Annotated in this window: 49 protein-coding genes and 1 pseudogene; 23 read left to right on the top strand and 27 right to left on the bottom strand. The window is 72.2% G+C overall.

Features of this window, described 5'->3' with window-relative positions:
- The 4 genes and pseudogenes from CKO43_RS11450 to CKO43_RS26420 all read left to right on the top strand — a co-directional run.
- Positions 1-351: aminotransferase class IV (locus CKO43_RS11450; RefSeq protein ID WP_200378713.1), on the top strand; the 351-nt coding region annotated here is incomplete at its 5' end.
- Complete coding sequence (locus CKO43_RS11455; protein WP_200226182.1) at positions 348-1,010, top strand: HAD family hydrolase; 663 nt, start codon at positions 348-350, stop codon at positions 1,008-1,010. The genes CKO43_RS11450 and CKO43_RS11455, both read left to right, overlap by 4 nt.
- Before the next feature lie 120 nt (positions 1,011-1,130).
- Positions 1,131-1,445, top strand: a pseudogene (locus CKO43_RS26415) (HAMP domain-containing protein); the annotation flags it as partial.
- Positions 1,446-1,589: 144 nt separating this feature from the next.
- Positions 1,590-2,225, top strand: coding sequence for a methyl-accepting chemotaxis protein (locus CKO43_RS26420; RefSeq protein ID WP_430699130.1), 636 nt, complete (start codon positions 1,590-1,592; stop codon positions 2,223-2,225).
- 2 nt (positions 2,226-2,227) lie between these two features.
- Here CKO43_RS26420 and CKO43_RS11465 read toward each other — a convergent pair whose 3' ends face one another.
- The 4 genes from CKO43_RS11465 to CKO43_RS11480 all read right to left on the bottom strand — a co-directional run bounded on the left by CKO43_RS11465 (position 2,228) and on the right by CKO43_RS11480 (position 6,199).
- Positions 2,228-2,881 (bottom strand): M48 family metalloprotease, encoded by a 654-nt coding sequence (locus CKO43_RS11465; protein ID WP_200378715.1) that lies wholly within the window; start codon positions 2,879-2,881, stop codon positions 2,228-2,230.
- Between the two features lie 323 nt (positions 2,882-3,204).
- Positions 3,205-3,834, bottom strand: a complete 630-nt coding sequence (locus tag CKO43_RS11470) for a response regulator (RefSeq protein WP_200226188.1) — start codon at positions 3,832-3,834, stop codon at positions 3,205-3,207.
- A complete protein-coding gene (locus CKO43_RS11475; protein WP_200226190.1) occupies positions 3,831-5,225 on the bottom strand; it encodes a HAMP domain-containing protein in 1,395 nt (464 codons plus the stop codon). Before CKO43_RS11475 ends, CKO43_RS11470 begins: the two co-directional genes overlap by 4 nt.
- A complete protein-coding gene (locus CKO43_RS11480; RefSeq protein WP_200226192.1) occupies positions 5,222-6,199 on the bottom strand; it encodes an alpha/beta fold hydrolase in 978 nt (325 codons plus the stop codon). The genes CKO43_RS11475 and CKO43_RS11480 overlap by 4 nt, the downstream gene beginning before the upstream one ends.
- Positions 6,200-6,349: 150 nt before the next feature.
- Here CKO43_RS11480 and pqqA point away from each other — a divergent pair, with 150 nt between their 5' ends.
- From pqqA to pqqE, 5 genes are read left to right on the top strand one after another with little or no spacing between them, the layout of a single operon-like run.
- The gene (gene pqqA, locus CKO43_RS11485; protein ID WP_200226194.1) at positions 6,350-6,460 is read left to right on the top strand and encodes a pyrroloquinoline quinone precursor peptide PqqA; all 111 of its coding nucleotides are present in this window, start codon (positions 6,350-6,352) and stop codon (positions 6,458-6,460) included.
- Positions 6,461-6,519: 59 nt separating this feature from the next.
- A complete protein-coding gene (gene pqqB / locus CKO43_RS11490) occupies positions 6,520-7,440 on the top strand; it encodes a pyrroloquinoline quinone biosynthesis protein PqqB (protein WP_200378716.1) in 921 nt (306 codons plus the stop codon).
- On the top strand, positions 7,437-8,144 hold the full coding sequence (gene pqqC / locus CKO43_RS11495) for a pyrroloquinoline-quinone synthase PqqC (RefSeq protein WP_200378717.1): 708 nt from the start codon (positions 7,437-7,439) through the stop codon (positions 8,142-8,144). The genes pqqB and pqqC overlap by 4 nt, the downstream gene beginning before the upstream one ends.
- Positions 8,141-8,485 (top strand): pyrroloquinoline quinone biosynthesis peptide chaperone PqqD, encoded by a 345-nt coding sequence (gene pqqD / locus CKO43_RS11500; RefSeq protein ID WP_200378718.1) that lies wholly within the window; start codon positions 8,141-8,143, stop codon positions 8,483-8,485. Before pqqC ends, pqqD begins: the two co-directional genes overlap by 4 nt.
- Positions 8,482-9,594 (top strand): pyrroloquinoline quinone biosynthesis protein PqqE, encoded by a 1,113-nt coding sequence (pqqE, locus tag CKO43_RS11505; protein ID WP_200378719.1) that lies wholly within the window; start codon positions 8,482-8,484, stop codon positions 9,592-9,594. The genes pqqD and pqqE overlap by 4 nt, the downstream gene beginning before the upstream one ends.
- Positions 9,595-9,827: 233 nt before the next feature.
- On the opposite strand, the gene CKO43_RS11510 is transcribed toward pqqE, so the two are convergent.
- The 12 genes from CKO43_RS11510 to CKO43_RS11565 form a co-directional block, all read right to left on the bottom strand.
- Positions 9,828-10,523 (bottom strand): c-type cytochrome, encoded by a 696-nt coding sequence (locus CKO43_RS11510; protein WP_242477773.1) that lies wholly within the window; start codon positions 10,521-10,523, stop codon positions 9,828-9,830.
- A 40-nt stretch (positions 10,524-10,563) separates the two neighbouring features.
- On the bottom strand, positions 10,564-11,088 hold the full coding sequence (locus CKO43_RS11515) for a thioredoxin domain-containing protein (RefSeq protein ID WP_200378720.1): 525 nt from the start codon (positions 11,086-11,088) through the stop codon (positions 10,564-10,566).
- Positions 11,085-11,918, bottom strand: coding sequence for a quinoprotein dehydrogenase-associated SoxYZ-like carrier (locus tag CKO43_RS11520; RefSeq protein WP_200378721.1), 834 nt, complete (start codon positions 11,916-11,918; stop codon positions 11,085-11,087). Before CKO43_RS11520 ends, CKO43_RS11515 begins: the two co-directional genes overlap by 4 nt.
- The gene (locus CKO43_RS11525; RefSeq protein ID WP_200378722.1) at positions 11,915-12,886 is read right to left on the bottom strand and encodes an MBL fold metallo-hydrolase; all 972 of its coding nucleotides are present in this window, start codon (positions 12,884-12,886) and stop codon (positions 11,915-11,917) included. Before CKO43_RS11525 ends, CKO43_RS11520 begins: the two co-directional genes overlap by 4 nt.
- Before the next feature lie 7 nt (positions 12,887-12,893).
- A complete protein-coding gene (locus tag CKO43_RS11530; protein WP_200226211.1) occupies positions 12,894-13,421 on the bottom strand; it encodes an SRPBCC family protein in 528 nt (175 codons plus the stop codon).
- Between the two features lie 21 nt (positions 13,422-13,442).
- Complete coding sequence (locus tag CKO43_RS11535; protein ID WP_200378723.1) at positions 13,443-14,414, bottom strand: YncE family protein; 972 nt, start codon at positions 14,412-14,414, stop codon at positions 13,443-13,445.
- Entirely contained in the window at positions 14,411-15,247 is an 837-nt protein-coding gene (locus tag CKO43_RS11540; protein ID WP_200378724.1) for a quinoprotein dehydrogenase-associated SoxYZ-like carrier, read from the bottom strand. Before CKO43_RS11540 ends, CKO43_RS11535 begins: the two co-directional genes overlap by 4 nt.
- Positions 15,244-15,621: a hypothetical protein gene (locus tag CKO43_RS11545; RefSeq protein WP_200378725.1), complete on the bottom strand. Its 378-nt coding sequence runs from the start codon at positions 15,619-15,621 to the stop codon at positions 15,244-15,246. Before CKO43_RS11545 ends, CKO43_RS11540 begins: the two co-directional genes overlap by 4 nt.
- A gap of 5 nt (positions 15,622-15,626) precedes the next feature.
- Complete coding sequence (locus CKO43_RS11550; protein ID WP_200378726.1) at positions 15,627-16,346, bottom strand: hypothetical protein; 720 nt, start codon at positions 16,344-16,346, stop codon at positions 15,627-15,629.
- Positions 16,343-17,182: a substrate-binding domain-containing protein gene (locus tag CKO43_RS11555; RefSeq protein ID WP_200378727.1), complete on the bottom strand. Its 840-nt coding sequence runs from the start codon at positions 17,180-17,182 to the stop codon at positions 16,343-16,345. The genes CKO43_RS11550 and CKO43_RS11555 overlap by 4 nt, the downstream gene beginning before the upstream one ends.
- A complete protein-coding gene (locus CKO43_RS11560; RefSeq protein ID WP_200226224.1) occupies positions 17,179-17,565 on the bottom strand; it encodes a c-type cytochrome in 387 nt (128 codons plus the stop codon). The genes CKO43_RS11555 and CKO43_RS11560 overlap by 4 nt, the downstream gene beginning before the upstream one ends.
- Before the next feature lie 103 nt (positions 17,566-17,668).
- Positions 17,669-19,489 (bottom strand): methanol/ethanol family PQQ-dependent dehydrogenase, encoded by a 1,821-nt coding sequence (locus CKO43_RS11565; RefSeq protein WP_242477774.1) that lies wholly within the window; start codon positions 19,487-19,489, stop codon positions 17,669-17,671.
- 535 nt (positions 19,490-20,024) lie between these two features.
- Here CKO43_RS11565 and CKO43_RS11570 point away from each other — a divergent pair.
- From CKO43_RS11570 to CKO43_RS11620, 11 genes are all read left to right on the top strand, one after another.
- A complete protein-coding gene (locus CKO43_RS11570) occupies positions 20,025-20,990 on the top strand; it encodes a PQQ-dependent catabolism-associated beta-propeller protein (RefSeq protein WP_200378728.1) in 966 nt (321 codons plus the stop codon).
- On the top strand, positions 20,987-22,147 hold the full coding sequence (locus tag CKO43_RS11575) for a type 1 periplasmic-binding domain-containing protein (RefSeq protein WP_200378729.1): 1,161 nt from the start codon (positions 20,987-20,989) through the stop codon (positions 22,145-22,147). The genes CKO43_RS11570 and CKO43_RS11575 overlap by 4 nt, the downstream gene beginning before the upstream one ends.
- On the top strand, positions 22,129-23,136 hold the full coding sequence (locus CKO43_RS11580) for a tripartite tricarboxylate transporter substrate-binding protein (RefSeq protein WP_200378730.1): 1,008 nt from the start codon (positions 22,129-22,131) through the stop codon (positions 23,134-23,136). The genes CKO43_RS11575 and CKO43_RS11580 overlap by 19 nt, the downstream gene beginning before the upstream one ends.
- A gap of 2 nt (positions 23,137-23,138) precedes the next feature.
- Positions 23,139-24,113 carry an ATP-binding protein gene (locus tag CKO43_RS11585; RefSeq protein ID WP_200378731.1) on the top strand — a complete coding sequence of 325 codons (975 nt, stop codon included), beginning with the start codon at positions 23,139-23,141 and terminating at the stop codon, positions 24,111-24,113.
- Positions 24,110-24,748 (top strand): response regulator, encoded by a 639-nt coding sequence (locus tag CKO43_RS11590; protein WP_200226235.1) that lies wholly within the window; start codon positions 24,110-24,112, stop codon positions 24,746-24,748. Before CKO43_RS11585 ends, CKO43_RS11590 begins: the two co-directional genes overlap by 4 nt.
- Before the next feature lie 140 nt (positions 24,749-24,888).
- Positions 24,889-27,168 carry a TonB-dependent receptor gene (locus tag CKO43_RS11595; RefSeq protein ID WP_200378732.1) on the top strand — a complete coding sequence of 760 codons (2,280 nt, stop codon included), beginning with the start codon at positions 24,889-24,891 and terminating at the stop codon, positions 27,166-27,168.
- Positions 27,169-27,305: 137 nt separating this feature from the next.
- Positions 27,306-29,030, top strand: coding sequence for a sensor histidine kinase (locus CKO43_RS11600; RefSeq protein ID WP_200378733.1), 1,725 nt, complete (start codon positions 27,306-27,308; stop codon positions 29,028-29,030).
- A gap of 83 nt (positions 29,031-29,113) precedes the next feature.
- Positions 29,114-29,833: an urease accessory protein UreE gene (ureE, locus tag CKO43_RS11605; protein ID WP_200378734.1), complete on the top strand. Its 720-nt coding sequence runs from the start codon at positions 29,114-29,116 to the stop codon at positions 29,831-29,833.
- A 4-nt stretch (positions 29,834-29,837) separates the two neighbouring features.
- Entirely contained in the window at positions 29,838-30,521 is a 684-nt protein-coding gene (locus CKO43_RS11610) for an urease accessory protein UreF (RefSeq protein ID WP_200226245.1), read from the top strand.
- 40 nt (positions 30,522-30,561) lie between these two features.
- Positions 30,562-31,209: an urease accessory protein UreG gene (gene ureG, locus CKO43_RS11615; RefSeq protein ID WP_200226247.1), complete on the top strand. Its 648-nt coding sequence runs from the start codon at positions 30,562-30,564 to the stop codon at positions 31,207-31,209.
- A gap of 122 nt (positions 31,210-31,331) precedes the next feature.
- Positions 31,332-31,823, top strand: coding sequence for a hypothetical protein (locus CKO43_RS11620; RefSeq protein WP_200226249.1), 492 nt, complete (start codon positions 31,332-31,334; stop codon positions 31,821-31,823).
- Between the two features lie 80 nt (positions 31,824-31,903).
- Here the strand turns inward: CKO43_RS11620 and feoB are convergent, their stop codons facing one another.
- Complete coding sequence (gene feoB, locus CKO43_RS11625; protein WP_200226251.1) at positions 31,904-33,787, bottom strand: FeoB small GTPase domain-containing protein; 1,884 nt, start codon at positions 33,785-33,787, stop codon at positions 31,904-31,906.
- Complete coding sequence (locus tag CKO43_RS11630; protein WP_200226254.1) at positions 33,784-34,116, bottom strand: FeoA family protein; 333 nt, start codon at positions 34,114-34,116, stop codon at positions 33,784-33,786. Before CKO43_RS11630 ends, feoB begins: the two co-directional genes overlap by 4 nt.
- 178 nt (positions 34,117-34,294) lie before the next feature.
- Here CKO43_RS11630 and corA point away from each other — a divergent pair, with 178 nt between their 5' ends.
- Both corA and CKO43_RS11640 read left to right on the top strand, forming a co-directional pair.
- A complete protein-coding gene (gene corA, locus CKO43_RS11635; protein WP_200226256.1) occupies positions 34,295-35,263 on the top strand; it encodes a magnesium/cobalt transporter CorA in 969 nt (322 codons plus the stop codon).
- On the top strand, positions 35,260-35,472 hold the full coding sequence (locus tag CKO43_RS11640; protein WP_200226258.1) for a cysteine-rich CWC family protein: 213 nt from the start codon (positions 35,260-35,262) through the stop codon (positions 35,470-35,472). Before corA ends, CKO43_RS11640 begins: the two co-directional genes overlap by 4 nt.
- A gap of 81 nt (positions 35,473-35,553) precedes the next feature.
- Here CKO43_RS11640 and CKO43_RS11645 read toward each other — a convergent pair whose 3' ends face one another.
- The 9 genes from CKO43_RS11645 to CKO43_RS11685 form a co-directional block, all read right to left on the bottom strand.
- Complete coding sequence (locus CKO43_RS11645; protein ID WP_200378735.1) at positions 35,554-37,173, bottom strand: DHA2 family efflux MFS transporter permease subunit; 1,620 nt, start codon at positions 37,171-37,173, stop codon at positions 35,554-35,556.
- A 1-nt stretch (position 37,174) separates the two neighbouring features.
- Complete coding sequence (locus CKO43_RS11650; protein WP_200226262.1) at positions 37,175-38,386, bottom strand: HlyD family secretion protein; 1,212 nt, start codon at positions 38,384-38,386, stop codon at positions 37,175-37,177.
- A gap of 29 nt (positions 38,387-38,415) precedes the next feature.
- Positions 38,416-39,852, bottom strand: a complete 1,437-nt coding sequence (locus tag CKO43_RS11655) for an efflux transporter outer membrane subunit (protein WP_200378736.1) — start codon at positions 39,850-39,852, stop codon at positions 38,416-38,418.
- Positions 39,849-40,337 (bottom strand): MarR family winged helix-turn-helix transcriptional regulator, encoded by a 489-nt coding sequence (locus tag CKO43_RS11660; RefSeq protein ID WP_200226267.1) that lies wholly within the window; start codon positions 40,335-40,337, stop codon positions 39,849-39,851. The genes CKO43_RS11655 and CKO43_RS11660 overlap by 4 nt, the downstream gene beginning before the upstream one ends.
- A 166-nt stretch (positions 40,338-40,503) precedes the next feature.
- Positions 40,504-41,352: an archaetidylserine decarboxylase gene (gene asd, locus CKO43_RS11665; protein WP_200378737.1), complete on the bottom strand. Its 849-nt coding sequence runs from the start codon at positions 41,350-41,352 to the stop codon at positions 40,504-40,506.
- A gap of 32 nt (positions 41,353-41,384) precedes the next feature.
- Complete coding sequence (locus CKO43_RS11670) at positions 41,385-42,380, bottom strand: S49 family peptidase (protein ID WP_200226272.1); 996 nt, start codon at positions 42,378-42,380, stop codon at positions 41,385-41,387.
- Positions 42,377-42,778: a Rieske 2Fe-2S domain-containing protein gene (locus tag CKO43_RS11675; RefSeq protein WP_200378738.1), complete on the bottom strand. Its 402-nt coding sequence runs from the start codon at positions 42,776-42,778 to the stop codon at positions 42,377-42,379. Before CKO43_RS11675 ends, CKO43_RS11670 begins: the two co-directional genes overlap by 4 nt.
- Positions 42,779-42,918: 140 nt before the next feature.
- Positions 42,919-43,578: an HAD family hydrolase gene (locus CKO43_RS11680; protein WP_200378739.1), complete on the bottom strand. Its 660-nt coding sequence runs from the start codon at positions 43,576-43,578 to the stop codon at positions 42,919-42,921.
- Entirely contained in the window at positions 43,575-44,492 is a 918-nt protein-coding gene (locus tag CKO43_RS11685; RefSeq protein ID WP_200226279.1) for an RluA family pseudouridine synthase, read from the bottom strand. Before CKO43_RS11685 ends, CKO43_RS11680 begins: the two co-directional genes overlap by 4 nt.
- A gap of 685 nt (positions 44,493-45,177) precedes the next feature.
- Here CKO43_RS11685 and CKO43_RS11690 point away from each other — a divergent pair.
- Positions 45,178-46,839, top strand: a 1,662-nt coding sequence (locus CKO43_RS11690) for an Rne/Rng family ribonuclease (protein WP_200378740.1), incomplete at its 3' end; no start/stop codon positions are given.

Genomic DNA, 46,839 nt, shown 5'->3' on the forward strand with positions numbered 1-46,839 from the left:
ACCGAGCGTGCGCGCTACGACGCCGGCGTGCGCGCCGCCGAGGCCGTCGGCGCCGAAGAACAGCGTGTCGAACGCGCCGGCGGCCGGCTCGTCGAAGGCGGGCGCAGCACGGTCTTCGTGCAGCTCGACGGCCGCTGGTGCACACCACCGCTGGCCGACGGCGCACTGCCCGGCGTGCAGCGCGCAGCGCTGCTGGCCGACCCGGCCTGGGACGCGCTGGAGCGCCGCATCACACGCGCCGAGCTGGCGCGCGCCGAACGCGTGGTGGTCTGCAACGCGCTGCGCGGCGTGCTCGAGGTCGCCGGTTTGATCGACGCCGCCGCGGCGGCGGCACCGGCGCTGGCCGGATGAGGCTCGCACTCTTCGACCTCGACCACACGCTGCTCCCCTTCGACAGCGGCCAGGCCTGGACACGTTTCCTGGTCGCCCGCGGCGCGCTGCCGGCCGACGCCGAAGCGCAATACCTGGCCTTCTGCCACCAGTACGTCGCCGGCACGCTGGACATCCACGCGATGCACCAGGCCGTCGTCGGCCCGCTGGCCGCGTTCGAGCCGGGGCAGCTGCAGGCCTGGCGCGAAGCCTTCGCGGCCGAGATCGCGCCGCGCCTGCCGGGTGCGATGCGCGACATCGTCGACGCCCACCACGCCGCCGGCGACCTGTGCGCGATCGTCACCGCGACCTCGCGTTTCGTCGCCGAACCGTTTGCCGCCGCCTTCGGCGTCGAGCACCTGGTGGCCACCGAAGCGCAGCTCGGCGCCGACGGCCGGCCCACCGGCGCGATCGCCGGGCTGCCGTGTTTCCACGAACACAAGCCGGCGCGTATCGCCGCCTGGCTGGCGAGCCTGGGCGCACGAACGCTCGCCGACTTCGGCCAGAGCTGGTTCTATTCCGACTCGGCCAGCGACCTGCCGCTGCTGCAGGCCGTGACGCACCCGGTCGCGGTGCGGCCCGACGCGCGGCTGCGCGCCCACGCCGAAGCGGCCGGCTGGCCGGTGTTCGACACGCTGTGAGCGTGAACGAACACCGGCGCCCCGGGGGTTTGTCCCGAGCGGCCGGTGCTCAACCACCCGCGGCGGCGGGCCGAAGACCGCACATGCAGTAGCGCCCGCGGTGGCGCCGGAGACACCGCCATGCAATGGATTCGCCGCGTCAGCCTGGTGCAACGGGTGACGATCGGTTTTGCGCTCAGCTTCGCGCTGTTCGCCGTGCTGACGCTCGAGGCCCTGCTGTTCGAGCCGGCCAACCGGCCGATCGCAGCGCTCGCGGCATTCGGCGCTTTGTTCTCGGCCGCCACCGGGCTGACGATCCGCGCCAGCATCCGCGGCACGGTCGAGCCCACGGTGCACTGCGTATCGCGCATCGCCGCCGGCGACCTGGAGACCAAGATCGAATCGCCCGGCCGCGACGAGATCGCCTGGCTGCGCGCCGAACTCAACGGCATGCGCAAGAAGCTGCGCACGATGGTGGTGGAAGTGCGCCAGGCCGCCGGCAGCGTCGGCGAGGCCTCGCGCGAGATCGCCAGCGGCAACGTCGACCTGTCCGACCGCACCGAGAGCCAGGCCGGCGCGCTGCAGCAGACCGCGAGTTCGATGCAGCAGCTGGCCGACGCCGTGCAGCGCAACGCCGAGCACACGGCGACGGCGCGCACGCTGGTCGCCGAGTCCAGCAGCGTGGCCGACCGCGGCGCGACGACGATGCGCAGCGTCGTGCAGCGCATGGACGAGATCAACGCCAGCGCCGCGCGCATCGGCGAGATCGTCGGCGTCATCGACGGCATTGCCTTCCAGACCAACCTGCTGGCGCTGAACGCGGCGGTGGAGGCGGCACGCGCCGGCGAGCAGGGCCGCGGCTTCGCCGTCGTCGCCTCGGAGGTGCGCGCGCTGGCACAGCGCAGTTCGACCGCGGCACGCGAGATCAAGACGCTGATCGATTCTTCGTCGGCCCAGGTCGGCGACGGCGCGCGCCTGGTCAGCGAGGCCGGCCGCACGATGCAGGAGCTGCACACCGGCATCGCAGGCGTCTCGACGCTGATCGCCGACATCGCCGACGCCGGCAGTACCCAGGGCCAGGACATCGGCCAGCTCAGCGAGGCCATCGGCCGGCTGGACACGATGACGCAGCAGAACGCCGCGCTGGTCGAGCAGCTGGCCGCGGCGGCCAAGTCGCTGGAAGGCCAGTCGGACCGGCTCGACGCGGCGGTGACGAGTTTCCGCGTCGGCGACTAGGTTCAGCGTCCGGCGTCCTCGGCGCTCTCGGCGATCAGCGCGCGCAGCGCCGCGACGCGTTTGCGCGTGGCCGGGTGGGTGACGGTGTCCATCTGCGCCCCCAGGCTGAGAAAAGCGCCGACGGCGGCTTCGCCCGGCACGCCCAGGCGGCGCAGCATCTGCAGCGCCCAGGCGTCGGCCTCGAACTCCTGGCGGTGCGAGAGCAGCGACGCGTCGCGGCCGAGCGCGCCGGCCACGGGGTCAGTGCGCTCGGGCGTCACCGCGCCCGGCACCCAGCGCCGGTAGACGCCGCCCATCGCCGCCCAGTGGTCGTGCATGACGTGGGCGAGTTCGTGCCCGAGCACGAACAGGCGCGGGCCTTCTTCGAGGTCGGCGAGGCGCTCGTTGGCGACGATCACGTGGCCTTGCAGCGTCTCGGCGACGGTGTCACCGCCGATCACGCGCAGTTCGACCGAAGTGCCGGGTGCGAGCGCCTGCAGCAGGCGCTCGAAGCTGGCGCGCACGGCGTCCGCACGCGGCCCTTCGGCGGCAGCATGGAAAGCGTCCAGCCGCTGCTGCTGCGAGTGCTCCAGAACCTCCCCGATCGCCGACGGGTCGGCGGCCTGCGCCGTGGCCGTACAAGCCCCCACGATCCACGCCGCCGCCGTCGCACGCATCTCGTACCTCCCTAGGCCAGCGAGACAGCCTGGCCTCTGCGGCAGTGTGCGGGCAAATGCTGTCCCCCGGGCAAATGCCCGCAGCAGCCGCGACCGCGTGCGGGCAACCGCAGCACCCCGCGCAAATGCCCGCAGCAGCGTGCGGGCAAATGCGGCATCCCGAGCAAATGAACGCAGCAGCCGCGACCGCGTGCAGGCAACCGCAGCACCCCGCGCAAATGCCCCCAGCAGCCGCGACCAAGCTACCCGCCGCGGCCCGGCTCCGCCGGGCCGCCAGCGGACCGCCCCCTCGGGGGGTAGCGAGCGCTAGCGAGCTTGGGGGCTCACACCTGTATCAGCCCCCACTGCAACGCCACCAGCGTCAGCTCCGACTGGTTGCCCGCGCCCAGCTTCTGCTTCACGTGGTACAGATGGGTGCCGACGGTGCTGGTCGACAGCTTCAGGTTGTCGGCGATCTCGGCGACGCTGCGGCCGCGCGCGAGCTGCAGGAAGACCGAGAACTCGCGTTCGCTCAGCGCTTCGGCCGGGCTCGGGTCGCCCTTGACCTGCACCATCGCCAGCGCGCGTGCGGTCTGGCCGTCGACGTAGGCCTCGCCGCGCGCGACCGCGGCCACGGCTTCGATCAGCGCCTCGGGCGCGCCGCGTTTGCCCAGGAAGCCCAGGGCGCCGGCACGCAGCACACGCTGCGGATGCGCGGTGTCCTCGTGCGCCGACAGCACCAGGATGCGCGCACGCGGGTCCTGCGCGAGCAGCCGGCGCACCGCTTCGAGCCCGCCCATGCCGGGCATCGCCAGGTCCATCACGACGACGTCAGGACGGGCGCGCGGGTAGTCGGCGCAGGCCTCCTCGCCGCTGCCGCATTCGGCGACGACCTCGACGCCGGCACCGGCCAGCAGCATGCGAAAGCCCATGCGCACCAGCGCATGGTCGTCGACGAGCATCACACGGGTCATGCGGGCCTCGGGGCTGGCGCCGCCGGCACGGCCGGCGGCAGCGGTGGGTCGGACGCCTCGGCCGCGGCACGCGGCAGCACGAGGCGCAGTTCGGCGCCGCCGGCGGCGCCGGCTTCGAGCACGACATGGCCGCCCAGCGCCTCGGCGCGTTCGGCGATCCAGCGCAGCCCGTAATGGCCGGCATGCGGCAAACCGGCTGCCGGCGGGCCGCGGCCGTCGTCGCGCAGCAGCAGCGTCACGCCGTCGGCGTCGGCCGCCACCCGCAGCAGCAGGTGCTGCGCGGCGCCGTGTTTGAGTGCGTTCGTGATGCCTTCCTGCGCCGCGCGGTACAGCGCCAGCGCGGCTTCGGGCGCCAGCCGCAGGGCACCCAGCTCGACCGCCAGCTCGAGCGCGACGCCGGCGTGCGCGCGCCGCGTGCGTTCGGCCAGGTCCTGCAGCGCCTCGGCCAGGCCGAAGCTGTCCAGCACCAGCGGCGCCAGCCGCGGGATGATGCCGTGCATCGCGTCGTACAGCCGCGAAGCCTCGTCGGCGATCAGGCGCGCGGCCTGGGGGGCGGCGGCGCCGCGTTCGATCGCCAGCGCGATCGAACGCATCGCCGTCACCGACTGGCCGAACTCGTCGTGCAGCTCGCGTGCGATGCGGCGGCGTTCATCCTCGACCTGGCGGTCGACCCAGCGCGCCAGTTCGCGCCGGTCCGACAGTTCGGTCTCGGCGCGCTGCGCCCGGCGTTCGCTCTCCAGCCGCAGCCGCAGCTCGCCGACCATGCGGTTGAAAGCCTCGCCGATGGCGCCGGCCTCGCGCCCCGGCAGCGGCGGCAGCTCGACGTCGAAATGCCCGCGCTGCAGCGTCTGCAGCGCCTGCACGATGCGGCCCAGGGGGCGCACGGTGCGCCGCACCAGCAGGTCGACGAGCAGGTTGACGACGACCAGCAGCGCCGCCGCGCCGCCGACCAGCCGCAGCATGTAGTCCCAGGCGTCGAGCGTGGCGCGCGACGCGTTGGCGCGCACCTCGAGCCGGCCGTCGGGGAAGGACACCGCCTGCAGTGCCGGCGCCGGCGCGATCAGGCGCTCGAACCACGGCGGCGCGTCGCGCCCGGCCTTGTACGGCGACGGCGGCGAGCGGTAGAGCACGCTGCCGTCGCCGTCGTACAGCGTCAGGTCGTTGCTGCGGATGCGGCCCATGCCCTGCAGATAGGCCAGCATTGCCGGCGTGCCCTGCGCGGCGTAACGCAGCGCGGTGCGGTTGAGCAGCTGCGCGGCGACGCGGTTGGCGGCGACGACCTCCTCGTTGACCGCCGAGCGCAGCCCCCACCACTGCAGCAGCACGACGGCGGCGGCGAACAGCAGCGTCAGCGCGCCGACGATCAGCCGGATCTGCGCACGCAGGCTCACCGCCCGCCCCCGAAGTCGCCTTGGCGCGCGAAGGCGGCCAGCGCCGCGACCGTCGCCGCGGCCAGCCCCGGATGCGTCGGGTCGTGGCCACCGACGGGCACCCGGCGCAGTTCGGCCTGGGGCAAGGCGGCGGCGAGTTCAGCCGCGCCGGCCAGCGGGCAGACGCGGTCGTCGTCGGCGTGCAGCAGCAGCGTCGGCACCGGCGGCGCCGCTGCGGCGCGCGCGAGCAGCGGCCGCTCGCGCAGCCAGCAGCCGTGGCGCAGGTAGTGCACCTGCACACGCAGGCGGTCGACCTGCGCGGCTACGTCCTCGCCCTGCAGCGGGCCGGGGTCGCCGGCGGGGGTCGACAGACCGCGCTCCCAGCGCCGCCAGGCGAGCGCGGCGGCTTCGCGCCGCGCCGCCGCCGGGTCTTCCAGCGCCTGCTGCAGCGCGTCCAGCAAGGCCGGCGTGCCGGTCTGCGGCGCCACGCCCGCGGCCTCGGCCAGCGCCGCCCAGGCCTGCGGCTGCAGCCGGGCCGAACCGGCGAAGAAGGCGTCGACGTCGGTGTCGCGGCCGACGAAGGCCGAACGCAGCAGCAGGCCCTCGACGGCGGCGGGATCGTCGGCCGCGTGCGCCAGCGCCAGCGTCGCGCCCCAGGAGCCGCCGAAGACGAACCAGCGTTCGAGCCCGAGTTCGCGCCGCAGACGGCGCAGGTCGGCCAGCAGGTGATCGGTTGTGTTGTGCAAGGTCGCACCACGCGGCCGGCTCAGCCCGGCGCCGCGCTGGTCGGGCACGAGCACGCGCCAGTGCGCCGGGTCGAAGACACGCGCCAGCAGCGCCGAGCCGCCGCTGCCCGGCCCGCCGTGCAGCACCAGCGCGGGCCGGCCCGTGGCCGCGCCCCATTCGCGCAGCGCGAGCACGTGGCCGTCGGCCGTCAGCCACTCGTGCAGCTGCCGCGGCGGGGTCTCGGGGAACAGAAGCGGGGCGGCAGGCATCACCCGGCCCATTCTGTCCAGCCCGGCGGCCGACACCAGGGGAGTTTCATGAATTTCACGAGGGCCGATTCATGGCGCGGGGGCTGTGCCGGTGGCGGCTTCGCGACGAGCATGGGCCACGGGATTCACAGGTCCCGCGCGCACCGCCCGGTGCGTGCCACCCCCAGGAGACACGACATGCAGACGACGCAATGGCAGACCCCGACCGCCATCGACTGGCGCTTCGGCTTCGAGATCACGCTGTACGTGGCCGCACGCTGATGCCACCCCGGGCGCCGTGCCGCGCACGGCGCCTTCCTCGTTGCTGAACGGAGTGCGGCATGCGCATCCACGTCCTCGGTTCGGCCGCCGGCGGCGGTTTCCCGCAATGGAACTGCAACTGCCGCTTATGCGCCGGCGTGCGCAGCGGCACGCTGCGCGCCACGGCACGCACGCAGTCCTCGATCTTCGTCGCCCCCGACCAGGGCGAAGACGGGCTGCTGGTCAATGCCTCGCCCGACCTGCTGCAGCAGATCAAGAGCAACCCGGTGCTGCAGCCGGCGCGAGGCCTGCGTGACAGCGCGATCGCGGCGGCGCTGCTCGTCGACGGCCAGGTCGACCACACGACCGGGCTGCTGATGCTGCGCGAACGCAGCCGGCCGTTGCCGCTCTTGTGCACCGACGCGGTGGCCGAGGACCTGACGCAGGGGCTGCCGCTGCTGCGGGTGCTCGGCCACTTCTGCGGCGTCGAACGCTGCCGCATCGTGCCCGACGGCCGTGTCTTCGAGGTGCCCGGCGTCGAGGGCCTGCTGGTACGCGCCGTCGCGCTGGCGAGCAAGGCCGCGCCGTATTCGCCGCACCGCGACGCGCCGGCGCCGGGGGACAACATCGGCCTCGTGATCGACGATGGCGCGAGCGGCCGCCGCGTCTTCTACGCGCCGGGGCTGGGCGAGATCACGCCGGCGCTGTTCGACCTGATGGCCAGCGCCGACGCGGTGCTGGTCGACGGCACCTTCTGGACGGACGACGAGATGATCCGGCTGGGCCTGTCGACCAAGACCGCGCGCGACATCGGCCACCTGCCGCAGTCCGGCCCCGGCGGCATGATCGAGTGGCTGGACCGGCTGCCCAAGCACACGCGGCGCCTGCTCATCCACGTCAACAACACCAACCCGATCCTCGACGAGGACTCGGCCGAACGTGCCGAGCTGGCGCGCCACGGCATCGAGGTCTGCGAAGACGGGCAACTCATCCGACCATGACATCCGCCTGGACCCGCGACGAGTTCGAGGCCCGGCTGCGCGAGCGCGGCAAGGCCTATCACATCCACCACCCGTTCAACGTGATGCTCAACACCGGGCGCGCGACGCCAGAGCAGGTGCGCGGCTGGGTCGCCAACCGCTTCTGCTACCAGGTGGCGATCCCCGTGAAGGACGCTGCGATCCTGGCCAACTGCCCGGACCGCGAGGTGCGCCGCGGCTGGGTGCAGCGCATCCTGGACCACGACGGTTTCGAGATCGGCGGCGTCCGGGACCCCGGCGGCATCGAAGCCTGGCTGCGCCTGGGCGAAGCCGTCGGCCTGACACGAGAGGAGGTGCTGGACCAGCGCCACGTGATCCCGGCGCTGCGTTTCGCGGTCGACGCCTACGTCAACTTCGCGCGCCACGCATCCTGGCAGGAGGCGGTGTGCTCGTCGCTGACGGAGCTGTTCGCGCCCGAGATCCACAAACAGCGCCTGGCAACCTGGCCGCAGCATTACCCGTGGATAGACGGCGCCGGGCTGGCCTACTTCCGCAACCGCGTCAGCCAGGCGCGGCGCGACGTCGAGCAGGGGCTGGCGGTGACGCTGGCGCACTTCACGACGCTGGCGCAGCAGCAGCGCGCGCTGGACGTGCTGCAGTTCAAGCTCGACGTGCTCTGGGCGATGAACGACGCGATGGCGCAGCGTTACGGAGTCTGCGCATGAGCCTTCAAGACTTGTCAGGGGCTCATTGCCTCCAGGAGGAACCGGCCGCCAGGCCGGAGAGTGCGGCCGCGACGCTGGAAACCCGGCCGCGCCTGGCGCGGGGTTTCCGTTTCCAGTGGGAGCCGGCGCAGGACTGCCACGTGCTGCTCTACCCCGAGGGCATGGTCAAGCTCAACCCGAGCGCCGGCGCCATCCTCGAATGCTGCGACGGCGAACGCCGCATCGCCGAGATCGTCGCCGCGCTGCAGGCACGTTTCGCCGCGGAGGACATCGCCGGCGACGTGCTCGCCTTCGTCGCGATGGCCGGCGAACGGCGCTGGCTGGCCTGGGACCCGGCATGACGCCGCCGCGCCCCGGGCCGCCGCTGTGGCTGCTGGCCGAGATCACCTACCGCTGCCCGCTGCACTGCGTGTTCTGCTACAACCCGGTCGACTACGCGGCTCGGCCCGACGAACTCTCGACCGCCGACTGGCTGCGTGTGCTGCGCGAAGGCCGCGCGCTCGGCGCCGTGCAGTGCGGCTTCTCCGGCGGCGAGCCGCTGCTGCGCGAAGATCTGGAAGAACTGGTCGCCGAAGCCCACCGCCTGGGCTACTACACCAACCTGCTGACCTCGGGCGTCGGCCTGACGCCCGAACGCGCTGCGGCGCTGAAGGCCGCCGGGCTGGACCATGTGCAGCTGTCGTTCCAGGACTCGACCCGCGAGAGCAACGACTTCCTCTCGCACACCAGGACCTTCGACTTGAAGCGCCGCGTCGCCGAGACCATCCGCGCCAACGGCTGGCCGATGGTGATGAACGTCGTGCTGCACCGGCTGAACATAGCCCACGTCGACCGCATCATCGAGATGGCGCACGAGCTCGGCGCCGAGTACGTCGAGCTGGCGAACACGCAGTACTACTCCTGGGCCTTCGTCAACCGGGCGCAGCTGCTGCCGACACGCGAGCAGCTGCGCCGGGCAGAGGCCGTGACCGACGCCTGGCGCGCGAAGCTGGGCGACTCGATGCGGCTCTTCTTCGTCGCACCCGACTACCACGAGGGCCGGGCCAAGAAGTGCGTCAACGGCTGGGGCAGCATGTTCCTGACCGTCACGCCCGAAGGCCTGGCGCTGCCCTGCCACACCGCACGCATGCTGCCGGGGCTGGCCTTCCCGAACGTGCGCGAGATGTCACTGGCTTCGGCCTGGTACGAGTCCGAAGGTTTCAACCGCTACCGCGGCACGGCCTGGATGAAGGAGCCCTGCGCGAGCTGCGAACACCAGGCCGAAGACCTGGGCGGCTGCCGCTGCCAGGCCTGGCTGATCGCGCAGGACGCCGAAGCCGCCGACCCGGTGTGCCGCAAGAGCCCGCATCACGAGCGAGTGCTCGCGGCGGTGGCGCAGGCCGAGGCCGGGGTTGTCGAACAGCCGCTGGTGTTCCGCGGCCCGGCCGAGTCGCGCCGGCTGGCGGGCTGAACCTGCTCCCTCTCCCGCTTGCGGGAGAGGGCTGGGGTGAGGGTGGCGGCCCGCGACGAGCCCTCACCCCGACCCTCTCCCGCTACACGGGAGAGGGAGCCCACCGCCAGCTGCTGTTCCTCCCTCTCCCGCTCGCGGGAGAGGGCTGGGGTGAGGGTGGTGGCACGCGAACAGCCCTCACCCCGCCCCTCTCCCGCTGCGCGGGAGAGGGAGACCACCGCCGCCGCCGCCGGTCACTTCGACATCACATACGCCGCCAGCGCCTTCATCTGCGCGTCGCTCAGCGCCAGCGCTTCCGACTTCATCACGTTGCCGTGGCGCCGCAGCGGCGTCTTGAAGGCCTGCAGCTGGCGAAACACGTAGTCGGCGTGCAGGCCGGCCAGCCGCGGCGCGGCGCCCTCGCCCTGGGCGTTGCCGCCGTGGCAACTGGTGCAGGCGCGCACCGTGTGGTCGCCGATGCCCTGCTCGAAGATCAGCTTGCCCTCGGCCTCCAGCTTGGCATTGCGCGACTTGCCCGGCAGCGGCGTCTGCGCCGCGTAGTAGTCGGCCAGGCCCTCGATCTGCTCGTCGGTGAGCAGCGCCGAGATGCCCCACATATAGGCCTGGATGTCGGTCTCGGCGCGCGCCTGGTCGCGGAAGTCCTTCATCTGCCGGATCATGTAGTCACGAGTCTGGCCAGCCAGCGCCGGATAAGCCTTGTGCGTGCTGCGGCCGAAGTCGCCGTGGCAGGACGCGCAGACGTGCACCGCACGCTGCACCGCCGGCAGTTCGGCCTTCGAACCGTTGGCCGGCGCCTGCGCCCAGGCCGCCGACGCCAGCGACAGCAGCGCCGCCCAGCCGGCCGCACGCAGGCGCGGGCGCACCCGCATCGGCCTGGCGGGCTGCTCCCGGACGGTGGCTTGCAGTTCGTTCGCTGTCTCGCTTCGCATGGTTGTGACCCTTGTTGAATCGGCGGCGCCCCTCGGCGCCCTACTGTTCGAGCCGCAGGATCTCCAGCTGCTCGGATACGGTTTCGAAGGTGCCGGCGCCCGCGGGCATCGGCATCAGCGGCCGCGCCTGGCCGTCGAGCAGCCAGACGCTGGGATAGACGAGCTGGCGTGCACGTTCGTCGCCGAGCGCACGCTGGAACTCGGGATACGGCAGCGCGCGCTCGCCGCTCTGCAGCCACAGCCGCGTGGTGCCCAGCGCCAGGCTGCTGCGCAGGTCGACGATGAGCCAGCCCAGCCGCGTGAACTCGGGCGCGAGTTCGGCCGCGTGCTGTTCGAGGAAACGTTCGTAGCGCTTGCAGAACACGCAGTCGTGGGCGCCGAGATAGACGTAGAGCCTGCGGCCTTCGCGGCGCGCCCGCTCCAGCGCCGGGCGCAGGTCGAACACCGGGTGGCCATCGACCTGCTGCGGCTGCAGCACCAGCGGCGCGTAGGCGGCAGGCACGCCGGCCCAGGCAGGCGCGCTCGCCAGCAGCGCGGCGGCCAGGATCAGCAGGCGCCGCTTCATGCCTGCGGCTCCACGGCCAGCCGGCCGCTGAAACGGGCGTCCTGCGAGTCCTGGGCCTCGGCGCGCAGTTCGCCCGGGCCCTGCGGCACGAAACGGAAACGCCAGCTCGGGTTCTCGCTGATCGAAAAATCGAGCTCGGCGTCGAACAGCGGCCGGCCGGCGTAGCTGACGGCCAGCGTCCTGACGAAACGCGCCGGGATGTAGAACATCGTGCGCTGGTCGAGTTCGAAGCCGGTGTCGTTGGGGTGCAGCACCGTGACCTCGGCGGCGCCGGCGACGCCGACACGCGCCGGCTCGAGCAGGCGCACGAGCGTGCTGCCGATGTGTTCGGGCGCGTCGCGGTTGGGCGGCGCCGAGCAGCCGCCGCTGGTCTTCACGTAGCGCGAGTCGGTGTGCAGCGTGCCGTCGGAGAGTTCGGCGACGACACGCACGTGGCTGTACTGGTCGACACGCAGCCGGGTCTCGAACTCGGGCCAGCCGATCTCGGGCGTGAGCTCCAGCACCGCGGCCAGCGGCGAGGGGTTGTGGTCGACGACCAGCGTCAGCCGCTTCATCCAGAGCTGCGGCGTCTGCGCCAGCGCCGGCACGATCTTCACCGGCACCGAGGCGCCGTAGGCGGCACGGCGCGGCGCCTCCAGCCGCACCGCGGCGCCGGTGAGCAGCGGCCGCGTGCCGAAGAGCTGAGCGCGCAGCCGCTCCCAGGCCTCGGACGAGTCGCCGTCTTCGGCCTGCGGCAGGCCGCCGGGTGCGGCGCGCAGCGCCGGCACAGCGGCGGCCAGCGCCAGCGCGGCGACCGCGCGCAAACCGTCGCGCCGCGCCGCGGCCGTCACGGGCGAGCCTCCGCCGGCAGCCCCAGCAGCAGCGCCCGTTCGGCACGCAGGAAGGCGATCGAGGCGTTGCGCCGGTGCACGGTCTCGTACTGGTCCCAGGCGGCATAGGCCGGCAGCGCGGCCGCATCGGGCACGTCGATCAGCGAGGCACCGTCGGCCACCAGCGTGTGCGCACGCTCGTCCAGCGCCTTCAGGTAGGCCGCCGTCGCCGCGATCTGCTCGGCCGGGCCGGCCGGCCCGTGCGCCGGCACGACGCTGCGCGGCGCGAGCGCAGCCAGCGCCGCCAGCGCGCGCTGCCAGCCCGGCAGGTCGGCGTCGGCGATGTCGGGCACACGCCGGTTCTCGACCAGCCCGCCGGCGAACAGCACCCGGTTCGCCGGATCCCAGAGCGCGACATCGCCCGGGCCGCTGCTGTGGCCGTAGTGCAGCAGCTCCAGCCGCCGGCCGGTCTCTTCGAGCGCCAGCGCACCGCTGAACTCGCGCTGCGGCCGGACCACCGCCGAGCCCGCCATCGCCGCGTCGCCCAGCGTGCGGCGCAGCTGCTCGAGGCAGGTGTCGCAGCGCGAGACCATCAGCCGCGCCGCCTGGGCATGCATCGCCACCGGCACCCCGGCTTCGCGGAAGGCGCTGGCACCGAACAGGAACTCGGGCCGCACATGGGTGACCAGCGCCAGCTTCAGCGGCCGGTCGGTGGTCGCGCGGATCGCGGCGATCAGCGCCCGGCCGTGAAGGTACGAGGTGCCGGTGTCGATCGCGACCACACCCTCGGGACCGACGACGAAGCCGCTGTTGCCGATGCGCCCGCCGTTCGCCGGCTCGGCCGCGCCGCCCGCGCCCGGCATCCAGTAGACGCCGTCGGCCAGCGCCAGCGGCGCCGCCGCCGCGGCCGCCGGGGACGCACAGGCGGCCAGCGCCGCGGGTGCGAACACGAAGGCGGCGAGCAGCGTCTGGCATAGCCGGCGGTCCATGCGGCTTTCAGCGCGCCTCGGCGAGCTGCTTCAGGTTGGCCAGGCCCGACTGGTAGACACCGGTGACGGCGCGCAGCGCAGCCTCGTCGTTCTGCTCCGGCGGCGGGTCGTTGTTCGGGTAGCCGCGGTAGAAGGCGCCGCGCCACTCGACGACGCTGCCGGCGCCTTCGGCGCGCACGCTGATCGTCGAGGTGTAGTTGGTCACCGGCAGCGCGCCGCCGTCCTTGGCGCGGTAGCTGTAGCTCATCTTCTCGTCGTCCCAGCGCTCCAGGCGCTCGCTCAGGCGGGCGCCGTTCTTCAGCACCAGCTCGCGCACCGAGCCGACTTCGTTGCCCTGGCTGGCCGGGCTTTCGGCGACTGCCGGGTGCCAGTCCTTGAGCGCGTCGAAGTTGCGGATGCGCGCCCAGACGGCCGTCGGCGGCGCCGCGATCGTGATCTGCTCGGTGACCTTCTGGCGTGTCGGCCCGTGGGCGGCGGCGGTGCCGGCGGCGACGGCCAGCACGGCGGCGATGACGACGGTTCTGCGGGCGGGCATCGGCTGCGTTCTCCTCGTGGATCAGGGGGTGGTGGGGGCGCCGATGAAGGCGCCGAAGCCGCGGCTGTTGCGGCCGGTGGTGATGCGGCTGCGTTCGGCGCCGCTCTCGGCGTCGAGCACGCTGACCGCGTCGTCCATCCAGTTGACGACGTAGACCCGGTCGCCCCAGGCGGCAACGCCCTCGGGGTAGCCGAAGCCGGGCAGCGTGCGGCGCAGCGCCAGCGTCTGCGCGTCGAGCACGCTGACGCTGTCGTCGTGCTGGTTGCTGACGTAGAGCAGCCGGCCGCCGGCGGCCAGCGCCGCGCCGTAGGGCGCGCGGCCGACGGCGGCGGTGGCGACGACGGCGCGGCGCCCGGTGTCGAGCACCGAGACGTCGTCGCTCAGCACGTTGAGCACGTACAGGCGCTGGCGCGGCGCGTCTAGCAGCAGCGCGAACGGGTGGTGGCCGACTGCCACCCGGGCCTCGACCGTGCCGCGCTCCAGGTCGACGAGCGCGACCGTGTCGTCGTCGCGTTCGGCGACCCAGGCGCTGCGGCCGTCGGCGCGCACCGCGACACCGGCCGGCGCGCGGCCGACCGCGATGCTGCGCGGCACGTCCTGCAGCCGCGTCGTGTCCCAGACCAGCAGCCGGTCGGCGTACCAGTCGGCGGCGACGAGGCGGCTGCCGTCGGCCGAGGCGTCCAGCCCCACCGGCCCGCTGCCGGCGGCGAGTGTGGCGACGACGGCGCGGGTGCGCATGTCGATCACCGAGATCGTGCGGCTGTCGGGGTTGGAAACGTAGACCCGGCCGCTGGCACCGACCGCGGCCACACCCGCCGGCGAACGCCCGACCGGCACGGTGGCGACGACGCGGTCGCCGTCGAGGTCGATCACCGAGACGTCGTGGCTGCCCTGGTTGGTGATCCAGGCGTAGGGCGCGGCCTGGGCGGCAGCGGCGAGCCCGAGCGCGGCGCACGCGGCGCCGGCGCCGGCCCGCAGCCGGCGCGCCGTCATTCGCGCACCGGCGTCAGCACGCCGGCGAAACGCAGGCCCTGGGTGTCGCTCGCCTCGACCTCGAGACGCGCGTCACCCCGGGGCAGGAAGGCGAAGCGGAACCACGGGTTCTCGCTGATCGAGAAGTCCAGGTCGGCGGCGAAGACCAGGCGCCCGGCGTGGCGCACCTCGAGCTGGCGCAGGAAGTGCGCCGGCGTCACCTGGCGCGTCAGCTGGTCCATCGCCAGCCCGGTGTGGTTGGGGTGGCTGATCTGCAGCCGGGCCAGCACCGGCTGCGCCGCGGCCGGGTCGCCGCTGACGCGCAGGCGCATCTGGCCGAGCGAGGCCAGCGCCGCGGCGGCGTCGCTGCCGGGTGCGGCCGAACAGCCGCCCGAGGCCTTGACGAAACGGGTCGCCATGAAGAGCCGGCCGTCGTCGGTCTCGGCGATGGCGCGCAGATGGCTGTACTGGTCGACCCGCAGCCGGGTCTCGACCTGGGCCCGGCCGCTGTCGGGCGTGAAGCGGAAGATCGCCGAGACCGGCGACGGATTGGCGTCGACGATCAGGTAGATCGTCGCGACGTAGCCGGCCGCACCCTGCGGCAGCCGGCTGTGCACCGCCACCGGCACGACGCCGGCGTCGACCGCACGCGATGGCGCCAGCAGCTCCAGCACGTCGGCGCCGGCGGGCGCGATCTCGCGCGTGCCGAACAGGCTGGCCCGCACCTTCTGCCAGATCGCGCTGGCGGCCGGGTCGGCATCGGGCGCGAACGCACGCACCGGCTCGGCCGCCGACGCCGGAGCGGCGGCGAACACGAAGGCCGCGGCGGCGAGCGTGCGCGCGAGCCTGTTCATCGGCTGCCGGCTCCCGGCGGCGGACCGATGAAACACGCCTGCTGCACCTTCGGCTGCAGTTCGCGCCAGCGCGCGACGAGCTTCTTCGCGCCGGCGTTGTCACGCAGTTCGCCGCCGCGTTCGCCGCCGATGGTCATCGCGTTGACGACGGTGATCATCTCGATGTAGTCGTCGAGGGGCAGCTCGGCGGCGATGCGGTCGAGCGCGCACGAGCACTTGTTGACCATCTCGTAGAAAGGCCCGGGGTGCTCGCGCATGCACTGCTGGACGTAGAGCACGCGCTCGACGGTCGGGTAGTCGTGCGACTTCGCCGCGGGCGCGGCGGCGGCACCGGCAGTGGCGCCGGCGAGGATCAGGGGCAGGAGCAGCTTCATGGCGGTCAGCGCGCGAGGCGCGCGAGGGTCGTGGTGGCGGCGTCGGCCAGCAACTCCTCGGCGACGAGCGGGGGCGCGCCGGCGCTGGCGCCGGGCACGCGGGTGGCGATGGCGTAGACGCCGCCGGGCACGGCCGGCGCCAGCGTGAACAGGTAGCGCTTGCCGGCCAGCGCCTCGAAACGCGCGCGCAGCGGGTCCTCGAGGTAGGGCGCGATCTCGATCTCGCGCGCCGCGACGCTGCGCCCGGCGTAGGGCAGCGTGCTCGCGCGCAGCGTTGCCGACTGCGCCAGGGCCATGCGGATGCGCTTGCGGAAGTAGGACGACTGGCCCTTGGTGCGGCGCTGCATCTCGCGCACGTCGCGTTCGAGGAAGTGCAGGATCACCGGGTTGCCCTGCGCGGCCTCGACTTCGGGCAGCTCGATGCGTTCCGCGCCGGACAGAAAACTCGCCTGCGCGCTGCAGCAGCCGCCGCCGGCACGGGCCTTGAGCATCAGCGTCACGCGGTCGTCCAGCTCCGGCTCGAGGCTGCCGCGGCGGCTGAAGCGGTAGGCCAGTTCCAGCGGCGGCACCAGGCCGGCAAGGTGGTTGTCGACGAACAGCGCCTTCTCGGCCGCCGAGATCTCGTCGCTCTCGGCCGCAGCCCACGCCGGCCAGGCCGCCAGCGCCGGCAGCGCCGCGGCCAGGCGCAGCCAGCGGCGGCGCGCGATGTTGGCGGCAGCCGTCATTTGCTCGCCGCCTCGGGTTCGAGCAGCGGCACGCCATAGGACTGCAGGATGGCGGTGATCTCGGCACGGTGGCGCTCGATCAGCTGCTCGACCTGCTGCTTCCATTCGCGCTCGCCGTAGCGCACGCCCATCGCCATCGAGAAATCGAACTTGACGCCGGGCTCGCTGGCCAGCGGCACGACGACGAGCTTCGGGCTCTTCGCGCGCTGGGCGACGAAGCCGGCGATCGGGCCCCAGACGATGGCCGCGTCGAGCCGCCCTTCGGCCAGGTCGCGCTCGAGGATCTGGCCCGGGTAGGCCTGCGGGTCGGGGCTCATGATCGGATACGGCACGCCGCTGTCGACCAGGCCGTGATGCGCCAGCCAGGCCGAGGCCGGCGAGCGGTCGTACAGGCCGATGCGCAGCTTGGCCAGGCGCTCGCGGTCGAGCGCGAGGAACTGCGGGCCGCTGCTGACGCCGTCCAGCCCGCGGCCGGCGGCGTAGACCAGCGCGTAGGTCGAGCGGTAATAGGGTTTGGTGACCGACACCTGCTCGAAGCCGGCGGGCACGCCGAGCACGATGTCGCAGGGGTAGTCCTGGCCCGGCAGCTTGAAACGCAGCGTGTTGCGGATGAAGCCCAGGCGCTGCGGGAACGAGTAGTACGTGACCGGCAGCCCGAGCGCCTTGCCGAAGAGTTCGGCGATGCGGTTCTCTATGCCTTCGCCGCGCTCGTTGGAGAACGGCAGGTTGTTCGGGTCCTGGCAGACCTTGAGTGCCGTGCGCGGCGCGTCCTGCGCGCCAGCGGCGGCGCACGCCGCGGCCATCAGCCCGGCGACGATCGCGTGCAGAGGTTTCATTGGATCGGCTCGACCTTGGCGCGTGTGATCGCGCCGTCGGATCGGCCCTTCAGGTAGGCGTAGAGCGCGTCGATGTTGTCCATCACCTGCTGGCTGCTGCCGAAGCTCTGCATGCCCTTGTCGAGGCGGCCGTCGCGCACGGTCTTGACGAACTCGTCCTTGGTCAGCACCTTCAGGCTGTTGACCAGCGACGGCCCGACCATGCCCTCCTGGTTGGCGCCGTGGCAGCGGTCGCAGGCCGCGGCGCGCCAGGTGCGAAAGCCTTTCATCGTCACCGGGTCGACCTTGTAGCCGTCGACGACCGTGTAGAGCGGGGTCTGGTTCTGGCCGTACGACGCGCCAGCCGCGAACAGCGCGACACCCAGCAGCAGTTTCCGAAGCATGTGCGGTTCATCCTCTTGGAGAGGGGACGTCGCCGCGCCGGACGCCGCCCCCCCGGGGGTGCCGGCCCCGGGCACTCCGGAGCCGGCATCAGAGCGGCTGCCGTCAGTTGGGCAGCGTGAACACCGTCAGCGAGCCGCCCAGTTCGGTGTACTGGGACAGTTCACGGTAGCCACCGACGGCACCCAGGCCTTCCTGGTCCTTCTCCAGCCCCGCAGCCATGCCGATGCCGGCCCAGCCGCCGATGCCCGAGAACACGCCCAGGTACTGCTTGCCCTTGTACTCATAGGTGAAGACGTTGCCGATGATCCCCGACGGCGTCTTGAACTTGAACAGCTCCTTGGAGATGTTCTTCTTGTCGACGCACTTCAGGTAACCCTCGAGCGTGCCGTAGCAGGCGATGCCGCCGGCGGTGGTGAGCGCACCGCTCCAGACCGAGAACTTCTCGGCCTTGGACTGCACGATCTTGCCGCTGCTCGCGTCCCAGGTGATGAAGTTGCCCATGCCGCCGTGGCTGCCCGGCGCCGGGTACATCGACAGCGTCGCGCCGACATAGGGCTGGCCGGCGGTGTATTCGACCGCGAACGGCTCGTAGTCCATGCAGACGTGGTTGGTCGGCACGTAGAAGAGCTTGGTGTCGGGATCGAAAGCCGCGGGCTGCTGGTCCTTGGTGCCCAGCGCCGCCGGGCAGACGCCCTTGGTGTTGACGTCGGGGCCGTTCTGCGCCGTCGAGTACTTGGACACGACCTGCGGCCGGCCGGTCTTCATGTCGACGTGCGTCGCCCAGTTCACCGCCGGGTCGTACTTCTGGGCGACGAGCAGCGCGCCGTTGGTGCGGTCCAGCGTGTAGGCGAAGCCGTTGCGGTCGAAGTGCACCAGCGCCTTGGTCGGTTTGCCCTTGACGTTGATGTCGGCGAGGATCATCTCGTTGACGCCGTCGAAGTCCCACTCGTCGTAGGGCGTCATCTGGTAGACCCAGTTGACCTTGCCGGTGTCGACGTCACGCGACCAGATCGACATCGTCCACTTGTTGTCGCCCGGGCGCTGCGCCGGGTTCCAGGTCGACGGGTTGCCGCTGCCGTAGAAGACGCTGTTGAGCGCCTTGTCGTAGCTGAACCAGCCCCAGGTGGTGCCGCCGCCGATCTTCCACTGGTCGCCCTTCCAGGTCTTGAGCGACGAGTCGGGGCCGACGGGCTTGACGGCGCCGTCCGTCCAGGTCGTCGTCTTCGCCGGGTCGATCAGCATCTCGGCGTCGGGGCCGACGCTGTAGCCCTTCCAGACCTGCTTGCCGGTGTTGATGTCGTAGGCGGCGAGGAAGCCGCGCACGCCCCATTCGCCGCCGGAGATGCCTGTGATCACCTTGTCCTTGAAGACGTGCGGCGCGTTGGTGTTGACGGCGCCCAGCTTGGGGTCGCCGTTTTTCACCGTCCAGATCAGCTTGCCGGTCTTGGCGTCGAGCGCGACCAGGTTGCTGTCGGCCTGCTGCAGGAAGACCTTGCCCTCGGCATAGGCCAGGCCGCGGTTGACGGTGTCGCAGCACATCTGCGGGATCACCGCCGGGTCCTGCTTGGGCTCGTACTTCCAGATGATCTTCTGGGTCTCGAGCTCGATCGCGAACACCTTGTTCGGGAACGGCGAGTGCAGGTACATCGTGCCGTCGATGACCAGCGGCGAGCCTTCGTGGCCGCGCAGCACGCCGGTGGAGAAGGTCCACGCGACCTGCATCTTGCCGACGTTGCCGGCGTTGATCTGCTTGAGCTGGCTGTGCCGCTGGTTGTACATGTCGCCGGCCTGCATCGCCCAGTTCTTGGGGTTGGCGGTCAGCTTCTCGACGTCCGCGTTGGCCTGCACCAGGCCTGGCAGCACCAGCGCTGCCGCCAGCCCCAGCCCCGCCCAGGGAAGGCGTGAATGCCCAGAAATTCGCATCGATGTCTCCTTGCTTTGATGGACCGGTCTTCCCCTCGTGCGGCCGGAACCCGTTGACCAACCCGCCGCCGACGTCGAGAACACGGCGCAGCGCCCGACCGCAAGTTCCTTGCCGTCTTCAGCGGCGCGGCGCGTGGCGACGCGCCGCGCAGGGCCGGCCGTGGGCAGTCCATCGGCGTCCGCGCAGCCGCCGCTGGCGCCCCGACGGCAACTCGCGGCCCGCCGCGGCACCGGCCTCCGGGGCGACCCGGATAGGGAAAGCACCGGCGGCCATCGCAGGCCATGCGCCGTGGTCGCGGCCGTCGTCCGGCAGCGCGCGAACAGGCTGCGCCGAAACCGTGTCATCGCCGGGGCACAGAGTGTCATCGCCGCGAACAGCCGCCCGCTGGCGCCGCCCGCAGCCTCCTGCGGGACAGCGCTGGCGAGGTCCTTGCTGGTTCGTGCGGAAGGCGCGAGGACGACACATCTGGTTGAATGTCCCGCAGCCGGCCCGCCAGAGGCCGCCGTCAGGCCCAACACAAGGAGACACACCCGTATGCGAGCTTTCGCCCGCACGAGCGCCGCAGCGCTCGCCGTCGCCGCCGCCGGCGTCAGCGCCCAGGGCACCGCCTGGGTATCCAGCGAGAAGGACGACGCGATCACGCTGATCGACACCGCCACGCTGGCCGTCAAGGGCACGGTCGCGACCTGCAAACGCGGCCGCCACATCCAGCGCCTGCCCGACGGCCGCGTGATGCTCGCCTGCACCGACAGCGGCGTCGCCGACGTGCTCGACGCGGCGACGCAGAAGTCGCTGCGCCGCGTGCCGCTGGGCGACGACCCCGAGGCCTTCGACGTCTCGCCCGACGGGCGCACGATCTACGTCTCGAACGAGGACGACGGCGTGGCGAGCTTCATCGACGCCCAGACCGGCAAGGTGACGAAGACGGTCAAGGTCGGCCAGGAGCCCGAGGGCGTCAAGGTCTCGGCCGACGGGCGCACGCTGTACGTGACCTCCGAGGTCGCGAGCATGGTGCACGTGATCGACGTCGCCCAGGGCAAGGTGGTGAAGAACGTCAAGGTCGGCAAGCGCCCGAGGCGCATGGCGATCACGCCCGACGGCCGCGAGCTCTGGGTCACGAACGAACTCGACGCCAGCGTCAGTATCGTCTCGACGGCGACGAACGAGCTGCTGGCGACGCTGAAGTTCGAGGTCAAGGGCGCGCGCGCCGAGGAGATCACGCCAGTGGGCATCACGATGACACGCGACGGCAAGCGTGCCTTCGTCGCGCTCGGCAAGGCCAACCACGTGGCCTTCGTCGACGTCGCCACGCGCAAGGTGACGAACCAGGTGCTGGTCGGCAAACGCGCCTGGAACGTCACGCTGGACAAGGCCGAGCAGCGGCTGTGGGTCGTCAACGGGCTGAGCGACGACGTCACCGTCGTCGACGTCGCCGGCGCCAAGGCCGTGAAGAGCATCCCGGTTGGCCGCGTGCCCTACGGCCTGGTGCTGGTCGAATGAGGCCGCAGCGGCTGGGCGTCGCCGTCGTGATGGCGCTGGCAGCGGCGGCGGCACCGGCAGCGACCTTGAAGGTCACGCTGCTGCAGCCGGCCGACGACCCGCGGCTGGAGCGCTCGCGGCTGGAACGCGCCTACCTCGGCCACCCGGGCGGGCCGGCCGGCGACGGGCTGAAGCTGGCCGTCGAGGACGCTCAATTCGAGCTCGACGCCGCCGAGGTGAGGATCAGCGTCGACAGCGCCGAGGTCGGCTCGCGCGAGGCCGCACGCGCCGCGGCCGCGGCCGCCGAGAAGGCCGGCGCCGCGGTGCTCGTCGTCGACCTGCCCGGCGACTGGACGCTGGCGGTGGCCGACGCGGTGAAGATCCCGGTGCTCAACGTCGGCGACGCCGCCGACCGGCTGCGTGGCAGCGACTGCCGGCCGCGCCTGTACCACCTGCTGCCCAGCGAACGCATGCGCAGCGACGCGCTGGCGCAGACGCTGGTGGCGCGGCGCTGGGCCCAGGTGCTGATGCTGGTCGGCCCGACGCCCGAGGACCAGGTGCGCGCGGCGACGGCGCAGGCCTCGATGAAACGTTACGGCCTCAAGCTCGTCGCCCAGCGCCCGTTCAAGCTCTCGGCCGACCCGCGCGAACGCGACTTCGCCAACCCGCTGCTGCTGACCGGCAATGCCGGCTACGACGCCGTCTGGGTCGTCGACGGCGCCGGCGAGTTCGCGCGTTCGCTGCCCTACCGCACGGTGCTGCCGCGGCCGGTGGTCGGCGACGCCGGGCTGGTGGCGCTGGCCTGGCACGCGCAGTTCGAGCGTTACGGCGCACCCCAGGTCTCACGCCGCTTCGCCAAGGCCTACAAGCGGCCGATGACCGGCCCCGACTGGGCGGCCTGGATGGCGGGCAAGGCACTGATCGGCGCCGCGGTCGCCGCGCCCAAGGGGCCGGCACCGGCCTGGGCCAAGGCCCTGGGCGGCGCCACGCTGGACGGCTCCAAGGGCACGCCGATGAGCTTCCGCGCCTGGGACGGCCAGCTGCGCCAGCCGCTGCTGCTGAGCGACGGCCAGGGCGTCGTCGCGCAGGCGCCGATCGAGGGCCTGCTGCACCCGACGAACGTGCTCGACACGCTGGGCGCCGACGCCCCGGAGAAGCTGTGCAAAGTCGCCCGCTGACCCCGGCCGGCGCGGCCCGCCGGCGCCTGCTCGCCGCCGCTGCCGCCGCCGCGCTGGGCGCTGCCGGCGCCGCGACGGCCAGCGCCGGCACGGCGCCCTTCCCGAGCCGCACGATCACGCTGTGGGTGCCCTGGCCGGCCGGCGGCGCCACCGACCTGACGCTGCGGCTGCTGGCCGAACTCGCCGGCGCCCACCTGGGCCAGCGCATCATCGTCGAGAACCGCAGCGGCGCCGGCGGCACGCTGGCGATGCCGGTGCTGCAGATGTCCGAGCCCGACGGCTACACGATCGCGCAGCTGCCGCAGCCGGTGCTGCGCGTGCCGCACACCCAGCGTGTGCTCTGGGACCCGATACGCGACGTCACGCCGATCATCCAGATCTCCGGCGTCACCTTCGGCGTGCTGGTGCGCAACTCCAGCCCCTGGCGTGCGCTCGAGGACCTGTTCGCCTTCGCCCGCGCCCGGCCGGGCGAGCTGGCGATCGCGACCAACGGCGTCGGCACGACGCCGCACATGGTGCTGGAGGAGCTGTTCACCGCACGCGGCCTGCGCTACATCCACGTGCCCTACCGCGGCACCAGCGAGCAGCTGCTGGCGATCGAGTCCGGCCAGGTGATGGCCGGCGTCAACTCCACCGGCTTCGCGCCCGCGGTCGACTCCGGGCGGCTGCGGCTGCTGGCCAGCTTCGCCGGCAAACGCTCGCCGCGCTGGCCCGAGGTGCCGACGCTCACCGAACTCGGCTTTCCGATCGTCGCCACCTCGCCCTACGGCCTGGGCGGGCCGCGCGGGCTGCCGCCGGCCGTCGTCGCGCGGCTGCACGACGCCTTCCGGCGCGCGATGTTCGAGCCCGCCTTCGGCGCCGAGCTCGCCAAATACGACCAGGACCTCGCCTACCTCGGCCCGGCCGACTACGGCCGCTGGCTGCGCGAGGAGTACGAACGCGAGCGCATCGCCAGCGTGCGCCTGGGCCTGGCCCGTCCGGGAGCCTGACGATGGCCCGCACCGCACACGAATCCGCGGCGCTGCGACGCCGCTCGGCGATCGAACTCGCCGTCGTCGTCGGCGCCGCGGCGGCGACCTGGGCGCTGGCCTCGGTGCTGGAACTGCACGAGAGCCTGGTGGCCTTCTTCGCGCGCCACGAGAGCTGGCAGGCCGACGAGCTGGCGATCGCGCTCGGCGTGCTCGCGCTCGGGCTGGCCGTGCACGCGCTGCGCCGGCGCCGCGACGCCGAGCAGGCGCTGGCGAGCGAGCAGCGTGCACTCGCCGACGCCGCGCGCCTGGCCGAACGCAACGCCGAACTGGCGCGCGGCCTGATCGCGCTGCAGGAGGACGAACGCGCCGCGATCGCACGCGAGCTGCACGACGAGATGGGCCAGGCCTGCACCGCGCTGCGCATGGACACCGCGCTGCTCAAGCGCGCCGTCGCGCTCGGCGACGCCGAGGCCGCGCGTGCCGCCGCCTCCCGCGCCGACCAGCAGGCGCAAAGCCTGCTGCGCGGCGTGCGCGGCTTGCTGCAGCGGCTGCGCCCGGCGCACCTGGAGATGCTCGGGCTGGCCGCGGCGCTGGAGGAGCTGTGTGCGGGCTGGCAGGCGCGCAGCGGCGTGGCCTGCAGCTTCCACGGCGCGGCCGAGGCCGCCGGCGGGCTCGGCGCCGAAGCCGAACTCGTCGTCTACCGCGTCGCCCAGGAAGCGCTGACCAACGTGATGCGCCACGCCCGCGCCGGCCGCGTGCAGGTGCTGCTGGCGCGTGAAGGCGAGTCGCTGGCGCTGCTGGTCGAGGACGACGGCATCGGCCTGCCGCCCGAGGGCGAGCGCCGCGGCCTGGGCCTGCTGGGCGCGGCCGAACGTGCCGCCGCGCTCGGCGGCACGCTGGCGCTCGAAGGCGCCGCCGGCAGCGGCACGCGCGTGCGGCTGACGCTGCCACTGCAGCCGCAGCGTCAGCAACAAGCCCTGGAGACGACGCCGTGATCCGCCTGCTGATCGCCGACGACCACCCGGTGGTGCGCGAGGGCTACCGCCGCCTGCTCGAGCAGGCCGGCGGCATCGAGGTCGTCGCCGAGGCCGGTGACGCCGACACGGCCGACGCCGCCTGGGCCGCTTTCGCACCCGAGCTGCTGGTCACGGACCTGGCGATGCCCGGCGGCGGCCTGGAGCTGATCCGGCGCGTGCGCCTGCGTTCGCCGGCGGCCGCGGTGCTCGTCTTCAGCATGCACGACGGCGAGGCGATGGTGCGGCGCGCGCTCGCCGCCGGCGCCCGCGGCTACCTGAGCAAGGCGGCCGCGCCTGAACTGCTGGTCGAGGCGGTGCGGGCGCTGCACGCCGGCCGCAGCTGGCTGGACCCGGGGCTGCCGCCCGGCTGGCTGCGGCGCGACCCGCTGTCCGAAGGCGAGCGCCTGTCCAGCCTGAGCGCACGCGAGTTCGAGGTCTTCCGCCTGCTCGCCGCCGGCTGTTCGGCGGCCGACTGCGCGCTGGCGCTGGGGCTGAGCGCGAAGACGGTGTCCAACCACCAGACGGTCATCAAGGACAAGCTCGGCGTCGCCACCTCGGCAGCGCTGGTGCACCTGGCCTGGCGCCACGGCGTCATCAGCCCGGCCGGGGCCTGATCGCGGGGGAGGGACAACCCGCGGCCAGGAAATCTTCCCTGTGCCACGCCGTGCTGCCGCGGCTACCGTGGCAGCACCCCGTTCAGACCGACCCGCCCCACCACGCGAGACAAGGAGCCACCACAGGAGAGAACCAGACCATGCCCGCTCCGCTGCGCCCGAGTGCGCTAGCCCTTGCTGCCTTCGCCTGCCTGGCCGCCCCGGCCGGCGCCCAGAACGTTTCGCCGCCTGCCACCGAGCGCGTCGAACGCATCGAGATCATCGGCATCTCGCCGCTGCCCGGCAGCGGCGTCGCGCGCGACCGCGTGCCGGCCAATGTGCAGACCGCGACCGACGAGGACCTGCGCCGCAGCCAGAGCCGCAATCTCGCCGACTTCCTCGGCACCGCCCTGCCCGGCGTCAGCGCCAACGAGATCCAGGGCAACCCGTACCAGATGGACCTGAACTTCCGCGGCTTCACCGCGAGCCCGCTGCTGGGCACGCCGCAGGGGCTGTCGGTCTACCAGGACGGGGTGCGCGTCAACGAAGCTTTCGGCGACGTCGTCGCCTGGGACCTGATCCCGCAGGCGGCGATCGCCCAGGTCACGCTGCTGCCCGGCGCGAACCCGCTGTTCGGGCTGAACACGCTCGGCGGCGCGCTGGTGCTCGAGACCAAACGCGGCGACACCCACCCTGGCACCGAGGCCAGCATCGAGGGCGGTTCGTTCGGCCGCGTCGAGGTCGAGGCCACGCACGGCCGGCGCCTGGGCGACAGCGGCCACCTCTTCCTCGCCGCCGACGCGATGAACGAAGACGGCTGGCGCGACCACTCGCCGTCACGCGTGCGCCAGTTCTTCGCCAAGGCCGGTGCCACCGCCGGCGGCCTGGACTGGGACCTGGCGCTGACACACGCCGACAACACGCTGATCGGCAACGGCCTGCTGCCCGAGACCCTGCTGGCCGCCGACCGCGAGCAGATCTACACCCGCCCCGACCGCACGTCCAACAAGATGACGATGCTGGCGCTCAACGGCAAGTGGGACGTCTCGGCAACACAGCGCATCGCCGCCACCGCCTACCTGCGCCACGCTGACGCCGACACCCTGAACGGCGACCTGAACGACGACTACGACCCGCCCGACGTCGAGGAGACCGGGGTCGAGAACCGAACCTCGACGCGCCAGCGCGGCAGCGGCCTGGCGCTGCAGTCGACCTGGGCCCTCGAGAAACACCGCCTGAGCCTGGGCGCCGCCTACGACCGCGCGCGCAGCCGCTTCCGCCAGACCGAGGCCGAGGGCATGCTGGACGCCACCCGCGCCGTCGTCGACGCCGAGGAGGCCGAGGTCGACGCCTGGATCAGCGGCCACACGCGCAGCACCAGCGTCTGGGCCGCGGACCAGATCGCGCTGGCGCCGACGCTGCAGCTGACGCTGTCGGCCCGCTGGCAGAACACGCAGGTGAAGACGGTGGACCGCGGCCGCGCCGAACTCGGCCTGGACACCGAACTCGACGCCGACGCGCGCTACCGCAAGCTCAACCCCGCCGCCGGCCTGACCTGGCAGGCGAGCCCGGCGCTCACCGTCTTCGGCCAGCTGAGCCAGGGCACACGCGCGCCCAGCCCGATCGAGCTCGGCTGCTCGGACCCGGACAACGCCTGCGTGCTGCCGAACGCGCTGCAGTCGGACCCGCCGCTCAAGCAGGTGGTGACGCGCACCGCCGAGGCCGGCGTGCGCGGCCGCAGCGGCGGCCTGCGCTGGAACGCCGCGCTGTTCGCGAGCGAGAACCGCGACGACCTGCTGTTCATCAGCAACGGGCGCGCCGCCGGCTACTTCAAGAACTTCGGCAAGACGCGGCGCCAGGGGCTGGAGCTGGGCGCCAGCCGCAGCAGCGGCGCGCTGTCCTGGCAGCTGGCCTACAACTGGCTGCGCGCGACCTTCGAGTCGCCGGCCTGCCTGGTGTCCGAAGCCAACAGCAGCGCCGGCACCGACCCGGCCTGCCCGGCCGAGGACGAGATCGCGGTGCGCCCCGGCGACCGCCTGCCCGGGCTGCCGGCGCATCAGCTGAAGGCGGCGCTGCAGTGGGCGCCGTCGCAGGCCTGGAGCCTGGGCGCGCACTGGCGTGCGCTGTCCAGCCAGACGGTGCGCGGCAACGAGAACGGCCGCCACGAAGCCGGCGACGACTACATCGGCAGCGGCCGCCTGGGCGGCTACGCGCTGCTGGACCTGACGGCCAGCTGGCGCGTCGCCGACGGGGTGGAAGTCTTCGGCCGCATCGCCAACGTCTTCGACCGCGAGGTCGCCAGCGCCGGCGCGCTCGGCGAGAACGCTTTCGACGCCCGCGGCAACCTGCTGGCGCCGGACCAGTGGACGAACGAACGTTTCGTCGGGCCGGGTGCGCCGCGTGCGATGTGGCTTGGGGTTCGCGTGGATTTCGACCGCTGAGTTACGGCCAGCCCCGCTCGGCAAGTCCGTTCGACAGGGGATAGACTCGCGCCGCCGGGAGCGTCCCGGCCCCGAGGCCCTGCCCCGCTGCCGGGGGCGAACGAAGACGCGAGCGACCCGCGCGGAACAGGCAGCCGATGAATATTTCGCCCGCAACCGCGCGGGACCTCTTCCTGCGCCGGATCGAGCAGAGCGTGGTCGCGGCCTTCGTTCTGATGCTGCTGCTGCTGTGCGGGTCGGCGCTGCTGTACGGCCTGCAGGAACGGCGCGACCGCATCGCCAGTGCCACCGAACAGGCGGCCACGCTGGCGCGGGCGCTGGACGAGCATGTGCGCCGCAGCTTCGGCGCCATCGACGTGATCCTGGAACTCGTCGCCGCCGACGCCGCGCGCCCGGACGCGCTGCTGCGCGACGGCGAGGCCCTGCACCAGACGCTGGAGCGCAAGCGCGGCCTGCTGCCGCAGGCACGCTGGCTGGCGGTCTTCGGCCCCGACCTGGAACTGGTTGCCGACAGCGGCGGCGACGAGGACCTGCGCCGCGCCTTGCCGCTGCGCATCGCGCTGCGTTCGCAGCGCGACGGCGGCAACAGTCTGCTGCGCGTGGGCCAGCCGATCGGCGGCCCCGACCGGCCGGTCATTCCGGTGACGCGGCGCATCGTCGCCGCCGACGGCAGCTTTCTCGGCGTCGCGGTGGCGGTGCTGGACAGCGAACACTTCGAACGTTTCTACCGCGAGCTGCAGCTGCCGGCCGGCTCCAGCCTGGTGCTGGCGCGTGCCGACGGCACGCTGCTGCTGCGGCATCCGCACTACGCGGCGATGCCGCCGGGGCTGGACCTGTCGGCGGTGTCGCCGGTGTTCAAGCTGCAGCGGCCGCTGAGAGGTCAGACGACGCTGCGCGCGACCAGCGTGCTCGACGGCGTCGAGAGGCTGCTGACCTACCGCGAGATCGAGCAGCCGGCGCTGCTGGTGGGCATAGGCCAGGACCTGGAACCGCTGCTCGCCCCCTGGCGCCAGCGTGTGCTGACGCTGGCCGGCGGCGTCGTCGGCGTGGCCGCCGCGCTGACGCTGCTGCTGTGGATCGCGCTGATGCAGATCCGGCGCAGCGGCGACGCCGAGCGCCGCCACCGCGAGACGCTGGAGCACAAGGTGCGCGAACGCACGGCCGAACTCGAACACGCGAACGAGGAATTGCGCGCCTTCACCTATTCGGCCTCGCACGACCTGCGCGGCCCGCTCAACGGCATCCACGGCGTGATGCAGCTGCTGCGCGCCAAACACGGCCAGGTGCTGCCGGCCTCGGCGCTGGAGATCCTCGGCCACGCCGAGCTCAGCGTCGCCAACATGGTGCGCCTGACCGAGGACCTGCTGACGCTGTCGGGCATAGGCCGGCGCGCGCTCGAGCCGCAGCTGGTGGACCTGAGCGCGCTGGCGCACGAGATCGGCGCCGAGCTGGTGGCGGCCGACCCGGAGCACCACGTCGAGTTCGAGGTCGAAGCCGGGCTGCAGGTCGTCGGCGACGCCGGGCTGCTGCGCATCGCGCTGCAGAACCTGCTGGCCAACGCCTGGAAGTACTCGTCGCGCGCCGAGCAGCCGCGGGTGCAGGTGCACGCCGAGCTGCTGGACGGCGAACGCGCGATCGTCGTGCGCGACAACGGCGCCGGTTTCGACGCCGCGCATGCGCACCGGCTGTTCCAGCCCTTCCAGCGCCTGCACAGCAGCCGCGAGTTCCCCGGCACCGGCGTCGGCCTGGCGACGGTGGCGCGCATCGTGCGCCGCCACGGCGGCCGCGTCTGGGCCGACGGCAGCCCGGGCGCCGGCGCGGCGTTCCGCTTCACGCTGCCCGAGCCACAGTGCGTGCCCTAGCCGGCGCTGCGCGAGCTGTGGCAGAACTCAGCCGCTAGACTGTGCGGCCCCGGCGGCGACGCCGCGAACAGGACTGATCCCCGATGCTCACCGTCAACAAGCTCCTCCCCCAGGGCCGCGGCCTCGCCGGGGCGCTGCTCAAGCGCGCCGCCAGCGTCGAACTCGACTGGGACACGCGCCAGAAGAGCCGCTTCGACGCCGTGGACAGCACCGGGCGCACGCTCGGCGTGTTCCTGGCGCGCGGCAGCGTCGTGCGCGGCGCTGACGTGCTCGTCGCCGAGGACGGCTCGCTGGTGCGCGTGCTGGCGGCGGCGCAGCCGGTGCTGGTGGTGCGCGCCGGCGCCGACGGTTCGCCCTTCGACCTGACGCGTGCCGCCTACCACCTGGGCAACCGCCATGTCGCGCTCGAACTGCGCCACGACCACCTGAAGCTCGAACCCGACCACGTGCTCGCCGAGATGCTGCGGCGCCTGGGCCTGGACGTGTACGAAGCGCACGAGCCCTTCGAACCCGAGGCCGGCGCCTACGCCGCCGGCGGCCACGAGGCGGCGCACGATCACGCGCATGGCCATGGCGGCTGCGCGCACGGTCACGAGCATCAGCCGGGGCACGAGCCTGCGCAGGGGCATAAGCACGCCCATGACCACGCGCACGCGCACGAGCACGGCCACGCCGGCTGCTCGCACGGCCACGCGCACGGCGCCGGCTGCAGCCATGGGGATGCCGTGGTCGCGCCGCCGGCGCCGAAGCGCGCCAAGAGCGGCTGCGGCGGCCACGGCGGCTGCGGCCACGACCACGGCTGAAGGCGTGCAGGCGCCGACGCTGCTGCGCCTGATCTGGCTGGCCTCGCCGGCGCTGCCGGTCGGCGGCTTCAGCTACTCGGAAGGGCTGGAAGCGGCGGTCGAGGCCGGCCGCGTCGGCAGCGAGGCGACGGCGCGCAACTGGCTGCTGGCGCAGCTGGAGCTGACGCTGGCGCGTGCCGACGGCCCGGTGCTGGTGCAATCGATGCGCGCCTGGCGCGACGGCGACGCGGCGCGTGTGCGCACGCTCAACGACTGGGTGCAGGCGAGCCGCGAGAGCGCCGAGTTCCGGCTCCAGGCCGAGCAGATGGGGCGTTCGCTGGTCGAATGGCTGAAGAACGGCGAACAGGCCGGCGACGCCCGCATCGCCGCCCTCGCCGCGCTGCCGCCGGCGCCGACCTGGCCGCTGGGCTTCGCGCTCGCGGCGGTACTGGCCGGTGCCGCCGAACACGACGCGCTGCTGGCCTTCGGTTTCGGCTGGTCCGAGAACATGGTGCAGGCGGCGATGAAGGCGGTTCCGCTGGGCCAGGCCGCGGCGCAGCGCATCCTGTCGGCGCTGGCGGCAGCGCTGCCGGCCGCGGCCGCGCGCGCCCAGGCCTGCGACGACGCCGGCCGCGTCGCCTTCGCGCCGATGCTGGCGCTGCTGTCGGCGCGCCACGAAGCCCAGTACTCGCGGCTGTTCAGGTCCTGAGGCCGCAGGCTCCAGGCACGGTTGCTGCATCATCCGTTGGATGAACACCCCGCTGCATTCCATCCCCGGCCGCACACGCCGGCTGCCTCCGCTGCGTGTCGGCGTCGGCGGCCCGGTGGGCTCGGGCAAGACGACGCTGGTCGAGATGCTGTGCAAGACGATGCGCGAGCGCTGGGACCTGGTGGTCGTCACCAACGACATCTACACCAAGGAAGACCAGCGCCTGCTGACGGTGGCCGGCGCGCTCGAGCCCGAGCGCATCGTCGGCGTCGAGACCGGCGGCTGCCCGCACACCGCGATCCGCGAGGACGCGTCGATCAACCTCGAGGCCGTCGACCGGCTGCTCGAGCAGTTCCCCGACGCCGACATCGTCTTCATCGAGTCCGGCGGCGACAACCTGGCCGCGACCTTCAGCCCCGAACTCTCGGACCTGACGATCTACGTCATCGACGTCGCCGCCGGCGAGAAGATCCCGCGCAAGGGCGGGCCCGGCATCACCAAGAGCGACCTGTTCGTCATCAACAAGACCGACCTGGCACCGCACGTCGGCGCCTCGCTCGAGGTGATGGCCGAAGACACACGCCGCATGCGCGGCGCCCGGCCCTTCGTGATGACCAACCTGAAGACCCGGGCCGGCCTGGAGGAGGTCGTCGCCTTCATCGAGCGCAAGGGCATGCTGACGGCCTGAGGCGGAGCCGGCGCCGCCGGGAGGCGTCGCCCGGGAGCGCCCTGTTCACGATACTTTGCAGTGCGCCGGTCAACCGAAGGTGCCACCGGCGCGATGATCGCAATATCACCCAGGAGCTCGGCATGCGCACGCACCTCTCGCAGACGCTGAAGCTGGGGCTGGCGGCGTTGGCACTCGCCGCCGCCGGCACGGCCTCGGCACGCACCTCGGTCTCGGTCGGCGTCGACCTCGGCTGGATCGGCGTGCCGGTCTACGGCCGCGTCGTCAGCGGCTACCCCTACGGTCCCGGCCCGCGTTACTGGGGCCCGCCGTACCGGCCCTGGCCGATGATGCCGCCGCCGGTCATCTACGCGCCGCCGGTGGTCTATGCCCCGCCCGTGGTCTACGCGCCGGCGCCGGTGGTCGAACGCCCGCGCGGCTCCGAATCGGTGCCGCCGCGCCAGCCCGACCCGATCATCTACCCGCGCCAGGGCCAGGACGCACAGCAGACCGAGGCCGACCGCCAGGCCTGCAACCGCTGGGCGACGACGCAAAAGGCGGCGATGGAAGACGCCACGGTGTTCCAGCGTGCGGTCGAGGCCTGCATGGACGGCCGCGGCTATTCGATGCGCTGAACCCGGCGCGCCGGAGATTTAGACGGGGCCCGTCCTGAGACCGGCCCCGCCACTCGGCGCGGGGGCATGCCGCCGGCTGCTTACAGCCCGAAGGCCAACGCCACGCGGTAGGTCACGAAGGACGCGGCGTAGGCGAGCACGAACAGATAGCCCGCGGTCACGCCGACCCACTTCCAGCCGCCGGTCTCGCGCCGGATCGTCGCCAGCGTCGACAGGCACTGCGGCGCGAACACGAACCAGGCCATCATCGCCAGCGCGGTCGCCATCGACCAGTCCTGCGCCAGCAGCGGAGCCAGCGCGCTGCCGGCCTCGTCGCCGGTGGCGCCGACGGCGTAGACCGTCGCCAGCGCCGCGACCGCGACCTCGCGCGCCGCCATCGCCGGCACCAGCGCGATGCTGATCTGCCAGTTGAAGCCGATGGGCTCGAAGATGAAGGCCAGGGCCTGGCCGATGCGCCCGGCCAGGCTGTACTCGATCGCCGGCTCGGTGTAGCCCTCGGGCGGAACCGGGAAGCTGGACAAGACCCACAGCACGACCGTCATCACCAGGATGACGCCGCCGACGCGGCGCAGGAAGATCAGCGCGCGCTGCCACAGCCCGGTTGCGACCGCCCGCACCGTCGGCCAGTGGTACGAGGGCAGCTCCATCATCAGCGTGCGCACGTGGCGCTTGCCGCTGCCGAAACGCTTGAGCACCCAGGCGACGGCGAAGGCGCCGAGGATGCCGGCCAGGTACAGCGCGAACAGCACCAACCCCTGCAGTTCCAGCCCGCCGAACACCTGGCGCGAGGGAATGAAGGCGGCGATCAGCAGCGCATAGACCGGCAGCCGCGCCGAGCAGGTCATCATCGGCGCCAGCAGGATGGTGACGATGCGGTCGCGCGGGTCGGCGATCGTGCGCGCGGCCATGATGCCGGGAATGGCGCAGGCGAAGCTCGACAGCAGCGGGATGAAGGCGCGCCCGGACAGGCCGACACTGCCCATCAGCCGGTCGAGCAGGAAGGCGGCACGCGGCAGGTAGCCCGACTCTTCCAGCAGCAGGATGAAGAAGAACAGGATCAGGATCTGCGGCAGGAAGACGACGACGCCGCCCAGGCCGGCGATCAGGCCGTCGACGACGAAACTGCGCAGCACGCCCTCGGGCAGCAGGGCGCCGACGGCTTCGCCGAGCGCACCGGTGGCGCCCTCGATCCAGCCCATCGGCGCCTCGGCCCACGAGAACACCGCCTGGAAGACGAGAAACAGCAGCACGGCCAGGATTGCCGGGCCGATGACCGGGTGCAGCACGACACGATCGATGCGGTCGCTGGCAGTCTCGGGCATGGCCTTGTCCAGGCCCAGACGCTCGAGGATGGTCTGCACCGTGTGGTGGTCGCCGTCCTGGTGCAGCGCCTCCTGCGCGGCCTGGGCCGCCTTCCACAGCGAGCGGTCCTCGAGCAGCGCGCGCAGCGCGCGGTCGCCATCGGCCTTGATGCCGACGGTCGGCACCACCGGCACGCCGAGTTCACGCGCCAGCGCGTCGGCGTCGACCTGCAGGCCGCGGCGTGCCGCCATGTCGGCCATGTTCAGCGCGACGACGCAGGGCAGGCCCAGGCGCTGCACCGCGAGCACCAGGCGCAGGTTGCGCCGCAGGTTGGTCGCGTCGACGACGCAGACGACGATGTCGGGACGCTTCTCGCCCCGGGCACGGCCGTGCAGCACGTCGACGGTGACACGTTCGTCGGGCGAACGTGGGTTCAGGCTGTAGGCACCGGGCAGGTCGAGCACACGCAGCGTTTTGCCGGCGCTGGTACGGAACTGGCCTTCCTTGCGCTCGACGGTGACGCCGGCGTAGTTGGCCACCTTCTGCCGGCTGCCGGTCAGCAGGTTGAAGAGCGCCGTCTTGCCGCAGTTCGGGTTGCCGACCAGGGCGACGAGCTGGCCGCCGGGATGGATGTGGACGACGGTATCGTGGCAGCTGCTCACAGCGGCTCCACGCGCACGCAGGCGGCTTCGGCGCGGCGCAGCGCGAACGTGGACTGGCCGACACGCACCACCAGCGGGTCGCCGCCCCAGACGCTGCGCGTGGTCACGGTGACGCGTTCACCCGGCAGGAAACCGATCTCGGCGAGCCAGCGGCCCCACGAAGGCGCGAGTTCGGGCGACTTCACGCCGACGACGCGGCAGGGCAGACCGGTGGCAGCCGCATCGAGGGACAGGGCCGGCGCCGCAGCGGCGCTCGGCAGCGGCGCCGACGAACGCGAAGCCGGGACGACGGCCGCGGACGGCGGGCGGAAGAAGGAGCCAAGACCCATGACCGGAAACCAAATGCGAATATTTCTCATTATGGACTCAGGCTCTGCGCTCGCACAAGGAAAATAGCCGCACGGCTTGAGCGCTCACAAGGAACCCGCGCCAAGCCGACCTGCGGCGTGACTTCCAGCCGCCCGCGCGCGCCGTGCGACACTGCGCGCCGCCTTTCCTGCCGCGCCCATGCTGATCAACTGTGTCGCCTACCGCCACGGCGTCAAACTCGCCGACATCTCCGTCGAAGCGATCAGCGACTACCTCGCCCAGCCCGACACCCTGATCTGGGTCGCGTTGCGCGACCCCGGCGACGACGAGCTGGCGACGATGCAGCAGGAGTTCGGCCTGCACGAACTGGCCGTCGAGGACGCGCGCCACGGCCACCAGCGGCCCAAGATCGAGGACTACGGCGACATGCTGTTCTGCGTCGTCCACCTGGTCGAGTACGGGCCGACGGACGAGCTGCAGGTGGGCGAACTGGCGATCTTCGCCGGGCCGAACTACGTGGTCTCGGTGCGCAGCCGCAGCACGCGCGGCTTCGCCGAGGTGCGCACCCGCTGCGAACGTTCGCCCGAGCTGCTGCGCCAGGGTGCCGGCTTCGTCTTCTACGCGCTGCTCGACGCCGCGGTCGACCGCTACTTCCCGCTCGTCGAGGAACTGGAGAACGAGGTCGACGGCATCGAGGCGCAGATCTTCGAGCCCGGCGCGGCCCGGCGCAGCATCGAGATGCTCTACGACGTCAAGCGCCGGCTGGGCGTGCTGCGCCACGCGGTGCTGCCGCTGGTCGACCCGGTGCTGCGCCTGCACGGCGGGCGCGCGCCGCCGGTCAGTGCCGGCACCCAGGAGTACTTCCGCGACGTCTCCGACCACCTGCTGCGCATCAACGCCACGCTGGACGCGCTGCGCGAGGCCGTGACGACCGCCATCCAGGTGAACCTGTCGATGGTGACGATCGAGGAGAGCGAGACCACCAAGCGCCTGGCGGCCTGGGCCGGCATCTTCGCCGTCGCCACCGCCTTCGTCGGCGTCTGGGGCATGAACTTCAAGTACATGCCCGAACTCGACTGGCGCTGGGGTTACCCGGCGGCCCTGGCCGTCATCGGCGGCGTCTGCGCGCTGATGTACCGGCGCTTCCGCAAACTGGGATGGTTATGAGCGACAACAACGACAACGAATCCTGCCCGCGCTGTGGCGGCGCCTTCCACTGCGGCGCTGCCGGCCCCGGCCCCTGCGCCTGCAGCCAGTTCAAGCTGGAGCCGCGCCAGCTGCGCGCGATGATGTCGCTGTACCCGCGCTGCCTGTGCCCCGCCTGCCTGCGCGCGATCGCCGCCGGCGCGAGCCTGCAGCCCGCGCCGGCGGCCTGAGGCCGGCCTCGGCTCTGTCACGTGAAATCGTGCTCGAGCCTGAGTCTGGCGATCAAGGCCTTCCGGCCTTGATCGCCAGACTCAGTGCGCCCCCCCGGCGTCGGCTGCCCCGCCTGCGCCCGCGCTCCGCGGAGCGGCCAGCCACAGCAGCACGATGAGCGCGATGAACAGCAGCGCCGACAGGTGGAAGACGTCGGTGACGGCCATCGTGTAGGCCTGCTGGTCGATCAGCCGGTTCAGCGTCGCGTTCGCCTGCTCGGCGCTCTGGCCGGCGGCGGCCAGCTGCGCCAGCATCGCCTGCGTCGTCGCGTCGTGGCTGCCGGCGCTGATCGCCTCGACCAGATGGGCGTGGTGCAGCGACGCGCGGTTGTCCCACAGCGTCGTGAACAGCGAGGTGCCGATGGCGCCGGCGGTGATGCGCACGAAGTTCGACAGGCCGGACGCCGCCGGCATCTGCTCGGGCTTCAGGCCGCTGAAGATGATGGCCTGCAGCGGCACGAAGAAGAAGGCCATCGCCGCGCCCTGCAACATGATGGGCAGCAGGATCACGCCCGGCGTCACCTGGGTGTTGAACTGGGCGCGCATCCACAGCACCAGGCCGAAGCCGAGGAAGGCGACGGTGGCAAGCTTGCGCGGGTCCATGCGGCCGACGTTCTTGCCGACCCAGGGCGACAGCGCGATCGCCAGGATGCCCACCGGCGCCGTCACCATGCCGGCCCAGGTCGCCGTGTAGCCCATCCACTGCTGCAGCCACAGCGGCAGCAGCACGACGTTGCCGAAGAACACGCCGTAGGCCACCGACAGCGCGGTCGTGCCGAGCACGAAGTTGCGCCGGCCGAACAGGCGCAGGTCGACGATCGGGTGCCGGTCGGTCAGCTCCCAGGCGAGGAAGAACAGGAAGCCGATCACGGCGACGATCGCCAGCACGACGATCTGGGTCGAGCTGAACCAGTCCAGCTCCTTGCCCTTGTCGACCATGATCTGCAGCGCACCGACCCACAGCACCAGCAGCCCGAGCCCGACGGCGTCGACCGGCACACGTTTCGGACCGGGGTCGCGGCTGCGGTAGATCGACCAGGTCAGCGCCGCGGCGAACAGCCCGACCGGGATGTTGATGAAGAAGATCCAGGGCCAGGACAGGTTGTCGGTCAGCCAGCCGCCCAGCAGCGGCCCGACCACCGGCGCGACCATCGTCGTCATCGCCCACAAGGCCATCGCCAGGCCGGCCTTGGCCGGCGGGTAGCTGGCCAGCAGCAGGGTCAGCGACAGCGGGATCATCGGCCCCGAGACCAGCCCCTGGAAGACGCGAAACGCGATCAGCGACTCGATGTTCGGCGCCAGCCCGCACAGCCAGGAGGCGATGACGAAGAGCACGATGCTGGCGGTGAACAGCCGCACCTGGCCGAACCGCTGCGTCAGCCAGCCGGTCAGTGGCACGGCGATCGCGTTGGCGACGCCGAACGAGGTGATGACCCAGGTGCCCTGCTGCGGGCTCACGCCCAGGTCGCCCGAGATCGCCGGGATCGAGACGTTGGCGATCGAGGTGTCGAGCACCGTCATGAAGGTCGCCAGCGACAGCGCCAGCGTGCCGGCGACACGCGCGCCGCCCTGCAGCGGCGGGTACGCCGGCGCACGCGGCGGCGCGGCGGCGGGTTTCGCGTCCGGCGCGTCGCCGTCCGCGGCCACGGTGGTCGAGCTCATGTCAGCCCTTCGTGGCACGACCGAGGTTGCGGGCGATGATCTCGTGCACGCGGCGCTGGGCAGCGTCGTCGGCGGCGTCGAACACCGCCGTGCGGTTGCTCGAGCGCGTCACCGCGGTCAGCACCGGCTCGCCCTGGGTGTCGGCGGTGTCGACGGTGGCGTCCATCGACAGGCCGACACGCAGCGGGTGCTCGCCGAGCTGCTTGGCATCGATCTCGATGCGCACCGGCACGCGCTGCACGATCTTGATCCAGTTGCCGGTCGCGTTCTGCGCCGGCAGCAGCGCAAACGCCGAGCCGGTGCCGGCGCCGACGCCGACGACGTGGCCCTCGAACTCGACGCGGCCGCCGTAGAGGTCGGCGCTCAGCTTGACCGGCTGGCCGATGCGCATGTCGCGCAGCTGGCCTTCCTTGAAGTTGGCCTCGACCCAGACCTGATCGAGCGGCACCACCGACATCAGCGGCGTGCCGGGCGCGACACGCTGGCCGACCTGCACCGTGCGCCGCGCCACCTGGCCGGCGATCGGCGCCGGCAGTTCGGTGCGCTCCAGCGCCAGCCAGGCCTCGCGCAGCGCGGCGGCGGCACGTTCGACGTTGGGGTGCTGCTCGATCGCGACGCCTTCGGTCAGCGCACGGTTGGAACTGGCCTGCTCCTGCGCCGCGGCCAGCGCGGAGCGCGCCGCCGCGAGCGCGCTGCGCGCCGCCGCCAGCGTGGTCTCGGCGTGTTTCATCTCCTCGCCGCCGACGGCGCCGCTGGCCATCAGCGGGCGGCGGCGCTCGATGTCGTCGCTGGCACGGGCGACGTCGGACTCGGCGCGTGCGACCTCGGCTTCGCGCAGGCGCACGTTGGCGGCGAAGGTGGCGTCGTTGGCGTAGACCGTGCGCACCTCGCGCACGGTCTGCGCGAGCTGGGCCTCGGCGCGCTGCAGCGCCAGCCGGGCGTCGGCCGGGTCCAGCTTGACCAGCGGCTGGCCGGCCTTGACGCGGTCGGTGTCGTCGGCCAGCACCGCGAGCACGGTGCCGCCGACCTGCGGCGTGATCTGCACGACCTGGCCCTGCACATAGGCGTTGTCGGTCGACTCGTAGTGGCGCTGGGTGATCAGCCACCAGGCGCCGTAGATCAGCGCGGCGGTCAGCGTGACGCCGGCGACGGCCAGCAGCGCCGGCTTGCGCTTGGCGCCCGGGTCGGCGGCGGGGGTGTTGGTTTCGCTCATGGTTCGGTGCGGTGTGTTCGGTTGGGGTTTCAGCGCGCGGCGGCCACGGGCGGCGGCAGGGTGTCGTCGGTGGCGGCCCAGCCGCCGCCGAGGGCGCGGGCGAGTGCCACTTCGCTGGCCAGATGGCGCGCCTTCAGGTCAGTCGCGGCGCGCGACTGCGCGAGCACGTTGGTCTGGGCGCTGAGCACGGTGAGGAAGTTGCCGAGCCCGGCCTGGAACCGCTGCAGCGCGAGCGCGAACGCGGCGTCGGCGGCGGCGCCGGCTTCGGCCTGGGCGCGCTGCTGGCGCTCCAGCGACTGCAGCCCGGCGACCTCGTCGGCCACTTCGCGCAGCGCACGCAGCAGCGCGCCGTTGTAGCCCTCGACCGCGGCGTCGACCTCGGCCGCGCGGGCGCCGAGGTTGGCGCGCAGCCGGCCGCCTTCGAAGATCGGCAGCGACAGCGCCGGGCCGGCGCCGAAGGTGCGCGAGCCGGCCTTGACGAACTCGTCCAGCCCCAGGCTGGACAGGCCGACGAAGGCCGTCAGGCTCACGTTCGGATAGAACTGGGCGCGCGCGACGTCGACCTCGCGCAGCGCGGTCTCGACGCGCCAGCGCTGGGCGACGAGGTCGGCGCGGCGGCCCATCAGGTCGGCCGGCAGCCCCGCCGGCAGCGGCGTCGAATGCAGCGGCGCCAGCGCCGGCGACAGCCCCTCGAGCGCCTTCGGGCCCTGCCCGCACAGCTCGGCGAGCGCGTGGCGCGCGCGCGCGGTGGCTTCGTCCAGCGCTTCCAGGTCGACGCGCGACTGCGCGATCAGCCCTTCGGCCTGGCGCAGCTCGACCGTGGTGTCCAGGCCGGCGGCGATGCGCTGGCGCACCAGCGCCAGGATCTGCTCGCGCTGCGCCAGCGACTGGCGCGCGACCTCGCGGCTCTCGACCAGCCGCCCCAGGTTGACGTAGCCGGCGACGACGTTGGCCGCCAGCAGCACGCGCGCGGCCTGCAGCTCGGCGGCGGCAGCACGGCTCTGGCCGACTGCGGCCGCGATCGTGTTGCGCTCGCGGCCGAACAGGTCCAGCTCCCAGCTGGCGCCGATCTGGGCGCTGTTGTTCCAGGCGATGGACCCGGCCAGCGGCGCCGGCACCATGCCGTTCTCGGTGAAACGCTGGCGCGACAGGTCGGCCGTGCCCTGCACCTGCGGCAGCCGCGCCGCCGAGGCGACGCCGACGGCGGCATCGGCCTGGCGCAGGCGCGCGGCGGCGACCTGCAGGCTGGGCTGGCCGGCGAGCGCGCGCTCGACGAGGCCGTCGAGCGTGGTGTCGCCGAAGCCGGTCCACCAGCGTTCGGCGGGCCAGGGCGTGGCGGTGTCGGTGGCGCCGGCGGCGGCAGGCGTGGCGAGCGTGTGCCGTTCGGGCAGTTCGCCCGGGCTGGCGCAGCCCGCGGCGGCGAGCGCTGCGGCCAGCACCACGGCGGAGGTGGCAAAGCGGCTCATGCGGCAGGTCTTTCGGCGGCGAAACGGTTGGCGTTGGCGATCAGGCGTTCGATGTAGCCGCGCAGCTGCGCCCACTCGTCGCGGCTGAAGCCGGCGAACAGGTCGTTCTGCACCTCGGCCAGCACGTGCGGCACGATCTCGGCGGCGGCACGCCCGGCTTCGGTCAGGCGCAGGTGCACGACGCGGCGGTCGGACTCGGAGCGCTCGCGTTCGATCAGGCCCTTGGCTTCGAGCCGGTCGATGAGGCGAGTCACCGCGCCGGCGTCGCAATCGAGCACGCGCGCCAGGCCGTGCGGGCTGTCGGCGCGGCCGATCTTCAGCATGAACAGCGGCTTCCACTGCGCGTCGGTGAGGCCGTGCGTGGACATGCGCACGTCGACCTCGCGCCGCATCAGCGTCGTCAGCTGCAGCATCAGGTAGCCGACGCTCTGGTCGGGGTCGTATTCGGCACCGTCGTAATAACGGCAGGGAGGGCTCTGGGCCATTGTTCCTTGTCCAAACAATGTTTGCTTGGGCAAATTCTGCCAGAACATGGTTTCGGCTGCAGCTCTCCCTGATGCCGACATGGGCAGCCTGTCACGGCCGCGCGTGGCGCGGCGTCGGGCGGGTGGAGCCGGTGTCGCGCGGCCTCCCGGCCGCGTCCGTCAAGGCTCAGCCGAGTTCGGCCATGCCCTGCCCCATGCGCACGATGCGCCCGGGCGCCCAGCTCGGGTTGAAACGCAGCGCCTGCGGGAACAGCAGCACGACGGTGGAGCCGAGCAGGAAACGCCCCATCTCGGCGCCGCGTTCCAGGTGGATGTCCTGGTCGGCGTAGTCCCAGCTGCGCACGACACCCGGCCGCGGCGGGTTGACGACGCCATGCCAGACGGTGGCCATGCTGCCGACGATGGTCGCGCCGACCAGCACCAGCGCCCAGGGGCCGGGCACCGGGCCGCCTTCGAAGACGCAGACCACACGCTCGTTGCGTGCGAACAGCCCGGGCACGCCGCGCGCCGTCAGCGGGTTCACCGAGAACAGCTCGCCCGGCACGTGCACCATGCGCAGCAGACGGCCGTCGCAGGGCATGTGGATGCGGTGGTAGTCCTTGGGGCTGAGGTAGATGGTCGCGAAGCTGCCGGCTTCGAAGCCTGCGGCCAGCGCCGCGTCGCCGCCCAGCAGCGCGGTGGCGCTGTAGTCGTGGCCCTTGGCCTGGAAGATGCGCCCGCGCTCGATCGCACCGAACTGGCTGATCGCGCCGTCGACCGGGCACAGCAGCCCGGCGCTGTCCAGCGGCCGGGCGCCGGGTTTCAGCGCCCGGGTGAAGAACTCGTTGAAGCTGGCGTAGCTGGCCGGGTCGGGGTTCGCCGCCTCGGACAGGTCGACGCCGTAGCGGCGCGCGAACCAGCGGATCGCCGCCGTCGTGACGGCGCCGCCGCGGGACTGGGCGAAAGCGCCGGCCAGGCGCGTCAAGGCCTGCTTGGGCAGGACGTACTGGGGCAGGACCGCAAGCCGGTCGGACATCGGCAACCTCGGGAGAACGGGAAGGAAAGGCTTTAGCGGATCGGCGACAGCTCACGCATCGCCTTGACCGCGCCCTGCCCGACCGCGGCGCCGAAGCGCTTGGCCAGCCGCTCGGCGACGTTGTCGCGCGGCGTGTAGTCGACGACTTCCTCGGCCTTGACGACCTCGCGCGCGACGTAGTCGAGGTTGCCCATGCGGTCGGCCAGACCCAGGCGCACCGCTTCCTCGCCGTTCCAGAACAGCCCGGAGAAGGTCTCGGGCGACTCGTGCAGCCGCTTGCCGCGGCCCTGGCGCACGACGGCGATGAACTGCTGGTGGATCTGGTCGATCATCGCCTTGGCGTAGGCGGTCTGCTGCTCGTTCTGAGGGCTGAACGGGTCGAGCATGCCCTTGTTCTCGCCCGCGGTCAGCAGCCGGCGCTCGATGCCCAGCTTGTCCATCAGCCCGGTGAAGCCGAACCCGTCCATCAGCACGCCGATGCTGCCGACGATGCTGGCCTTGTCGACGTAGATCTCGTCGGCGGCGACGGCGATGTAGTACGCGCCCGAGGCACACATCTCCTCGACGACGGCGTAGACCTTCTTCTTGTGCAGCACCTTCAGGCGCCGGATCTCGTCGTTGACGATGCCGGCCTGCACCGGGCTGCCGCCGGGCGAGTTGATGCGCAGCACGACGGCCTGCGCGCCTTGGTCCTCGAAAGCGCTGCGCAGCGCCGCCACGAGCAGTTCGGCGCTGGCTTCAGTGTCGGCCGAGATCTCGCCGCGCACCTCGACGAGCGCGGTGTGCGGCCGGCTCGGCGCCGTCGGCGTGAAGCGTTCGGACATCGCCCCCCAGATGACGGCGATCGCCAGCAGCAGCCAGGCCATGCGGAAGAAGATGCGCCAGCGGCGGTCGCTGCGCTGCTGGATCAGCAGTTCGCGGGCCACGCGTTCGAGGCCGGTCTCGAGGGAGCTGGCGGCGGCGGGCGGCGTCGCGGGAGCCGCGCCGGGCATCGGCGCCGGCGTCGGGGTGTCGTCGGTGGGGGTCATGTCGCGCTTTCGTCGGCCGGCGGGGCCGGGCGGATCTCGCGCGAAGGATACCAAGTCACCTGACCGTCGAGCTCGGCCACCTCCAGCGCCAGCAGCCGGCCGCCGGCGCCGGGGCCGCCGATGCAGCGCCCGTCGGCGGGCTCGTAGACGGCGCCGTGCATCGCGCAGACGATGAGCCGGCCGTCGCTGTCGAGAAAGCGCCCGGGCTGCCAGTCGAGCTCGGCCGGCAGGTGGGCGCAGCGGTTCAGGTAGGCGACGACGCGCCCGTCCCAGCGCAGCACGAAGGCGCGCGCCGGCCGGCCGCGTTCGTCGAGCACGTCCCAGACATGGGCCAGACCGCCTTCAGCCAGATCGGCCGCGGCGCACAGCGGCACGCCGCCGGCGCGCGCCTGGGTCACGGGAGCACCCTCGGCCTGGCGGCCGGTCCCGCCAGGCGGGAATGAGCCCCGGACAAGTCCTGAGGGTTCATTTGGGGCACCCTTCGGCCTGGCGGCCGGTCCCGCCAGGCGGGAATGAGCCCCGGACAAGTCCTGAGGGCTCAAGCGTTCTCCAGCAGCCAGTCGTGCAGCTCGCGCGTGCTGTGCGCCACGTGCAGCGGCGCGTACTGGCCGAAAGCCTCGGGCTCGTGCGCGCCGTAGCTCACCGCCACGCGCGGTGTGCCGGCGTTGCTCGCCATCAGCAGGTCGTGCGTGGTGTCGCCGATCATCAGCGTGCGCGCCGGCTCGGTGCCGAACTCGCGCATCAGCTCCAGCAGCATCGTCGGGTCGGGCTTGCTCGCGGTCTCGTCGGCGGTGCGGGTGCCGTCGAACAGGCTCACCAGCCCCGACTGCGCCAGCGCCTCGTCCAGCCCGCGCCGGCCCTTGCCGGTGGCGACGGCGAGCCAGTGGTTGCGCGCACGCAGGTCCTGCAGCATCTCCAGCGTGCCCGGGAAGAGCACGACCTCCTGCTGGCGCGAGAACCAGTGGTGGCGGTAGCGGTTGCCGAGTTCGGGGTAGCGCTCGGGCGGCAGCCCGGGCGCGGCGTGTTTGAGCGCGTCGTGCAGGCCCAGGCCGATGACGTAGGCGGCATCGGTGTCGCTGGGCACCGCGACGCCGACGTCGCGGCAGGCGTCCTGGATGCAGCGCACGATCAGCGCGGTCGAGTCGAAGAGGGTGCCGTCCCAGTCGAAGACGATGAGGTCGAATGTGCGGGTTTTCATGGTGCGGCCAGCAGTGTCTCGCACTCCGGCGGCAGCGCCGCGCGCAAGGTGATGCGCTCGCCGCTGGCCGGGTGGTCGAAGGCGAGCTCGACGGCATGCAGGAACATGCGCGTGAAACGTTTCTCGCGCGCCACCGCCTTGTTCAGCGCGAAGTCGCCGTACTTCGGGTCGCCGACGATCGGGTGCCCCGAATGCGCCAGGTGCACGCGGATCTGGTGCGTGCGCCCGGTCTTCAGGCCGATCTCGAGCAGCGAGTACGGGCCGACGGCACGCACCGAACGCACGATCGTGATCGAGCGCCGCGCTTCGGGCGCATCGGCGGCGACGACACGCACGTGGCGCTCGCCGGCGGCGTCGGTGCCTTTGTGCAGCGGCAGGTCCAGGACCTTGAGCCGGGCCGGCCAGCTGCCGGCGACGAGCGCGAAATAGGTCTTGCCGGTGTCGCGGGCGCGGAACTGGTCCTGCAGCGCGGTCAGCGCGCTGCGTTTCTTGGCCAGCAGCAGCACGCCCGAGGTCTCCTTGTCGAGCCGGTGCACCAGTTCGAGGAAACGTGCGTCGGGCCTGGCCTTGCGCAGCTGCTCGATGACACCCGAGCTGACGCCGCTGCCGCCGTGCACCGCGACGCCGGCAGGCTTGGCGATCGCGAGCAGGTGCTCGTCCTCGAACAGCACCGGGAACTCGCGCGCCGGCACCGAGGCCGTCGACGCCGCTTCGGCGACACGCACCGGCGGCACGCGGATCTCGTCACCGGCGGCGATGCGGGTGTCGGCGCTGGCGCGGCCCTTGTTCACGCGCACCTCGCCCGAGCGGATGACGCGGTAGACGTGGGTTTTCGGCACGCCTTTCAGGATGCGGATCAGGAAATTGTCCAGGCGCTGCCCGGCCGATTCTTCGTCGACGGTGATTCGCTGCACCGCAGGCGGCACGCCGGCCGGCTTCTTTTGCGGCGCCGGCGACGCGTCGCGGGCTTTGGCCCCTATAATCCGGCGCTCCACGTTCGTGCGGTAAGTGATTGATTTTCCGGAGTTTACCCGGCGCTTACGAAAACACGTCGCGGAGCGCGTAGGCGGCCGAGGTCGCCCACGCAAAGGTGATGCAGCGCCCGGCAGCGGTGCGCGCGGGCTGGCCGCCGGAGCGTGCCAGCAGTGCGCGGCGGCGGGCGACGAGAGATTCGAAGAAGAACCCGCCTCGTTTTGGAGGCACCCGAAATCCAGAGGGTCGAGCCCCGGAGTCACTCCAGCTCGACCCGGCGTCCGACAGGACCCAAGAGTTGCCGAGCCGTTCATGACAATCCCCCACGTCCTCGCCCCGAGGCCCCGGCACGATGCCGGCGCGGCCGGCGCGATGGCGTCGCCGCGTGACATGCGGCGCCCCGGATCGTCACCGGCCCGGGCAGCCGCCTGCGAAACGCACGCGCCAACGCTGCGCAGCTGATCCGTCGCTGACTTTTTTCCTCAGCACGGCCAGCAAGCAGTCCAGGGCACTTCGCGCCAGTCGGTTCTTTCGCGTTTCTCCTGCATCGAACGAGGCAACGCGTGCCGCATGGGCGGTACGCGCCAGCAGCGTGCCCGGCCCCAAGCCGGCACGCCGGGAGTTCGAATGAAACGCATGCTGATCAATGCCACGCAGCCGGAAGAGCGGCGCCTGGCGATCGTCGACGGGCAGAAACTGCTCGATTTCGAGACCGAGCTCGAAGGCCGCGAACAGCGCAAGGGCAATATCTACAAAGCGGTGATCACCCGCGTGGAGCCGTCGCTCGAAGCCTGTTTCGTCGACTACGGCGAGGATCGCCACGGTTTCCTGCCGTTCAAGGAAATCTCGCGCAACTACTTCAAGGACGGCGTCGACCTCAAGAACGCGCGCATCCAGGACGTCGTCAAGGAAGGCGACAACCTCCTGGTGCAGGTCGAGAAGGAAGAACGCGGCAACAAGGGCGCGGCGCTGACGACCTTCGTCAGCCTGGCCGGCCGCTACCTCGTGCTGATGCCCAACAACCCCAAGGGCGGCGGCGTCAGCCGGCGCATCGAGGGTGAGGACCGCGAGGAGCTGAAGGAAAACCTCGAGCAGTTGCAGTACCCCAAGGGCATGAGCCTGATCGCCCGCACCGCCGGCATCGGCCGCTCGGCGGCCGAGCTGCAGTGGGACCTGAACTACATGCTCAAGCTCTGGGACGCCATCGACGGCGCCTCCAAGGCCGGCAAGGGCGCCTTCCTGATCTACCAGGAGAGCTCGCTCGTCATCCGCGCGATCCGCGACTACTTCACCGCGGACATCGGCGAGATCCTGATCGACACCGACGACATCTACGATCAGGCGCAGCAGTTCATGAACCACGTGATGCCGGAGTCGGCATCGCGTGTGAAGCGCTACCGCGACGACGCGCCGCTGTTCAGCCGCTTCCAGATCGAACACCAGATCGAGACCGCGTTCAGCCGCACGGTGAACCTGCCGTCGGGCGGCGCGATCGTCATCGACCACACCGAGGCCCTGGTCTCGGTGGACGTGAACTCGGCGCGCTCGACACGCGGCAGCGACATCGAGGAAACCGCGTTCCGCACCAACCTCGAAGCCGCCGACGAGATCGCGCGCCAGATGCGGCTGCGCGACCTGGGCGGGCTGATCGTCGTCGACTTCATCGACATGGAAGAGAGCAAGAACCGCCGCGAGGTCGAACAGCGCCTGCGCGACGCGCTGCGCACCGACCGTGCGCGCGTGCAGTTCTCGTCGATCTCGAAGTTCGGCCTGCTCGAACTGAGCCGCCAGCGCCTGCGCCCGGCGCTGTCCGAGGGCAACCACGTCACCTGCCCGCGCTGCAACGGCACCGGCCACATCCGCGACACCGAGTCCAGCGCGCTGCAGATCCTGCGCATGGTGCAGGAAGAGGCGATGAAGGAGAACACCGCCGCCGTGCACGTGCAGGTGCCGGTGGAGGTGACCTCGTTCCTGCTCAACGAGAAGCGCACCGAGATCACCAAGATCGAGTTGAAGCAGCGCGTCACCGTGATCCTGGTGCCGAACAAGCACCTCGAGACCCCGAACTACAAGCTCGAGCGCCTGCGCCACGACGACCCGCGCCTGGAGAACCTGCAGGCCAGCTACACGATGGTCGAGGAGCCGGACGAGGAAGTCGGCATCACGCGCCGTCGCGATGCCAACGACAAGGGCCGCACCAAGCAGGAGCCGGTGATCAAGGGCGTGCTGCCCGACCAGCCGGCACCGCCGGCCCCGGTGCCGGCACCGGCCAAGCCGGCCGCGCCCGCT

The organism is Rubrivivax gelatinosus, from assembly GCF_016583785.1.
GTDB lineage: Bacteria > Pseudomonadota > Gammaproteobacteria > Burkholderiales > Burkholderiaceae_C > Rubrivivax > Rubrivivax gelatinosus_B.

What these genes read in the sequence shown, in the direction of transcription:
- CKO43_RS11455 (WP_200226182.1), top strand. Translation starts at nt 348, where the DNA reads ATGAGGCTCGCACTCTTCGACCTCGACCACACGCTGCTCCCCTTCGAC.
- CKO43_RS26420 (WP_430699130.1), top strand. Translation starts at nt 1,590, where the DNA reads ATGCAGCAGCTGGCCGACGCCGTGCAGCGCAACGCCGAGCACACGGCG.
- CKO43_RS11465 (WP_200378715.1), bottom strand. Translation starts at nt 2,881, where the DNA reads ATGCGTGCGACGGCGGCGGCGTGGATCGTGGGGGCTTGTACGGCCACG.
- CKO43_RS11470 (WP_200226188.1), bottom strand. Translation starts at nt 3,834, where the DNA reads ATGACCCGTGTGATGCTCGTCGACGACCATGCGCTGGTGCGCATGGGC.
- CKO43_RS11480 (WP_200226192.1), bottom strand. Translation starts at nt 6,199, where the DNA reads ATGCCTGCCGCCCCGCTTCTGTTCCCCGAGACCCCGCCGCGGCAGCTG.
- pqqB (WP_200378716.1), top strand. Translation starts at nt 6,520, where the DNA reads ATGCGCATCCACGTCCTCGGTTCGGCCGCCGGCGGCGGTTTCCCGCAA.
- pqqC (WP_200378717.1), top strand. Translation starts at nt 7,437, where the DNA reads ATGACATCCGCCTGGACCCGCGACGAGTTCGAGGCCCGGCTGCGCGAG.
- pqqD (WP_200378718.1), top strand. Translation starts at nt 8,141, where the DNA reads ATGAGCCTTCAAGACTTGTCAGGGGCTCATTGCCTCCAGGAGGAACCG.
- pqqE (WP_200378719.1), top strand. Translation starts at nt 8,482, where the DNA reads ATGACGCCGCCGCGCCCCGGGCCGCCGCTGTGGCTGCTGGCCGAGATC.
- CKO43_RS11510 (WP_242477773.1), bottom strand. Translation starts at nt 10,523, where the DNA reads ATGCGAAGCGAGACAGCGAACGAACTGCAAGCCACCGTCCGGGAGCAG.
- CKO43_RS11515 (WP_200378720.1), bottom strand. Translation starts at nt 11,088, where the DNA reads ATGAAGCGGCGCCTGCTGATCCTGGCCGCCGCGCTGCTGGCGAGCGCG.
- CKO43_RS11525 (WP_200378722.1), bottom strand. Translation starts at nt 12,886, where the DNA reads ATGGACCGCCGGCTATGCCAGACGCTGCTCGCCGCCTTCGTGTTCGCA.
- CKO43_RS11530 (WP_200226211.1), bottom strand. Translation starts at nt 13,421, where the DNA reads ATGCCCGCCCGCAGAACCGTCGTCATCGCCGCCGTGCTGGCCGTCGCC.
- CKO43_RS11535 (WP_200378723.1), bottom strand. Translation starts at nt 14,414, where the DNA reads ATGACGGCGCGCCGGCTGCGGGCCGGCGCCGGCGCCGCGTGCGCCGCG.
- CKO43_RS11540 (WP_200378724.1), bottom strand. Translation starts at nt 15,247, where the DNA reads ATGAACAGGCTCGCGCGCACGCTCGCCGCCGCGGCCTTCGTGTTCGCC.
- CKO43_RS11545 (WP_200378725.1), bottom strand. Translation starts at nt 15,621, where the DNA reads ATGAAGCTGCTCCTGCCCCTGATCCTCGCCGGCGCCACTGCCGGTGCC.
- CKO43_RS11550 (WP_200378726.1), bottom strand. Translation starts at nt 16,346, where the DNA reads ATGACGGCTGCCGCCAACATCGCGCGCCGCCGCTGGCTGCGCCTGGCC.
- CKO43_RS11555 (WP_200378727.1), bottom strand. Translation starts at nt 17,182, where the DNA reads ATGAAACCTCTGCACGCGATCGTCGCCGGGCTGATGGCCGCGGCGTGC.
- CKO43_RS11560 (WP_200226224.1), bottom strand. Translation starts at nt 17,565, where the DNA reads ATGCTTCGGAAACTGCTGCTGGGTGTCGCGCTGTTCGCGGCTGGCGCG.
- CKO43_RS11565 (WP_242477774.1), bottom strand. Translation starts at nt 19,489, where the DNA reads ATGCGAATTTCTGGGCATTCACGCCTTCCCTGGGCGGGGCTGGGGCTG.
- CKO43_RS11570 (WP_200378728.1), top strand. Translation starts at nt 20,025, where the DNA reads ATGCGAGCTTTCGCCCGCACGAGCGCCGCAGCGCTCGCCGTCGCCGCC.
- CKO43_RS11575 (WP_200378729.1), top strand. Translation starts at nt 20,987, where the DNA reads ATGAGGCCGCAGCGGCTGGGCGTCGCCGTCGTGATGGCGCTGGCAGCG.
- CKO43_RS11585 (WP_200378731.1), top strand. Translation starts at nt 23,139, where the DNA reads ATGGCCCGCACCGCACACGAATCCGCGGCGCTGCGACGCCGCTCGGCG.
- CKO43_RS11595 (WP_200378732.1), top strand. Translation starts at nt 24,889, where the DNA reads ATGCCCGCTCCGCTGCGCCCGAGTGCGCTAGCCCTTGCTGCCTTCGCC.
- CKO43_RS11600 (WP_200378733.1), top strand. Translation starts at nt 27,306, where the DNA reads ATGAATATTTCGCCCGCAACCGCGCGGGACCTCTTCCTGCGCCGGATC.
- ureE (WP_200378734.1), top strand. Translation starts at nt 29,114, where the DNA reads ATGCTCACCGTCAACAAGCTCCTCCCCCAGGGCCGCGGCCTCGCCGGG.
- ureG (WP_200226247.1), top strand. Translation starts at nt 30,562, where the DNA reads ATGAACACCCCGCTGCATTCCATCCCCGGCCGCACACGCCGGCTGCCT.
- CKO43_RS11620 (WP_200226249.1), top strand. Translation starts at nt 31,332, where the DNA reads ATGCGCACGCACCTCTCGCAGACGCTGAAGCTGGGGCTGGCGGCGTTG.
- CKO43_RS11630 (WP_200226254.1), bottom strand. Translation starts at nt 34,116, where the DNA reads ATGGGTCTTGGCTCCTTCTTCCGCCCGCCGTCCGCGGCCGTCGTCCCG.
- corA (WP_200226256.1), top strand. Translation starts at nt 34,295, where the DNA reads ATGCTGATCAACTGTGTCGCCTACCGCCACGGCGTCAAACTCGCCGAC.
- CKO43_RS11640 (WP_200226258.1), top strand. Translation starts at nt 35,260, where the DNA reads ATGAGCGACAACAACGACAACGAATCCTGCCCGCGCTGTGGCGGCGCC.
- CKO43_RS11645 (WP_200378735.1), bottom strand. Translation starts at nt 37,173, where the DNA reads ATGAGCTCGACCACCGTGGCCGCGGACGGCGACGCGCCGGACGCGAAA.
- CKO43_RS11650 (WP_200226262.1), bottom strand. Translation starts at nt 38,386, where the DNA reads ATGAGCGAAACCAACACCCCCGCCGCCGACCCGGGCGCCAAGCGCAAG.
- CKO43_RS11655 (WP_200378736.1), bottom strand. Translation starts at nt 39,852, where the DNA reads ATGAGCCGCTTTGCCACCTCCGCCGTGGTGCTGGCCGCAGCGCTCGCC.
- CKO43_RS11660 (WP_200226267.1), bottom strand. Translation starts at nt 40,337, where the DNA reads ATGGCCCAGAGCCCTCCCTGCCGTTATTACGACGGTGCCGAATACGAC.
- asd (WP_200378737.1), bottom strand. Translation starts at nt 41,352, where the DNA reads ATGTCCGACCGGCTTGCGGTCCTGCCCCAGTACGTCCTGCCCAAGCAG.
- CKO43_RS11670 (WP_200226272.1), bottom strand. Translation starts at nt 42,380, where the DNA reads ATGACCCCCACCGACGACACCCCGACGCCGGCGCCGATGCCCGGCGCG.
- CKO43_RS11680 (WP_200378739.1), bottom strand. Translation starts at nt 43,578, where the DNA reads ATGAAAACCCGCACATTCGACCTCATCGTCTTCGACTGGGACGGCACC.